This is a genomic window from Streptomyces varsoviensis (genome assembly GCF_000718635.1).
In the GTDB taxonomy this organism is placed as follows: domain Bacteria; phylum Actinomycetota; class Actinomycetes; order Streptomycetales; family Streptomycetaceae; genus Streptomyces; species Streptomyces varsoviensis.
In genome coordinates this window covers 113,273-170,046 of record NZ_JOBF01000008.1, presented here as the reverse complement: position 1 = coordinate 170,046, position 56,774 = coordinate 113,273, and the positions used below count along the sequence as shown (strand labels likewise).

Genomic DNA, 56,774 nt, shown 5'->3' with positions numbered 1-56,774 from the left:
CCGGACCGACCGGCCCGACCGGCGGCCCTTCGGGCCCGACCGCGCCGACCGAGGCCACGAAGACCTCGGCGACGGTCGTCCGGCCCACCACCCCCACCGAAGAGCCCAAGCCGAGCGGGCCCACCCGCACCCCCGGTTCGAAGAAGCCCCCGCCCGAGGCGGTCTCCGAGGTCCCTTCGACCTCCCCGGCGCCCGACGAGCCGTCCGACCCCGACGCGAGATGAACCGCCCGCCCTCGGCGGCGACCAGCGATAAACAGCGGCAACCAGCAGTGAGCCCGAAGGAGCCCCGCCCATGCCCGAGACCCCCGAGCCCCCTGAGACCACCGCGCGCCACGGCGACCGCTACGACGTGCGCACCCAGGACGTGTCCGGCCAGGTCGTCGTAGGCCGCGGCAACACCGTCTCCCGCGTCGAGGCCGCGCCGGGCGGCCCCGCGGCCGCTGTCACCGAGGAGGAACTGGCCGCCCTGCGGGCCGAGTTCGCGCGCGTACGGGCCCTCGTGCCGGCCGACGAGCCGGAGGCGGAACGGGCCGTCGGACTCCTGGACGAACTGGAGGAGGCCGTCACCGCGCCCGAGGCGGACCTGTCCACCATGGCGTACGTCCGCCAGTGGTTCGCCCGCCGGCTCCCGGCGCTCGCGGGCGCGGTCGCCGGCCTGGTGATCCATCCCGTCGTAGGCCGGCTCGTGGAGGCGGCGGGCGGCCGGCTGCTGGAGTAGTTCAACCAGCGGTTCGCCGAATAGCGCGCGCCCTGCGGCCGGCCCACGCCGAGGAACCAGCCAGGCTGGTCAGGACCGGCCTGCTCCGGTCAAGGACCGGCTGCTCGCCCGCGACCGGTACGGGCTCACCGAGTGCCCGCGGGCCGTACGGGCCCACATGGCCCCGGCGCTGTAGGAATCGGCCGAGCGCCCGTGCCCATACGGGCCGTCCGCCGCTCGGGCCCGTACGTGGCTGGTCGCCTGCTCACGCCCGCCTGGGGCTGGTGTCGCCCGCTCACGCTCGTACAGACCGGTCCCGCGCTCCGGTCCCGCGCTCCGGCCCTGCGCTCACGCCCGTACACGCTGCCCTCCGCTCGCGCCCGTAGCTCCGCTCGTGCCCGTAGCAGTCGTCGCTGAGCGCCTACGTCCGTACGGCCCGATCCCCGCCCACGCGCGCCCGTAGCCGCAGCCACCCACCCCCGCCCGTACGAGCGCCAAGGCCCAGCCGCTCCGCCACGCCCCGAAACCCTCAGGGCCCGCAAGCGCCAGAAGTTCCGCAAGCCCCAGAAGCCCAGGAGGCCGGGAAGCCTCGCAGCCCCAAAGCCCCCAAGCCCCGCAGGGCCCGTCAGCTCAAGGCCAGACCAGGCAGTAAGGCTGATGCCCCGCCTCGTGGAGGCGGTGGGAGAAGTCCTGCCATTCGTGGAGGAGCTGGTAGACGCGGAAGGCGTCGCCGGGGCCGCCGCGGTCGGGGACCGTGGACCATATGAAGGCGGCGGCGCCCACGGACTCCTCGCCGATGCCGCGTAGCGGGTCGACGACGGTGGTGGGGAGCTTGACGACGGCGTAGTCGGGGTGGAGGACGACCAGCTCCAGCGGCGGGACCCGGTGCAGGGGTATGCCCTCGATGCCGGTGAGGACCATGGCGGCCATCGTCTCCGGTTTGATCTTGGAGAACATGCCGCCCATGCCCAGCTCGTCCCCGCCGAGTTCCTCCGGGCGCATGGAGATCGGTACGCGTGCGGCGGTCGCTCCGTTGGGTGCCCCGAAGTACTTGTAGGTCACCCCCACCCGGCCACCACTCCTGCTTCCCGCGCTTTCCGCCTCGCGCCGGTGGCGTCCGCGCTGGGCACGCTCGGGGCCCAGGTCATCGGTCCCCTCACCCAGTCCGCCACCGCGATGCATAATCTCCACCCGACCACTCGCGAACCCCGTCGCGCAACCCGATCATCGTCTCAGAGACCTCCCCCGCGACCGGCGGCTGAAACGCCCTCGCCGCGAGTCCCGGTGCGGCTCTGAGACCATGGCTGGTGTGACTTACTCGTACTCTGCCCCAGTCTCGCAGACGCTCTTCGACCGTGCGGCCGCCGTGACGCCCGGCGGCGTGAACTCTCCCGTGCGCGCGTTCCGCGCCGTGGGCGGTACGCCCCGGTTCATGGTGTCCGGCACCGGTCCGTACCTCACCGACGCCGACGGCCGGGAGTACGTGGACCTGGTGTGCTCGTGGGGCCCGATGATCCTGGGCCACGCGCACCCCGAGGTGACGGCCGCGGTGCAGGAGGCCGTCGCGCGCGGCACGTCGTTCGGCACCCCCGGCGAGGGCGAGGTCGCGCTCGCCGAGGAGATCGTGGCCCGCGTCGCCCCCGTCGAGCGGGTGCGGCTCGTCTCCTCCGGCACCGAGGCGACGATGTCGGCGATCCGGCTGGCCCGCGGTTTCACCGGCCGCGCCAAGGTGATCAAGTTCGCCGGCTGCTACCACGGCCACGTGGACGCGCTGCTGGCCGCGGCCGGGTCCGGGCTCGCGACGTTCGCGCTGCCGGACACGCCCGGCGTCACGGGCGCGCAGGCCGGGGACACCATCGTGCTCCCCTACAACGACCTCGACGCCGTACGGGCCGCCTTCGCCGCCCACGCGGGCGAGATCGCGTGTGTGATCACGGAGGCGGCGGCGGGCAACATGGGCGTCGTGGCGCCGCTGCCCGGCTTCAACCAGGGGCTGGCCGACCTGTGCGCCGAGAACGGCGCGCTCTACATCTCCGACGAGGTCATGACGGGCTTCCGGGTGAGCGGGGCCGGCTGGTACGGCCTGGACGGGGTGCGGCCCGACCTGATGACCTTCGGCAAGGTCATGGGCGGCGGCTTCCCGGCCGCGGCCTTCGGCGGGCGCGCCGACGTCATGGCGCACCTCGCGCCGACCGGCCCGGTCTACCAGGCGGGCACCCTCTCCGGTAACCCGGTGGCGACCGCGGCGGGCATCGCGCAGTTGCGGCTGCTGGACGACGCCGCGTACGGGCGGGTGGACGCGGTCTCCGCCGAGGTGCGGTCGCTGGTATCGGCCGCGCTGGACAAGGCGGGCGTCGCGCACCGGGTGTCGGCGGCGGGCAGCATGTTCTCGGTCTTCTTCACCGACCAGGACGTACGGGACTACGAGACGGCCAAGGCGCAGGACTCCTTCCGCTACACCGCCTTCTTCCACTCGATGCTCGCGCAGGGCGTCTACCTCCCGCCGTCCTCCTTCGAGTCGTGGTTCCTCTCGACGGCGCACGATGACGCGGCGGTCGAGCGGATCGCCGCCGCGCTGCCGGAGGCGGCGCGGGCCGCGGCCGAGGCGGCGGAGTGATGTCCGGGATGACGAACGGAGCAGAGAACAACGGCGCGTCCCCCAACGCGTCGTCCCCCAACGCGTCCGGCGGAGCCGAGAACAGCGGCGCGCCGGACCATTCGTCCGACGCCGCGACCAACGGCGCAGGCGCCGCCGCGGCCCCGTCCGCCGGCTCGCCCAACGGCGTGTCCGAAGCCGCGACCAACGGCGACCGCTCCGCGCTGACCGTGGTGCACGTGATGCGCCACGGCGAGGTGCACAACCCGGAGGGCGTGCTGTACGGGCGTCAGCCCGGCTACCACCTCTCGGAGCTGGGCCGGCAGATGGCCGACCGGGTCGCCGAGCACCTGGCCGCCCGCGACATCACCCAGGTGGTGGCCTCGCCGCTGGAGCGCGCGCAGGAGACGGCGACGCCGCTGGCCAAGGCGCTCGGTCTGGACCTGGCGACGGACGAGCGGCTGATCGAGGCGGCGAACGTCTTCGAGGGCAAGACGTTCGGGGTGGGCGACGGGGCGCTGAAGAACCCGTCCAACTGGAAGTACCTGACCAACCCGTTCCGCCCGTCGTGGGGTGAGCCGTACGTCGACCAGGTCGTACGGATGATGGGCGCGATCAGCGCGGCCCGGGACGCGGCGCGCGGCCACGAGGCGGTGTGCGTCAGCCACCAGCTTCCGATCTGGGTGCTGCGGAGCTTCGTCGAGCGGCGCCGGCTCTGGCACGACCCGCGGAAGCGGGAGTGCACGCTGGCGAGCCTGACGTCGTTCACGTTCCGCGGCAATCGCATCGTCTCGGTGGGATACAGCGAGCCGGCCCGCGATTTGGTGCCCGTGCACCTGCTGGCCGGCGCCAAACCCGTGAAGGGCGGCTCCAAGGGTTTCGGAGCGTAAAGGAAGCCATTCGCAGGGTAAGCGCGGGCCAATTTCCGGCAATAATTCCGCGCCGATTTGACGGAACCGTCCTGTTCGCTGTGCAGTCTTACTGATCGTCCATTTATATGGACGGTGAGCACGGCGAGCACGGATGGGGACGTAATGCGCGACATCAGCCGACGCGGGCTGCTCGGAATGGGAGTTGGAGCGGCCGCCGCATTGGGCGTGGCCGGCTGTTCCTCGGATTCCGGATCGGACCGGGGCAAGAGCGGCACCAAGGACCCGCGGGCGAAGGCGAGCGAACAGGCGAAGGCGAAGCCGATAGGCGACGGCTCGACGGCCGACGCGGGTCCGCAGCCGCATCAGCCGCCGAAGCCGGAACGGCTGGAGCCGGGCCAGAAGCCCCCGCAGTTCGTCGTGTTCTCCTGGGACGGCGCCGGCGAGGTCGGCAACGGCCTCTTCCCCCGCTTCCGCAAGCTGGCCAAGGAGTACAACGCCGGCATGACGTTCTTCCTCTCCGGGCTGTACTGCCTGCCGGAGGCGAAGAAGGACATGTACCGGCCGCCGAACAACAAGGTCGGCGCCTCGGACATCGGCTATCTCACCGACGACCACATCAAGGCGACGCTCCAGAACGTGCGCGCGGCGTGGCTCGAAGGCCACGAGATAGGCACGCACTTCAACGGGCACTTCTGCGCGGGCTCCGGTTCCGTCGCCAAGTGGACGCCCGCGCAATGGCGCTCCGAAATCGACCAGGCGATGTCGTTCGTCACCAAGTGGCGTACCCATACTGGTTTTTCGGACCTCGAACCGCTGCCCTTCGACTACTCGAAGGAACTCGTCGGCGGCCGTACGCCGTGCCTGCTCGGCCAGGACAATCTGCTGCCGACCGCCGCGAAACTCGGCTGGCGTTACGACGCGAGTTCCTCGGGCGGCCTCCAGATATGGCCGACGAAGAAGCACGGCGTATGGGACCTGCCGCTCCAGGCGATACCGTTCCCCGGCCACCGCTTCGAAGTCCTGTCCATGGACTACAACATGCTCTTCAACCAGTCGAAGAACTCGACGAAGGCGCCGTCGTCCAACTACCCGGCCTGGCGGCAGCAGGCCACCCGCTCCTACATCGCCGGTTTCCAGCGCGCGTACGAGACCAACCGCGCGCCGTTCTTCATCGGCAACCACTTCGAGCAGTGGAACGGCGGCATATACATGGACGCCGTCGAGGAAGCGCTCAAGCACATCGCCGACGAGAAGCACAAGGACGTCCGGCTGGTCTCCTTCAAGCAGCTCGTGGACTGGCTCGACGCGCAGGACCCGAAGGTGCTCGCGCAGTGGCGGGGGCTCGGGGTCGGCCAGAAGTGGACCCCGGCGCGGGGCTGAGAATCGCCGCCGAGGGGGGCGCGGAAGATCGCCGGGGGCCCCATGCGAAACTTTTCACATGAGTGCCCGCCGCGCCCCTCGCCGACCCGCCCGTCACCGCCGTGCCGCAGTGCTGGCCGCCGGCGCCGCGGCAGCCGCCCTCGCGCTGAGCGCCTGCGGCTCCGGCAACCAGGCCAAGGGCGGCGGCGACACCAAGTTCGTCCAGGGCACGGGCGGCATCAGCGTCGTCAAGAACAAGTCCGACCGGCAGGCCGCGCCGGACCTCTCCGGCAAGACGCTCGACGGCAAGCGGCTCGATCTCCTCAAGGAGTACAAGGGCAAGATCATCGCCTTCAACGTGTGGGGATCGTGGTGCGCGCCCTGCCGCGCCGAGGCGCCCAACCTCACCAAGGTGGCGAACGAGTACAAGGACAAGGGCGTCCAGTTCGTCGGCCTCAACACCCGCGACGTGGACACCGCGCCGCCGCTCTCCTTCGAGAAGCGGTACGAGGTCCCGTACCCGAGCTTCCACGACCCCTCGGCCAAGCTGCTGCTGCGCTTCCCCAAGGGCAGCCTCAACCCGCAGTTCATCCCCTCCACGATCTTCATCGACCGGAACGGGAAGATCGCGGCCAGCGCGCCCCACGCGCTGAGCGTGGACGAGCTGCGCAAGACCCTCGACCCGCTGGTCGCGGAGAAGTGACATGAACCAGACCGTCCTGAGCGGAGCGCTGCTGCTCGCGCTGCCCATCGCGGTGCTCGGCGGTCTCGTCTCCTTCTTCTCCCCCTGCGTGCTGCCGCTGGTCCCCGGCTACCTCTCGTACGTCACCGGGGTCAGCGGCACCGACCTCGGCAACGCCAAGCGCGGCCGGATGGTGATCGGGGCCTCGCTCTTCGTCCTCGGCTTCACCGCCGTCTTCGTCTCCGGCGGCGCCCTGTTCGGCAACTTCGGCTGGCAGCTCCAGGCGCACAAGGAGATCATCTCCAAGGTCCTCGGGGCCTTCACCATCGTGCTCGGCCTCGCCTTCATGGGGATCATGAGCCTCTTCGGGCAGCGGGAGTTCCGCTTCCACAAGAAGCCCGCCATGGGGCTGGCCGGGGCGCCGCTGCTGGGCATCCTGTTCGGGGTGGGCTGGACGCCGTGCATCGGCCCCACCCTCGCCGCCGTCAACGTCCTCGCCCTCGACCAGGCGAGCGCCGGGCGCGGCGCGCTCCTCATGGTCGCCTACTGTGTGGGGCTGGGCGTGCCCTTCATCCTCGCCGCGGTCGCCTTCCGGCGGGCGCTCGGCGCGTTCGGCTGGGTCAAGCGCCACTACACGTGGGTCATGCGGATCGGCGGCCTGATGCTCGTCGCGGTCGGCGTGCTGCTCGTCACCGGGGCGTGGGACCGCATGGTGACCGATATGCAGTCGTGGACCCAATCCTTCGTTCCCGAGGTCTGATCTGATGGCGAAGACACCCACCCCCGCCGACGAGGAGCAGGGCCTCGGCGAGGCCGGCGCCCAGCTCTCCACGGCGCCGGTCGAGTCGCCCGAGGGCGGCCCGCCGGGCTCGGTGCCGTCGATGGGCGTCATCGGGTGGGCCCGCTGGTTCTGGCGCCAGCTCACCTCCATGCGGGTCGCGCTGATCCTGCTGTTCCTGCTCTCGCTGGCCGCGATCCCCGGCTCGCTCGTGCCGCAGACCAGCGTCGACGCGGTGAAGGTCGAGGACTGGCAGAAGGCGCACCCCACGGTCACGCCGATCTACGAGAAGCTCCAGCTCTTCCACGTCTACAGCTCGGTGTGGTTCTCCGCGATCTACATCCTGCTGTTCATCTCGCTCATCGGCTGCATCGTGCCGCGCACCTGGCAGTTCGTGGGCCAGCTCCGCGGCCGGCCGCCGGGCGCGCCGCGCCGGCTGACCCGGCTGCCCGCGTACACCACGTGGCGGACCGAGGCCGCGCCGGAGGAGGTGCTGGCCGCGGCGCGGAAGGTGCTGCGGGGCAAGCGGTTCCGCACGGAGGCGGCCGACGGTTCGGTGGCCGCCGAGAAGGGCTATCTGCGCGAGGCGGGCAACCTCCTCTTCCACATCTCGCTGATCGTGATGCTGGTCGCCTTCGCGACCGGGCAGCTCTTCAAGGCCGAGGGCTCCAAGCTGATCGTCGAGGGCGACGGGTTCTCCAACACCATGTCGCAGTACGACGACTTCAGGCCCGGCACGCTCTTCGACCAGAACAACCTCCAGCCCTTCAGCTTCGACCTGAACGGCTTCGACTCCAGCTACGAACGCACCGGCCCCGAGCGGGGCACCCCGCGCGTCTTCCGCGCCCACGTCACGTACTACGACGGCACGGACGGCAAGCCGCGCGAGACCACCATCGAGGTCAACAAGCCGCTGGAGACCGGCGGCTCCAAGGTCTACCTCCAGGGCCACGGCTACGCGCCGGTCGTCACCGTCCGGGACGGCCAGGGCAACATCGCGTACAAGGGCGCCGTGGCCTCGCTGCCCGTCGACGGCCAGAACCTCACCGAGTCGACGATCCTCAAGGTGCCGGACTACCGCGACAAGGACGGCGAGCCGGACCAGATCGGCTTCCAGGGCAACTTCGTGCCGACGCTGGACCTCAAGACCGGCACGATGATGTCGCAGTTCCCGGCGCTGGACTCGCCCGCGCTGGTGCTCACGGCGTACCACGGGAGCCTGGGCATGGACTCGGGCCTGGCGCAGAGCGTCTACAAGCTCGACACGACGAAGATGACGCAGTTCAAGGACAAGGACGGCAAGCCCTACGCGGAACTGCTGCGCGTCGGCCAGACCATGAAGCTGCCGAACGGGGCCGGCAGCCTCACGTTCGACTCCATCAAGACCTGGGCCACCTTCCAGGTCTCCCACCAGCCGGGCAACGGCACCGCCCTGGCCGGCGCGGTCGGCGCGCTGCTCGGACTCGCCGGGTCCCTGTTCATCCAGCGCCGCCGCGTGTGGGTGCGGGCGGCCGCGGACGAGCACGGGCGTACGGTCGTGGAGCTCGGCGGCCTCGGCCGCAGCGAGTCCGCGAAACTGCCCGAGGAACTCGGCGACCTCGCGCTCGCGCTCCAGCCCCACGCCATGCCCGTACCGGAGGAGCCGGAACCGGGCCTCGATCCCTCCGATCCCGCAGACCCCGCTGATCCCTCCGAAGGAGCGCGCGCGTGAACATCGCTGCCGCAGCCAACGAGAACCTGGCCCATACCAGCAATGTGCTGATCTATTCGGCGATGGCCGTCTACACCCTCGCCTTCCTCGCGCACATCGCGGAGTGGGTGTTCGGCAGCCGCAGCGCGGTCGGCCGCACCGCCGCCGCGCTGACCGCCGAGCAGCCGGCGCGGCAGAGCGTGACCGTGCAGGTCGCCCAGAAAGGCGGCACGGGCACCGCGGTCCTCGAACGCCCCAAGGTCGTCACCCGCGCCGTCGCCGGCGCCCGCGACGTGCCGGACGGGCCGGGCGCGGCGGGCGGCAGCGAGAAGGGGGACATGTACGGCCGTATCGCCGTCTCCCTGACGGTGCTGGCCTCCGTGATCCACTTCGGCGGGGTGCTCACCCGGGCGCTCTCCGTGGAGCGCGCCCCCTGGGGCAACATGTACGAGTTCTCCACCACCTTCGGGATGGTGGCGGTGGCGGTCTACCTCGGTCTGCTGCTGGCCAAGAAGAACATCCGCTGGCTCGGCCTGCCGCTGGTCACCACGATCCTCCTGGACCTGGGCCTCGCCGTCTCGGTGCTCTACACCTCCAGCGACCAGCTCGTGCCCGCGCTGCACTCGTACTGGCTGTGGATCCACGTCTCCTGCGCGATCATCTCCGGCGCGTCGCTGTACGTCGGCGCGGTCTCCTCCCTCTTCTACCGCTTCCGCGACGGTCTGGAGGTCCGCCAGGCGGCCGGCAAGGCCGGGCGGGACGTGCTGGCGACGAAGCTGCGGAACACCCCGGCGGGCGACCGCTGGACGCGGCTCGGGGTCCGGGTGCAGATGGGCTGGGACGGCGCCCTGGAGCGGCTGCCGGCCTCCGCGACGCTCGACAAGTTCGCCTACCGCGTCAACGCCACGGTCTTCCCGCTGTGGACCTTCACGATCATCGCCGGCTCCATCTGGGCCGAGGCCGCCTGGGGCCGCTACTGGGGCTGGGACCCCAAGGAGACCTGGTCCTTCATCACCTGGGTCGCCTACGCCGCCTACCTCCACGCCCGCGCCACCGCCGGCTGGAAGGGCCGCAAAGCCGCCTACCTCGGCCTCATCGCCTTCGCCTGCTACCTCTTCAACTACTACGGCGTCAACATCTTCATCACCGGCAAGCACTCCTACGCCGGCGTCTGACCCCCACACCTACGGCCCGCGCCACTTCCCCACGGGAAGGGCGCGGGCCGTGGCGTGCCCCGGCGTCAGCGGCGCTTGCGGTGGCCGGGTTCCTGGTGGGGAGGGGTTTGGTCGGTGGTGGGGAGGGTGGGCTTGGGGAGGTGGGCTACCTCCCACTTGGCGCGTTCGAGCTGGCGGGCCGTGTCGTGGGGGAGGCGCGGCGGGCGGTGGGCGGCGTGGCGGAAGCCGAAGGCGGAGGTGAGGTCGCCGAAGGTGTCGCGGCGCCAGTCGGTGATGTTGGGCTCCTCGACGCCCGTCCAGCGCTCCAGGAACTGGAGCACCGAGGTGTGGTCGAAGGCGTCGCCGGCGGCCCAGCCGCCCACCGTCCACGGCGAGATGATCGTGCACGGCACCCGGTAGCCGCCGCCGATCGGCAGCCCCCGTACGAACTCGTCCTTCGTCCCGGCGGGCGGCGTCGGCGGCGGCACGTGGTCGAAGAGGCCGTCGTTCTCGTCGTAGTTGAGGATGAAGGCGGTCTTGCGCCACACCTTCGGGTTGGAGGCGATGGCCTCGATCTTCCGGGCGACGAAGTCCGCGCCCGCCGCCGGCAGGTAGTCGGGGTGCTCGGACTCGGTGCTGGTGGGGATGATCCACGACACCGCGGGGAGCCGGTCGTTGCGGGCGTCCTCCTCGAACGCGTCGGCCGCGAGCTTGCGCATGCCGCGCTCGTACAGCGGGTCGCCCGGCTTGGCGTCCTTGAAGGTCTTGAAGTTCTCCAGCATGTTGCAGCCGTAGTTGTCCTGCTGCTGGTAGACGCGCCAGCTCACGCCCGCCTGCTGGAGCCGCTCGGCGTAGGTGGTCCACCGGTACGGCGTGGGCGCCGTGTTGTTGGTGATCGGGCCGCCCTGGGTGCCGGACGGATCGATGGTGCCGGTCATCCAGTACAGCCGGTTGGGCCAGGTCGGCCCGAACACCGAGCAGAAGTAGTTGTCGCAGATGGTGAACGTCTCGGCCAGCGCGAACTGGAACGGTATGTCCTGCCGGGTGTGGTAGCCCATCACGTACGGGCCGTTCTTCCCGTCCGCCTTGCGGTGCGCGGGCAGCCAGCGGTCCATCTTGCCGCCGTTCCACGCCTCGTGCTGCACGGCCCAGGCGTGGCTGGTGGAGGGGATCGCCTGGGCGCTGCTCTTCCGCGTGTTCAGCCGGAACGGCAGCAGGTACCCCTCGGGGTTCGCCTCGTCCGGCTGGTAGAACACCGAGCGCCCGGTGGGCAGCCGCAGCGCGTCGGGGTCGGCGAAGCCGCGTACGCCCTTGAGGGTGCCGAAGTAGTGGTCGAAGGACCGGTTCTCCTGCATCAGCAGCACGACGTGCTCGATGTCGTCCAGCGAACCGTGCCGCCGCTCCGGTCCGGCGGCCACCGCCTTCTGCACGCTCGGCGGCAGCAGCGACAGCGCCGCGGCGCCGCCGACCGCGCCCGCCGCCGAGCCGAGGAGTCTGCGTCGGGTCATGTCGGGCATGGGTGTCCCTCTCGCTCGAATCGCCTACCGGCCCCCACGGGCCGGACCCGACTCTCGCGGCGCGTGCGCACCAAGGGCAGGAGTGGATACGTGAACGATGCAACAAATGGCCGTGAAGAGACGGGAGTTGACCGGAGTGGTCATCTTGCGTCCCGATCGGGATCAGATGTGTGCGGGAGCAGGCCGTACGGCATTCGTACGAGATGAATTCGTAACGGCTGTCGGAGCGTTCACGCCTTCGGCGAGGCGTTCATGCCTTCGGCGGAGCGTTCACGCCTTCGGCGGGGCGTCCTCGCCGCCGTCCTTGCGGCGCAGCTCCTCCTCGCGGCGGCGCAGGTCCGCCTCCCAGCTCTTGAGCAGCTCCTCGTCCCGCGCCGCCCGCTTCCCGTCGGCAGCGCCCTCGTCGCGGATGGACTTCAGGAACTCGGGGTTGTCGTCCGGCGCCACCCAGGTCCGGCGCGGCCCGGCGCCCGCCCCCGGCCGCCCGCCGGGCCCGGCCGCGGCGCGCGGGCGGCCCGCGGCGAGCCAGGCGATCGGGCCGACCAGGACCTCGCCGAAGAGCAGGATGATGAACACCCATGCCAGCTTCGGCAACCCCCTGACCTCGTTCTCCGGGGTGTTGAGGCAGTCGATGAAGGCATAGATCCACAGCGCCAGGATCAGCAGGAACGGCAGATACCTGAGCATGGTGGAGAGCCCCCCGGAGGTAAGGAACGGGCCGCCCGGCGGCCCCCGTGACGGGACCAGGGTAGTGCGTGCTTGATACTTGATGGCATGGCTTATGACGATCTTCGCTCATTCCTGAGAGCCCTTGAGCGTGACGGCGATCTCAAGCGCGTCAAGGCGGAAGTCGACCCCTATCTGGAGGTCGGGGAGATCGTCGACCGGGTGAACAAGGCGGGCGGCCCGGCGCTGCTCTTCGAGAACGTGAAGGGCGCGGCGATGCCGCTGGCCATGAACGTCTTCGGGACCGACCGCCGGCTCCTGAAGGCGCTCGGGCTGAAGTCGTACGACGAGATCAGCGACCGGATCGGCGGGCTGCTGAGGCCCGAGCTGCCGCAGGGCTTCGTCGGGGTGCGCGAGGCGTTCGGGAAGCTCGCGAACATGGCGCACGTACCGCCGAAGAAGGTGAAGGGCGAGGCCGCGCCCGTACAGGAAGTGGTGCTCAGGGGCGACGACGTCGACCTGGAGAGGCTGCCGGCGCTGTTCACGTGGCCCGAGGACGGCGGTTCCTTCTTCAACCTGGGGCTCACGCACACCAAGCACCCCGAGACGGGCGTGCGCAATCTGGGCCTCTACCGCCTCCAGCGCCACGACAAGCGCACCATCGGTATGCACTGGCAGATCCACAAGGACAGCCGCAACCACTACCAGGTGGCGGCTCGGCGCGGGGAGCGGCTGCCGGTCGCGATCGCCTTCGGGGCGCCGCCCGCCGTGACGTACGCCTCGACCGCGCCGCTCCCCGGCGATATCGACGAGTACCTGTTCGCGGGGTTCGTGCAGGGCAAGCGGATCGAGATGGTCGACTGCAAGACCGTTCCGCTCCAGGTCCCGGCGCAGGCCGAGGTGGTCATCGAGGGGTGGCTGGAGCCGGGCGAGATGCTGCCGGAGGGGCCGTTCGGCGACCACACCGGCTTCTACACGCCGCAGGAGCCGTTCCCCGCGCTGACCATCGACTGCGTCACGATGCGCAGGCGCCCGCTGCTCCAGTCGATCGTGGTGGGCCGGCCGCCGACGGAGGACGGCCCGCTCGGCCGGGCCACCGAGCGGTTCTTCCTGCCGCTGCTGAAGATCATCGTGCCGGACATCGTCGACTACCACCTGCCGGAGTCGGGCGGCTTCCACAACTGCGCGATCGTCGCGATCGACAAGCGCTACCCCAAGCACGCGCAGAAGGTCATGCACGCGATCTGGGGCGCGCACATGATGTCGCTCACCAAGCTGATCGTGGTCGTGGACGCCGACTGCGACGTCCACGATCTGCACGAGGTCGCCTGGCGGGCGCTGGGGAACACGGACTACGGGCGCGACCTGACCGTCGTCGAGGGCCCGGTCGACCACCTCGACCACGCCTCGTACCAGCAGTTCTGGGGCGGCAAGGCGGGCATCGACGCGACGGCGAAGTGGCCCGAGGAGGGGTACACGCGCGACGGCGGCTGGCCGCGGATGGTCGAGTCGGACCCCGAGGTCGCCGAAAGGGTGACGAAGCGTTGGAAGGAGTACGGGCTGTGACAGCTCAGTCCATGACCGCGGAGGAGAGCGCGGAGCCGGGGCATTCCCGGCCGCGCGGGGACGCACCGGAGTACGGGCAGTGATGTCGGCCGCCGAAGGCGTACTGGGGCCGGGGCCCACGCAGCCCAGCGGCAAGGTACGGGCGTTCCTGCGGCTCGTGATGATCGAGCACTCCGTCTTCGCGCTGCCCTTCGCGTACATCGCCACGCTCACCGCGATGTACCGGCTGGACGGGGAGATCCACTGGGGGCGGCTGCTCCTGGTGACCGTCGCCATGGTGGGGCTGCGCACCTTCGCGATGGCCTGCAATCGGATCATCGACCGCGAGATCGACGCCCGCAATCCGCGCACGGCCGGCCGCGAGCTGGTGACCGGCGCGGTGTCGGTGCGGTCCGCGTGGACCGGCGCGCTGATCGCGGTCGTGGTGTTCCTGGGCGCGGCGGCGGCGCTGAACCCGCTGTGCCTGGCGCTCGCGCCGATCGCCGTGGTGCCGATGGTGGTCTATCCGTACGGGAAGCGGTTCACCAACTTCCCGCACGCGATCCTGGGCCTGGCCCAGGCGATGGGCCCGGTCGGCGCGTGGCTCGCGGTCACCGGGTCGTGGTCGTGGGAGGCGGTGATCCTCGGCCTCGCGGTCGGCATCTGGATCGGCGGCTTCGACCTGATCTTCGGCTCGCAGGACGTGGAGGCGGACCGGGCGCACGGGGTGAAGTCGACCCCGGCCCGGTACGGCGTCCCGGCCGCGCTGTACGGGGCGCGGGTCTGCCATGTGCTGACCACGGCGCTGCTGGTGTGGTTCGGGCTGGCCACGGACGCCGGGGTGTTCTTCTGGATCGGCCTGGTGATCGTCGCGGCGGCGTTCTGCTACGAGCACACGATCGTCAAGCCGCACGACCTGTCCCGGCTGAACCGGGCGTTCTTCCAGACCAACAGCTTCATCGGGATCTCGCTGTTCGTGTGCGTGCTGCTCGACCTGCTGGTGCGGGGGCTGACGGTCTGAGGGGCCGGCGGACCGAGGGCCGGCGGTGCTCCGCACCGGGGCGGCCGGCCCCCGCCCGTCGGCCGAGGGAGCGGGCGGGCGGCGGGCGGATAGGCTCGGGTCGTGGAACCGCACGAACACACAAGAGCACGTCGCCCGTGGCTGGTGGGGGTCTCCGGGGCCTCCGGGACGCCGTACGCCGCCGCGGTGCTGCGCGCGCTGCTGAGCGCGGGCGAGGACGTGGACCTGGTGGTCAGCCGGGCGTCACGGCTGACCCTGCTGGACGAGACGGGCATCAGTTTCCGGGACGCGCACTGGCGCGAGGACCTGGCGGCGTGGCTGGCCCGGGGCGCGGACGGCAAGCCGGGCGTCTTCGACGTGGATGTGTCGGGGGTGCGGTACTGGCCGGCCGGGGACCTGGCCGCGGGGCCGTCGTCGGGCTCGTACCCCGTACAGGGGATGCTGATCGTGCCCGCGTCGACGGCCTCCGTGGCGGGGGTCGCGCTGGGACTCTCGAAGGATCTGCTCCAGCGGGCGGCGAGCGTGACGCTCAAGGAGCGGCGGCCGCTGGTGGTCGCGGTGCGCGAGACGCCGCTGAACGGCCAGACGCTGAAGCACTTGGTGGCACTGGACGAGGCGGGCGCCGTGGTGCTGCCCGCCTCTCCGGCGTTTTACGCGGGGGCGACGCACATCCAGGATCTGGTGGACTTCGTCGCGGGGCGGGTGCTGGACGCGGCAGGGGTGCCGCATCGGCTGTACCGCCGGTGGGAGGGAGAGCTGGGTGGCGGCTCTCGTGAGGGTTAGTAGCAGGCTCAGCGCTTCTTGGCGCGCGCGGTGCGGAACATCGTTCCGGCGCGGCGGGCGGCGGGAGCGGTGGGCTGGTGAACACGCGAACGCTTGGCCTCGTCCTGAAGCTCACGCATCCGGGCGTAGGCCATCTCGATCGTGTACACGGGACACACTCCTAGATCTTCTGTGATCGTGTGACGGTTTTGCAGGGCATCTGCCCTGTACGCCTTAGATTCTACATGCAAAACTGCGAGTTCGCTGATTAATGGAAGGTGTCAGGCGCATGGACGCGGTGGATAGGCAGCTCATCCAGGCTCTGCGGGAGAACGGACGGGCCTCGTACGCGGAGCTGGGCCGGCTGGTGGGCCTCTCGGGGCCGAGCGTCACCGACCGGATCAACCGCCTGGAGGCGGCCGGCGTGATCACCGGATACCGCGCGACGGTCGACTCCGCCTCGCTCGGCCTCGGCGTGACCGCCCTCATCGGCATCTCGCTCTCCGACGCCGCCGACCACGAGGACGTGGCGCGGCGGCTGCGCGACCTGCCGGAGATCGAGGACTGCTGGTTCATCGCGGGCGACGACTCGTACATGCTCAAGGCGCGGGTCGGCGACGTGGACGGCCTGGAGCGCACCATCCGCAGACTCTCCGGCACCCGGGGCGTCTCGCGGACGCGCACCACGATCGTGCTCTCCACGAAGTGGGAGAACCGGGTCGGGGAGCTGCCCGAGGAGGCCTAGGCGTAGGCTCGACGCGGCCCGTACGGCGATAACGGACAGAGGCCCGAAGGCGAAGCGGACACAGGAACACACGTAGTGGAGGCGACCGGATGACTGCATCGACCATGGATGTGGGACTCAAGCGCGAGCTGGAGGACAAGGTCCGGTCCGGGGAGCGGCTGACCCGCGAGGACGGCATCGCGCTCTACGAGAGCGACGACCTGGCCTGGCTGGGCGGCCTCGCCCACGAGGTGCGCACCCGCAAGAACGGCGACGTCGTCCACTTCAACGTCAACCGCCACCTCAACATGACCAACGTGTGCACGGCGTCGTGCGCGTACTGCTCCTTCCAGCGCAAGCCGGGGGAGAAGGACGCGTACACGATGCGCATCGAGGAGGCCGTCCGCCTCGCCAAGGCGATGGAGGGCGAGAACCTCACCGAGCTGCACATCGTCAACGGCCTGCACCCGACCCTGCCGTGGCGCTACTACCCGCGCTCGCTCAGCGCCCTCAAGGAGGCGCTGCCCGACACCGTCTCCCTCAAGGCGTTCACCGCCACCGAGATCCACCACTTCGAGAAGATCTCCGGGCTGCCCGCCTCCGAGATCCTCGACGAGCTGATCGAGGCCGGCCTGGAGTCGCTGACCGGCGGCGGCGCGGAGATCTTCGAGTGGGAGGTCCGGCAGCACATCGTCGACCACGACACCCACTGGGAGGACTGGTCGCGCATCCACCGCCTCGCCCACCAGAAGGGCCTCAAGACCCCGGCGACGATGCTCTACGGGCACATCGAGGAGCCCCGGCACCGCGTCGACCACGTGCTGCGCCTGCGCGAGCTGCAGGACGAGACGGGCGGCTTCCAGGTCTTCATCCCGCTGCGCTACCAGCACGACTTCGTGGACATGAAGGACGGCAAGGTCCGCAACCGGCTCCAGGCGCGCACGACCATGGCGACCGGCGCCGAGGCGCTGAAGACCTTCGCGGTCTCCCGGCTGCTGTTCGACAACATCCCGCACGTCAAGGTCTTCTGGGTGATGCACGGCGTGCAGACGGCGCAGCTCGCGCTCCAGCACGGCGCGGACGACATGGACGGCTCGGTCGTCGAGTACAAGATCACGCACGACGCGGACAACTACGGGACGCCGAACAAGCTGACCCGTGACGATCTCCTCGACCTGATCCGGGACGCCGGCTTCCGGCCCGTCGAGCGCAACACGCGCTACGAGATCATCCGCGAGTACGACGGCCCGGACCCGGCCCGCCGCGAGTCCCCCCAGCCGATGCGCGTCTGAGCCGCGCCCCCGACGCGTGCCGGAGCCGCGCCTTTCCAGCGGCCGGCACCCGTCCGGGCCGCCCCCTTCCCTGAGCGAATCGGGGGCGTGCTTGACTGGAGGATGCCCCTTTCGGATGTCGTTGAGAAGAAGGTCTCTCCGTGAGTAGCCAGAAGTTCGCCTCGCTCCGCTACACCGGTATGCGAATCGGCCTCCTCATCGTCTGCTTCGCGGTGGTCTGGGTGCTCTGCTCGGTGCACGTCATTCCGCTCGCGGTGCGCGGCTCCAACCTGATCTGGATGGTGCTGGTCGCGCTCATCATCTCCGCGCCGCTGAGCTTCGTGCTGCTGCGCAAGCAGCGGGACGCCATGTCCGAGCAGATCGTCGGCCGCGTGGACCGCGCGAAGGAGGCGCTGGCCGCCAACGCGGCCCAGGAGGACCACGTCCTCTAGCGCCCGAGCCGGCCGGACGCTCGGTACCGCACGACCGGGCACTCAGCACCCGCCCGCCCCGCCGGGGAGCAGCCGCTCCCCGGCGGGGCGCTGTCGTTTTCGCCCCTGGGCGGGCCCGGATGTCCCTTGGTGAGGCGTCCGTAACGCGAGATACCAAAGATATTCTTTGGGCACCTCAAAGTTCGAGTGTTAATGTGATCGTCATGAAGACAGCAGCCGCGCGCCGATCCCCCATGAGCCTCGTGCTCGTGGCGCGCCTGCACATCGATCTTTGCCGCCGCATGTCCGCGGCCTGTCGCCGCCGCTGACCGGGCCCTCGCCCGACACGCCGCGGCGGCCGGAGATCCCGTACGGACCTCCTGGCGCCCGCACGCCCTCCCTCTTCTGACACTCGCCTGTCATCCGTCTGTCCCCGGAGATTCCGTTGTCATCGTCAACGAACACGTCGTCCTCGCGCGTCCACATACCCAAGGTGCCGTTCTGGGCCCAGATCCTGCTGGGCCTGGTCCTCGGCGCCCTCCTCGGCTGGGCCGCGAAGAGCGGCGACATCGCCTGGCTCCAGACGACCCTGGACAAGATCGGCGGCATCTTCGTCCAGCTCCTGAAGCTGGCCGTCGCCCCGCTCGTCTTCTTCGCGATCCTGGTGTCCATCACCAACCTGCGGAACGTCAGCAACGCCGCCCGCCTCGCCACCCGGACCCTGATCTGGTTCATGGTGACCTCGCTGATCGCGGTCGTCATCGGCCTCGCCATCGGCCTGCTCACCAACCCCGGCTCCGGCACCGGCCTGACCGCCGCCGACGGCGCCAAGCCCCAGCACTCGGGGTCCTGGCTGGACTTCCTCACCGGGATCGTCCCGAAGGACGTCGTCACGCCGTTCACCCAGCTCCAGGTCATGCAGATCGTCTTCATGGCCGCCGTCGCGGGCATCGCCGCCCTCAAGCTCGGCGAGAAGGCCGAGCCGATCCTCACCATCAGCCGCTCCGTCCTGGAACTCCTCCAGAAGGCCCTGTGGTGGGTCATCCGGCTCGCCCCGCTCGGCACCGTCGGCCTCATCGGCAAGGCCATCTACCAGTACGGCTGGGACCTGCTCGGCCAGTACGCGACGTTCACCGTCGACATCTACGTCGGCTGCGCCCTCGTCCTCTTCGGCGTCTACCCGCTCATCCTCGGCCTGGTCGCCAAGGTCAACCCCATCCAGTTCTTCCGGGGCGCCTGGCCCGCCATCCAGCTCGCGTTCGTCTCCCGCTCCTCGGTCGGCACCATGCCGCTGACGCAGAAGGTCACCGAGCGGCTCGGCGTCCCGAAGGAGTACGCGTCCTTCGCCGTGCCCTTCGGCTCCACCACCAAGATGGACGGCTGCGCCTCGATCTACCCGGCCATCGCCGCGATCTTCGTCGCCGAGATCTTCCACATGCACCTCGGCATCGGCGACTACCTGCTGATCGCCTTCGTCTCGGTCATCGGCTCCGCCGCCACGGCCGGGCTCACCGGCGCGACCGTCATGCTCACGCTGACCCTCTCGACGCTGGGCCTGCCGCTCGAAGGGGTCGGCCTGCTGCTCGCCATCGACCCGATCCTCGACATGATGCGCACCGCCACCAACGTCGCCGGTCAGGTCGTCGTCCCGATCGTCGTCTCGGCACACGAGAAGATCCTGGACCGCGCGGTGTACGACGCGGCCGGCTCCTCCCCGCTGGACGACGAGGTCCCGGCCGAGGCCCCGGCGCCGGCCGAGCCCCGGTCGAAGAAGCCGGAGCCCGCGGCGGTCTGACCGCTCCTCCGATCCTCGATCCTCGTACGGCCCTCGGCGCTGCCGGCGCCCGGGGCCGTACGCGCGTAACGGCTGCGTGTACGCACGGGTACGCAGGGGGCGTACGGGCGTGAGGACCGTACGTGCGTATGGGGCATACGCGCACAGGTGTATCGGCCGGTACGGGCTCGGGGCCGTACGGACGTAGGAGGGCGGCTACGCGTGAGCGGGCCGGGGGACCGAACCGGCCGCGGCGGCCCAGGAAACGGGAGGTGCCGCCGCGGCGCGGGGCCGGGGATGAGAAGCTGCTCACAGCGATCCGGCCGGCGGCCCACGACGCGCATCCGCTCGTACCCGCACCGCGCCGATCCGTTGCTCCACCACGCCGCTCCGCCACGCCCCCGCCGGGAAGCCCCGCCGGGCATGCCGTCGGCGCTGCCCATGAACGGCCCCGTGCCGCCTTCTGTGGGGGAAGGTGGCACGGGGCTCCCCTGCGGCACGGGGCGGCCCGGCGGCCGTCGCCGGGTCAGGCGCCGCCGGAGCGGCAGTCGTCGCGGGGCGGCCGGCCGGCGAAGCGGTCGGCGAGCCAGTCCGCGGCCGGTACGGAGCCGGCGATGGCGCCCATGACGTGTTCGCCGAGCGGGATCGGCCGCCACGCGAGCGTGGCCCGCCGCGCGCACCAGTCCGCGCGCAGCCGCTCCCCGATCGCGTACGGGATCAGGTGGTCGGCCGTCCCGTGGTACAGGTACACGGGCCGGTCGGGGGCGCGGGTGCCCAGGTCGGAGGCGTGCAGGGCGCGGATCCAGTCCGGTTGGCGCAGCGGGTCGCGGACGGTCACCTCGGACATCTCCCGGAACAGGCCCGAGGCGGTGTCGATCGCCACGCAGTTGCGCTTCATGAAGTCCGCGTAGCGGCGGCCGCGTTCGTTGAGGTACGTGTCGAGCCGCAGCTCCGGGAAGGCCGCGTTCTGGCCGATCGCGGACATCAGGACGGCGCCCGCGCCCGTACTGCCGTGGTGGTGGGCGGCGACCGCGAGGAGGTCGGCGGGGACGCCGCCGGCGGCGGTGCCCTTGACGCGCAGTTCGGGCGCGTAGCCCGCGTGCAGTTCGGCCGCCCAGCCGGCCGCCTGGCCGCCCTGCGAATAGCCCATGATGCCGACGGGCGTGGCCGCGGACAGCCCGGCGCCGGGCAGCCGCTGGGCGGCGCGCGCCGCGTCGAGCACGGCCCGGCCCTCGGCGGGTCCGACGGTATAGGTGTGGTCGCCGGGCGTGCCCAGGCCCTCGTAGTCGGTGACGGCCACGGCCCAGCCGCGCATTGTGAGCAGTTGGATGAGGCCGGCCTCCACGGTCGTACCGCGCGGGAACCCGGCCGACGGCGCGCAACTGTCGGCGAGCCCCACCGTGCCGACGGCGTAGGTGACCAGCGGGCGCGGGCGGGTCCGGCCGTCGGCGGGGACGATGACGGTGCCGGAGACCGTGTTGGGGGCGCCCTTGGCGGTGGTGGAGCGGTACTCGATGTGCCAGGCCCGGGTGGCGGTGGGCTGGTGGGGCAGCGGCCGGAAGACGGTCGGGGCGGAGCTGACGAGGTCGCCCGGCCGCTCCGCGGTGCGGCCGGTGCCGCTCGGCCCGAGCGACAGGGTGAGCGCGGCGAGGGCGGTGAGGGCTGTGGTGCGCGCGTGCATGCGGCTCTTCCATCTCCCGACTCTCCGGTGGCGCTGGCCGGCGGCGGACCAGGAAGATCAACTCTGCCGACGGCGGGGGCCGATGCCGCTCGCGGCGCGCCGGGCGGCGGGCAACCGGTGGTCGTGTCCGGTGGGGGAGGGGAGGGGGAAACAGGCAGGAGCCCCGCTCCCCGCCGAAGCGGAGGAGCGGGGCTCCTTGGGTGTTGCACGTCGACCGCGATCGGCCGACCCATCCGGTCCGTACGGACTTAGACGGGGGTGACGTTCTCCGCCTGCGGGCCCTTCGGACCCTGCGTGACGTCGAAGTTCACCTGCTGGTTCTCTTCCAGGGAACGGAAGCCAGAGGCGTTGATCGCGGAGTAGTGAACGAAGACATCCGGGCCGCCGCCGTCCTGGGCGATGAAGCCGAAGCCCTTTTCAGCGTTGAACCACTTCACGGTTCCGGTAGCCATAAGCCCTCCTTGGGCCAAAGGGTTGCCCTGCTCCAGAACCTGCGAGAAGTCTGAAAACTACAAAAGCCTGCGGGGTCACATGCTCCGCAGGCTCTGTACTGCAAGGGAAACCAAACTGCAACTTGCGGCGAGCCTAGCACGCTCCGTGTGGGCTGGGAAAGAGTCGAAGATCACCTGTTGGCGGGGTTTTCAGCCGCCGTTGGACGGAAAAGATCGCTGGTCGAGCGCGGATCGCCGGACCCCGCTCCGCTCGCGTGTACGACCCAGGTCTAGCCTCCGGTTGTGGACAATTCAGCCTCTGCCGCCGCCGCCCTCCCCGACCACCGTCGGAGCCGGCCGCGGGTCGGCCACATTCAGTTCCTCAACTGCCTCCCCTTGTACTGGGGCCTCGCCCGTACGGGCACGCTGCTGGATCTGGAGCTCACCAAGGACACCCCGGAAAAGCTCAGCGAACAGTTGGTCAGCGGCGAACTCGACATCGGCCCCATCACGCTCGTCGAGTTTCTGAAGAACGCCGACGACCTCGTCGCCCTGCCCGACATCGCCGTCGGCTGCGACGGTCCGGTGATGTCCTGCGTGATCGCCTCGCAGGTACCGCTGGAGCAGTTGGACCACGGCCGCGTCGCGCTCGGCTCGACCTCGCGGACCTCCGTACGCCTGGCCCAACTGCTGCTCGCGGAGCAGTACAAGGTCGAGCCCGACTACTACACCTGCCCGCCCGACCTCGGCCTGATGATGCGGGAGGCGGACGCGGCCGTACTGATCGGCGACGCCGCGCTGCGGGCCAAGATGCATTACGGGCCCCAGCTCGGCCTCGACGTCCACGACCTCGGGCAGATGTGGAAGGACTGGACGGGGCTGCCGTTCGTCTTCGCCGTGTGGGCCGTGCGCCGCGACTACCTGGAGCGCGAGCCGCGGATCGTACGCAAGGTGCACGAGGCGTTCCTCGCCTCCCGCGACCTGTCGCTCGCGGAGGTCGGCAAGGTCGCCGAGCAGGCGGCGCGCTGGGAGCAGTTCGACGCGCCGCTGCTGGAGCGCTACTTCACGACCCTGGACTTCCGCTTCGGCACGGAGCAGTTGGCCGGCGTCACCGAGTTCGCGCGGCGTACGGGCCCGACGACCGGGTTCCCCGCCGACGTGAAGGTGAGCCTGCTGGAGGGCTGACGGGGCGACGGGGAGGCCCCCGGGGCGCCGAGGGGGGCGGAGCTCCGGGGGCCGGTTTTCGGGTTTTCGGGGGCGGTATTGGGGGCGGTTTTCCGGGAGGGGTAGCCGGGGGCCGATTTTTTTGGGGAGCGGGACTGATTTCGGGGCCGGTCAGGAGGCCGGTGTGGGGCCTTCCATATGCTCACTGATCCACTGGAGGCTTCCGTTGGCCATGCCCTGCACGTAGGTCTTGCCGTTGTGCTCGCCGCCCTGGATCTCCTGAAGGTGCGTTTTGACCGGCCCCTTATTGCCGTACTGGGAGATGAATTTCTTCACCTTCGGCATCACGGTGTGTTCCTTGGTGCCGACCTGGAAGGCCAGATAGACGTCCGGGTGCTTGGCGGCGATCAGCTTCTCGGCCAGCTTCTCCGGGTTGTTGGCCGCCTTTTCGGCCTCGTGGCCCGCCCACAGCGGGGAGTCCGGCACGATGTCCGGCCCGGAGGCGATGACCGCCTTGAACTTGTCCGGGTCCTTCAGCACGGCCTTCAGCCCCGAGAAGCCGCCGGAGGAAGAGCCCATGAAGGCCCAGCCGTCGCGCGATTTCAGCGTGCGGAAGTTCGCCTTCATCAGATCGGGGACGTCCTCGGTCAGCCAGGTGCCCATTTTGGGCTGGCCGGGAATGTCGCTGCCGTCGTAGTAATTCTTCGCGTCCGGGTTCAGGACCGGCATGGCGAGAATGAAGGGGAGGCTCTTGCCCTCCAGCGACTCCTTGGCGATGGTCGACTGGAGTTTGAGGTCGGTGCCCATCCAGTAGTTGGTCGGGTATCCGTTGCCGCCGGGCAGCGCGATCATCACGGGAAAGCCGCTCTTCGCGTACTTCGGGTCCGTGTACTGCTTCGGCGCCCAGACCCATACCTTTCCGGTGAAGCCGGACTTCTTGCCGTGCAGTTTCACGACGCCGATGGTGGTTCCGTCGTTCAGGTGGCTCTCCACCCGGAAGTCCGCCTGCGGCCCGGTCGGGAACAGGACCTTGGAGTCCTTTTTCTGCTTGCCGCTGTCGCCGCCCGCCTGGCCGCCCTCGCCCGGCTGCGGCTGTCCGAAGCTGACCGGGTCGCCGCGGTCCGAGAAGACCTCGAAGTAGTCCAGGACCGGCCACGCGATCCCGCCGAGCACCAGCACGGCCACGATCCCCAGGAACCACGCCTTGGCCTTGGAGGCCCGGCGGTGGCCCCGGGAACGGTAGGTCCCCCTGGAAGAATGACTCATTCGTGGCGCTCCGGATGATCCTGCTGCCCCGAGGGACATGACGGGTTGTTCCGGCCTGTTTGATGGGGAAATCCGGGCGGTGGGTTCCGCCTGGACCGGTGAATTGAGTCATAAGCCGATCAGCGGATTCTCACGGGGAGGCAATGTGGGGGGCGGGGTCGTGGGAGGGGGTTCCTCGCCCCCGGTGCCGGGGCCACGGTTCGTAGGAGCTGGGCGGCGGCCCGTGGGGCTGCTGCCGCCGGCCCCTCGGCGGAGCCCGGCGGCCCCCACGGGTTCTGTCGGAGCCCTGGCGTAGGCTGGCTCAGTCTTCACAGCACCCTCCGAAGGGACGTCCCGGTGACCGAGAACGCCGACCTCTCGTCCGTCCTCGACCGCGCCGCGACCGGCGGTCGGATCACCCCGGAGGAGGCGCTCGACCTGTACCGGTCGGCGCCGCTGCACGCGCTCGGGGCCGCGGCCGACGCAGCGCGCCGCAAGCGGTACGCGGGCACCGAGCACATCGCCACGTACATCATCGAGCGCAACATCAACTACACGAACTCGTGCGTCACGGCGTGCAAGTTCTGCGCCTTCTACGCCCCGCCGAAGAGCGAGAAGGTCTGGACCCGCGACCTCGACGACATCCTGCGCCGCTGCGAGGAGACGGTGCGGCTCGGCGGCACGCAGATCATGTTCCAGGGCGGCCACCACCCGGACTACGGCGTCGAGTACTACGAAGAACACTTCGCGGCCATCAAGAAGGCATACCCGGAGCTGGTCATCCACTCCCTCGGCGCCTCCGAGGTCGAGCACATGGCGCGTATCTCCGGCGTCACCGCCGAGGAGGCCATCCGCCGCATCCACGCCGCCGGGCTCGACTCCTTCGCGGGCGCGGGCGCCGAACTGCTCCCGGCCCGGCCGCGCACCGCCATCGCGCCGCTCAAGGAGTCCGGCGAGCGCTGGCTGGAGATCATGGAGATCGCGCACGGGCTGGGCGTCGAGTCGACGTCCACGATGCTGATGGGCACCGGCGAGACCAACGCCGAGCGCATCGAGCACCTGCGGATGATCCGCGACGTCCAGGACCGTACGGGCGGCTTCCGCGCCTTCATCCCGTACACCTACCAGCCCGAGAACAACCACCTCAGGGGCCAGACGCAGGCCACCCTCTTCGAGTACCTGCGCATGATCGCCATCGCGCGGCTCTTCCTCGACAACGTCGCCCACATCCAGGGCTCCTGGCTGACCACGGGCAAGGAGGTCGGCCAGCTCTCCCTGCACTACGGTGCCGACGACCTCGGCTCCATCATGCTGGAGGAGAACGTGGTCTCCTCCGCCGGCGCGAAGCACCGCTCCAACCGCATGGAGATCATCGACCTCATCCGCAAGGCCGGCCGCGTCCCGGCCCAGCGCGCCACCACGTACGAGCACCTCGTCGTACACGACGACCCCGCCAACGACCCGGTCGACGACAAGGTCGTCTCGCACCTGTCGTCGACGGCGATCGAGGGCGGCACCGCCCACCCCGAACTGAAGCTCGTGGAAACCTCCTGACCAGGTGACCTGCGGTCGGCTGGGGGCCTACGGGGTGGCTGGGGGCCTTTGAGGGGGGCGGGCCGCTGCGCGGGGCGGTTCGCTGCGCGCGGGGCGGGTCGCTGCGCGGGGCTGGGTCCGCTGGGCGGGGGCGGTTCGCTGCGTGGGGCGGTTGCCTGCGGGGTCGGGGCCCGCTGGGCGCGGGCGGGTCGCTGCGCGGGGCTGGGTCCGCTGGGCGCGGGCGGTTCGCTGCGCGGGGTGGTTGCCTGCGGGGGCGGGGGCTCGCTGCGTGCGGCTGGGGCGGCTGGGCGGCGGGGGCTCGCTGGGCGAGGTCCGGGCCGCTGGGCCGCGGTGATTCGCTGCGCGAGGTCGGGGCCCGCTGGGCGCGGGCGGTTCGCTGCGCGGGGCTGGGTCCGCTGGGCTGCGGGGGCTCGCTGCGCGAGGCTGGGGCGGCTGGGCGGTGGTGGTTCGCTGGGCGAGGTCGGGGCCGTTGGGTGGGCTGGTCTGATGGCGGGTCTGCTGTGCGCGGTCGGTCTGCTGCGGGCCGGTGCGCTGTGCTGGGCCCCTTGGTTGCGCGGGCGGGTTCGCTGCTGGGCACATCGCTGCGTGGGTCTGTTCGCCGCGCGGGCTGGCTCGGCGGTGCGGGGGCCAGTTCGTGGGACCGGCTAGTGTGCGCGGCGGCGGCCTTGGGGCGGGTTGGTTCGCTGTACGCGGTCGGCCTGCCTGGAGGGACGGTTGACTGGACGCGGCCTGGGCCGCTGCGCGGCTGCTGTTCACCGGAGCGCGGGCGTCGCGTGATGCGAGGGTTTTGACGCGGGCGGTGGTCCGTACGCAGCAGGGTCCTCGGCAGGCGCGTAGGGCCGGAATGTAGAGGCGGTGGTGGTGGGCGTGCTGACGATCCATCGGGTGCGCGAGGTGCGCCTGGCCGAGGGCGCGGAGCCGGGGGCCGAGGCGGCGGACGCCGTGCTGGTGGCCGGCGACCGTGTCGCGGCCATCGGCCCGTACGAGCGGCTGCGCGCCGAACACGGCGAGGGCGCCCGGGTGCGGGAGTGGGACGGCGTGCTGGCGCCCGGCCGGTACGAACCGGACGCGGCGGCCTTCCTGGAGGCCGCGTACCACCCCGATCCGCGCGAGGCCGACGAACTCGGCACCGAGCCGGTCACCGGCGACGCGCTCGCGGCGCTCGCCATGACCGACGTCCGCTGGGGCGGCAGCGCCCGCCGCGGCCTCCAGCGGCTACTGGCGGCGGGCACGACCGCGCTGACCGGCCCGTTCGAGCGCCCCCCGGTCCGTACCGCCGTCGAACGCTCCGGCCTCCGGCTGCTCCCCGCCCCGCCGCCGGACCACTCCGCGACGCTCACCGTCGGCGGCCCCGCCGACTTCGCGGTCTTCGCCGCCGACGGAAGCGCCCTGGCCACCGTCCTCGGCGGCCGGCTCGTCCACCGCCGCCACTGACCATCGGCCTCCGGCCCGGTTCTGACCACGGCGCGCGGCCCTCAACGCACCGGCTCGTGCCGAACCCGCCGGGCGGCGGCCCGTGGCGGACCCTCCTGCACGCGGCCTGGCCGTCGGCCTGGCTGTGCCTCGCGAGGCATCCCGCCCATGCACGGCGTAGGGACCGAACCCGTCGGCAGCCCCGAGGTGCGGCCGGGCCGAATCCGCCGTGGCTCGTAACGCCCCTCCGGTACGCGCCCGCGAGGTGCCCGCCCGTGTGCGATGTGGTTGCCGTACCCGTTGGCTGGACCGCTGTGCGGCCCGCGCCCTACCGCACGCGGCCGCGAGGCACCCGGCGGTGCGCCGCGCGGGTGCCGAACCCGTCGGGTAGCCCCAACGTGCGGCCGGGCCGAATCCGCCGGGCGGCGGCCCGTAACGCGCCTTTCCGCACGTGGCCGTGAGGGCGCCCTCTGTGCCGCTCGCGAGACATCCGCACTCCGCTCGCGGCGTGGGTACCGAATCCGCCGTGCGTCCCGCGGCGCTCTCCGCCCTGCGGCGTATCGCGCGTGTGCGGTACGTACCGAGTCCTGCCGCGCGGCCCGCGTCGCCCCCCTGCCGAGCTGCCGAGTCGCCCGACCTGCGGCGTACTGGGGGCGCCGTACTGCCGTGCGGCTCGAAGCGCATCCACGTTCCACGGTGCACGGTCGGCGTGCGGGATGGGCCGATCGCAAACGCCCCCTGACCTCGCTGTGTGGCGCGGGCGCCGAGTCCGCCGTACACCTCGTGGCGTTCTCCGCCCTACGGGGCCCCTGGGACGCATCGCGCGTGTGCGGTACGTACCGAGTCCTGCCGAGTCACCCAGCCGCGTGACCTGCGACGTGCACGTCGTGCCGTACCTCCCGCGCGGCTCGAAGCGCGGACCGACACGCAACGCCCCCGGGCCCGGCGTCGGTGTTTGCCGACCTTGCTGTGCGGCGTGCGAGGCGCCCGGCTCGTGCGCGGCGCGGGTGCCGAATCCGTGACGCGGCCTGCGAGGCTTCGCGCGTGGCGGTGGTACGTCCCGAGCCCTGCCGAGTTGCCCAGTCGCGCGACCTGCGCGACGTACGGGCCGTGCCGGACCTCCCCTGCGGCGGGTCGAAGCGCGTCTACGGTCCGCGGGGCGGTCGGCGTGCCGGGGCTGACCGGCGGTCGTTGGGGCACACCCACCCCCCTGCGTCGCGTGACCGCCCGCGAGGGGAAGAATGGCGGGGTGACCCGAGCATCCCTGGAGAAGCAGCCGCATGAAGTCGCCGCGATGTTCGACGGCGTGGCGGCGAAGTACGACGTGACGAATGACGTGTTGTCGCTGGGGCAGGCGCGGCTGTGGCGCAAGGCGGTGGCGGCGGCGGTGGGGGCGCGGCCGGGGGAGAAGTTGTTGGACTTGGCGGCGGGCACGGGCACGTCGTCGTTGCCGTTCGCGGCCTCCGGCGCGTACGTCGTGCCGTGCGACTTCTCCATCGGCATGCTGCGGGAGGGCAAGAAGCGCCACCGGCACCTGCCGCTCACGGCCGGTGACGCGACGCGGCTGCCGTTCGCGGACGGGGTGTTCGACGCCGTCACGATCTCCTTCGGGCTGCGCAACGTACAGGACACCGACACGGCGCTGCGCGAGCTGCTGCGGGTGACGAAGCCCGGCGGGCGCGTCGTCATCTGCGAGTTCAGCCACCCCACGTGGGCGCCGTTCCGCACGGTCTACACGGAGTACCTGATGCGCGCGCTGCCGCCGGTGGCGACGGCCGTCAGCAGCAACCCGGACGCGTACGTCTACCTCGCCGAGTCGATCCGCGACTGGCCGGACCAGCCGGCGCTGGCCGCCCGTATGCAGGGCGCGGGCTGGACGAAGGTGGCCTGGCGGAATCTGACGGGCGGCATCGTGGCGCTGCACCGGGGGAGGAAGAGCGACGAGGGCTGAGCAGCCCGGGGCTGAAGTAGCTCGGGGGGCGGGCGGAGCGCAGGGGGCAGAGGGCGTACGGGCGGAGCCGGGGCGCCGAGCGCGGCGGCAGGGTGTACGGGCGGAGCCGGGGCGCGGAGCGCAAGCGGCAGGGCGCACGGGCGGAGCCGACGCGCCGAGCGCGGTGCGCGCAGCCGAGGGGCGGACCCTTCTCGTGCGCCGGATTGCGCCCCCATAGACTGCTCTTGTCCAGTGCGTGACCCGCCCGTCGACCGGCACGCATGTTCCGAGCCTTGGGGAGACCCCGCCGTGACCGAGTCCCCTGCCGAGCACAGCGCAGACGTGATCGTCGTCGGGGCCGGCCCGGCCGGTTCCGCCACCGCCTACCACCTGGCCCGTTCGGGCCTGGACGTGCTCCTGCTGGAGAAGACGGCGTTCCCGCGCGAGAAGGTCTGCGGCGACGGCCTGACGCCGCGCGCCACCAAGCAGCTCGTGTCCATGGGGATCGACATCTCCGAGGAGGCCGGCTGGCTGCGCAACAAGGGGCTGCGCATCATCGGCGGCGGCGTCCGCCTCCAGCTCGACTGGCCGGACCTCGCCTCGTACCCGGACTACGGGCTGGTGCGCAAGCGCGACGACTTCGACGAGCAGTTGGCGCGCCAGGCGGAGAAGGCCGGGGCGCGGCTGTACCAGCGGTGCAACGTCGGCGCTCCGATCATCGACGACCGTACGGGCCGGATCACGGGCGTGCACGCCAAGCTCGGCGAGGAGAAGACCCCGGTCACCTTCCACGCGCCGCTCGTCGTCGCCGCGGACGGCAACTCCACCCGGCTGTCGCTGGCGATGGGGCTGCACCGGCGCGAGGACCGCCCGATGGGCGTGGCCGTCCGTACGTACTTCACCTCGCCCCGCCACGACGACGACTACCTGGAGTCCTGGCTGGAGCTGTGGGACCGGCGCGGCCCGCAGGACCGGCTGCTGCCCGGTTACGGCTGGGTCTTCGGCATGGGCGACGGCACCAGCAACGTCGGTCTCGGCATCCTCAACAGCAGCTCCGCCTTCCGCGAGCTGGACTGGCGCGAGATCCTCAAGGCGTGGTGCGCGTCGATGCCGGCGGACTGGGGCTTCACCCCCGAGAACATGACGGGCCCGATCCGCGGCGCCGCCCTCCCGATGGCCTTCAACCGCCAGCCGCACTACACGCGCGGCCTGCTGCTCGTCGGCGACGCGGGCGGCCTGGTCAACCCCTTCAACGGCGAGGGCATCGCGTACGCCATGGAGTCCGGCCAGATCGCCGCCGGCGTCATCGTCCAGGCCCACGCCCGCGCCACGTACGCGCAGCGCGAACTGGCCCTGCAGAACTACCCGAAGGTCCTCAAGGATACGTACGGCGGCTACTACACCCTCGGCCGCGCCTTCGTGAAGCTCATCGGCAACCCGAAGGTCATGAAGATGGCCACCCAGCGCGGCCTCACCCACCCGGTGCTCATGCGGTTCACCCTCAAGATGCTCGCGAATCTCACGGACCCGACGGGCGGCGACGCCATGGACCGCATCATCAACGGGCTGAGCAAGGTCGCGCCGAGGTCGTAGCCGACGCACGCGGCACGGAACGCTGGCCCTCGACGGCGGGCGCGCGGCCGGTGGCGGCGCGGGCCCCGCGCCCCGGGCGACGGGCGCGGTCGCGCGTGGAGTGCCGGCGGCCGGTTCGTCATGTCGCCGGGGGCTGGTGCGGCACCGTTCCTCCCCGCCCTTGGCGGCTGCGGCGGGGGTGACGCACAGGACGGAACGTCCCGGCGAGCGCCGTCCGCACACTCAGACGTTGACGATTTTCACCGTGGGCGAGCCAGGCAGTTCCTCGGCGGCCTTGCACAGGGCTGGAATGTGCGACTTGTCGGATGTGACGAGCAGTACTGGGGGTGCGCACAGCGCGGCCGTGGCCACCACCAAGGCGTCCACCAGGCACTCGTGACCGTCAAGGCCGGATACATCCAGCAGTTTCGCCGCGGTGTCCATCACCGCGTCACTGACCGGCTTGACGTCGAAACGGGACAACAGGAACCGGAGCCGCTTGGCGGCGTCCCCTGTCCGGCGCACTTCCAAGGGGGTCAGGGCGGACAGCGCCACTCGGCGACCGGTCTGCTGGGCGACCTCGACGCGCGCCCGCATCCCGTCGTCGCCGTCGACGTGCAGGGAAAGCCCTTGAGCGTCCAGGACGAGCGTGCCCTCGCTCTTGGGCTTCACCTTGGCGCGCTTGCTCACCACTCCTGTTCCGCCTGCCGCCGCGCTTCGGCGGAGACGGGGCCGAACGCCTCGCGGTCGGCGGTCACGACCTCACGAAGCTTCTGAGCGGCAAGCCACTCCTCCAAGGCTTCGGCCACGACAGAGGAGAAGCCGTTCTTGCCGGTGCGCTCCTCGACTTCTTTGATCAACGATTGCGCCAGAGACACGGACCTTTTTCCGGCCCGCTCGGCGGCCGGGGGGACTGCCTGGGTGCTCATACACAAAACGTAACACCGCCGGTAGGAAAAATCTCAGGGGCGGCGAGATACGTGCGGACGCCGCGCCCTGGGGCCTGGTACGGAACCACGGCCGCCCCTGCGGTCGACGCGACGGGCTTGCGCGGCCATGAACTCGACGGGCAACGCTCAGGCGGGCGGCCTCACCCACCCGGTGCTGATGCGGTTCACCCTCAAGATGCTCGCGAATCTCACGGACCCGACGGGCGGCGACGCCGAGGTCGTAGCGGACGCACGCGGCGCGGACCACCGGCCCTCGACGGCAGGCGGCGCCACGTGGTCGCCGCGCTTGGGGGTCATCCGGCCGTGCCCGGTTCCGGCACGGGACCGTGATCCTCGCCGCTGTCCGACGTCAGCGCGGCCAGCAGCTCCGGGTCCGAGTGGACTTCGGCGGTGTGCTGCCACGCGGCGATCGTCGTGGCGACGGCCGACATGTTGCCCAGGCTCTCCGCGGCGGGCAGTACCTCCGCCAGCTCGGCCGCGAAGGCCCGCACGCTCTCCGCGGGGAGAAAGCGGACCCAGGGGAACGCTTCGGGAATGATCTCCAGAAAGAGCGCCCGTGCGGCCGCGTCGTGCCGCACCAGCGCGACGAGCATCCGCGTCTCCGCGGACATGATCTGAGCGTCCTGCTCGCCTCGCGCCGCCGTAGTGATCAGAAGGTCTTCCGCGTCCCGCCGCCGCAGCAGTATCCGTTTCGCCCCGGCCAGCCCGGCCAACGTCGCCTTCGGCTTGTTGATCAGTTCGGAGAAGTTCACTTCGAGCTGCTGTGCCGTCATGACTTTTACAGTAGTTTCAAAGTTATGCGGTGTCGACGCCGCCGCCGGAGCGTGAGTCCGGGTCCCCGCCGGAGAAGCGGGGAGGGCGGTAGCGGGATGCCTGTGCGGTAGGCCGGCGGGCCGCCGCGTCAGGGTTGTGCCGGGGGGCCGTCGGTGGTCGTGGCGGCGGCTTCCTTTGTCAGGGTCACCGCTTGCAGGAGGCTCAGGCCGGTTTCGGCCTGGCGCAGGGCTTTGATGGCGGCGACGGAGTCGGCGGGGCCGGCGTAGCCGGTCGACGCGAGGCGGTCGTGGACCCAGCGGGCGCGCAGCTCCGCGTCCGGGGTGTTCGCGACCTCGGTGGCGACGGCCAGCGCCCGTTCCAGGCCCGGGCGTTCCTCCGGTGAGGCGGTGCCGAGGGCCTGATGGAGGGCCGTGGTGATCGTGTCCGTATCGCGTACGACGATCACCGCTGGTTCCTGGCGCTTTCCGAAAGCCATCATGCGGTGATCTTGCCCCGAAGCCGTTTCCGTACTCAAACCCGTCTCCGACGACCTCACCCCCGCACGCACGAAACCCCCCGGTCCCGAGCGGCGGGGACCAGGGGGTTTCGCGTGGTGCCGGAGAGCTGGAGAGCTGAGGTCACATGACGCGGACGGCGCCCGTCGGCTGGGAGTAGCTGAGGGAGCGTTCGACGATGCCCGTGCTGGGGTTCTGGGCGCCGATGAACTTGCCGCCGCCGATGTAGACGGCCACGTGGTACGCGCTGCCGGCGCTGCCCCAGTAGAGGAGGTCGCCGGGCTGGAGGTTGCCGAGGGAGACCGGGGTGCCGGCCGTCGACTGGTCCTGCGAGACGCGCGGCAGGTCGATGCCGATCTGGCGGTACGCGGCCTGGGTGAGGCCGGAGCAGTCGTACGAGGAGGAGCCGGTCGCGCCCATCACGTACGGCTTGCCGATCTGCGCCTGGAGGAAGGAGATCAGCGTCGCCGCGCTGCCCGTGGCGTGGGACGTCGAGGGGGCGGACGACGAGGACGACGCCGCGGAACCCGAAGACGACGCGGAGGCGGAGGCCGTGGAGAGCTGGGTACGCCCGGCGGACCGGGAGGCGCGGGCGGCCTCGTCGGCGGCCTTGGCCTCCTTCTCGGCCTTGGCCTTCTTGGCCGCCGCGGCCTTCTTCTCCGCCTCGGCCTTGCGGTCGGCCTCGTCCTTGACCTTCTTGGCCTGGACCTTGGCCTGGTGTGCGGCCGCCTCCTGCTCGGCCCGTACCCGGTAGGCGTGGGCCGTCTGCTGGGTGGCGTCCGCGCTCTGCGAGATGGAGGCGGCGAGGGTCGCGTCGACCGTCGGCATCTCCAGAGTGGACTCCGCGGGCTTCTCGGCGGCGCTCGCCGGGGCGGCCGCGCCGGTCACCGCGAGGGTGCTGAGAACGCCGCCGGCAACTCCGGTGCGCAGCGCCCACGAAGAGGCGGTACGGCGGGGCTTCCGGCGGCTGGGTATGTGAGCGACAGGGGACATGGCACTAACGGCTATCAAGTGCCGATGCCCGAGATCAATAAAAGTGGCATGCGACACACCTGCCGTGTACACGCCGAGAATTGAGGCTCGTCGATCTTGGAAAAGCGTGGACGCGAGGTGTCCGATTTGCGCGATCATGCGGATACGCATGGCATTTGACGTCGGATGAGGCCCCTGCGGGCGCTTACCACTTCTGTGGCCTCTGAGTCGAGGGTGACCGGAAAAAGTGATCCTTGAACATGCAACCGCGTGGGATAGGTCACGCCGGCGGTGGCCGAAACCGGGGCCCCGGGGGCGGCCTTGGGGGCGTGTACGGGGTGGCCTTGGGGCCCGCCGTGGGATCGACCGCGAAGTCGACAGCGGTCGGCTGCTGGGTTGGTTGCCGGGCCGGTTGCGGGGTTGGCTGCTGGGCCGCCCGCGAGGGCGACCGCGGAATCTGCCGAAAGGGTGGCCGCAGGACCGGCTGTGGAATCGGCCGAAAGGGTGGCCGCGGGGCCGGCTGTGGAGTCGGCCGCGAGCCGGCCGCGAGTCAGTTATGGCTCGTACGTAGGCCGCCCGCGCACCGTCCGCCGCCCAACCGCGAACCGCCCGCGAGGCCCGCTTGTGAATCCGCGTGAAGCGGTCCGCCCGCCGCCGCGGCCATCGTCCGGCGGCCGCGCCGCCCGCCCACGCCCCCTCCGAGTGGTCGCCCCTTAGCAGTTGACCCCACCCAGCGCCAATTTGCTTGCATGGGCCATCACTTGATAGAGCAACCACCCCTCCCACCAGCAACGCAACCCTCGAATGTCACCTCTAGTGATCACTCTGCCGCTTCGCGTATGAAGATCACCGCTCATCCGACTTCATGATCCTTCGTCAGGTGGTGGAGATCACAAAGGCGTTGTCGCACCCCGTGTCGCAGATCACAGACCGGCGGGCATAAGATGCAGGCGACTCGGGCTTGTGAACTGCCTCACATACGCGCGATCTTCCTGGGGGCCGCGCGGAACCCGCGCGCGATACGCGGGGGATTTCGGGGGCGGTCCGCACACCCGGTCCCGTCTGCCAGCAGTCATCGTCGACTGGAAGGAGCGAGGAGCGGTGAACGCTTACGCGCCCATCCTCGTACTGGGAGCCCTCGGGGCAGGCTTCGCGATCTTCTCCGTGGTCATGGCCTCGATCATCGGCCCCAAGCGCTACAACCGCGCCAAGCTGGAGGCCTACGAGTGCGGCATCGAGCCGACCCCGCAGCCGGCCGGCGGCGGGCGTTTCCCCATTAAGTATTACCTCACGGCGATGCTCTTCATCGTCTTCGATATCGAGATCGTCTTCCTCTATCCCTGGGCGGTCACTTTCGACGCCCTGGGGCTGTTCGGGCTCGTCGAGATGCTCCTCTTCGTGCTGACCGTCTTCGTCGCCTACGCCTATGTATGGCGTCGTGGCGGCCTGGAATGGGACTAGGGGCCACAACCAATGGGACTTGAAGAGAAGCTGCCGAGCGGATTTCTGCTCACCACCGTCGAGCAGGCCGCGGGCTGGGTCCGTAAGTCGTCCGTCTTCCCCGCCACCTTCGGGCTCGCCTGCTGCGCCATCGAGATGATGACGACCGGCGCCGGCCGCTACGACCTCGCCCGGTTCGGGATGGAGGTCTTCCGCGGCTCGCCCCGGCAGGCGGACCTGATGATCGTGGCGGGCCGGGTGAGCCAGAAGATGGCCCCGGTCCTGCGGCAGGTCTACGACCAGATGCCGAACCCGAAGTGGGTCATCTCCATGGGCGTCTGCGCGTCCTCGGGCGGGATGTTCAACAACTACGCCATCGTGCAGGGCGTCGACCACATCATCCCGGTGGACATCTACCTGCCCGGCTGCCCGCCCCGCCCCGAGATGCTCCTCGACGCGATCCTCAAGCTGCACCACAAGATCCAGAACGAGAAGCTCGGGGTCAATCGCGAGGAAGCGGCCCGCGAGGCGGAGCAGGCGGCGCTCGGCGCCCTCCCGCTGATCGAGATGAAGGGGCTGCTGCGATGAGCGACGGCCAGGCGGACGGGGTCAACCCGGACCGGGACATCGACGCCGCCAACCTCCCCGGCCAGCGCGGCGACCAGGGCGAGGCGATCGCCACCCGCCGCGGCATGTTCGGCGCGGCGGACGGCGGCGACACCTCCGGCTACGGCGGCCTCGTACGGACCGTACGGCTGCCCGGCGCGTCCTCGCGCCCGTACGGGGGGCCACGCGGCGGAGGCGCATATGGAGACTTCGACGAGGTCGCGGACGAGCTCGAAGGGGCCCTCGACGAGCAGGGGCTGGTCCCGGAGAACGTCATCGAGAAGACCGTCGTGGACCGCGGCGAGCTGACCTTCCACATCGAGCGGGAGCACCTGCCGCGCGTCGCCCGCACGCTCCGCGACGACCCGGCGCTCCGCTTCGAGCTGTGCACCGGCGTCAGCGGCGTCCACTTCCCGGGCGACAAGGGGCGCGAGCTGCACGCCGTCTACCACCTGCGCTCGATCACCCACAACCGGCTGATCCGGCTGGAGGTCTCGGCCCCCGACAGCGACCCCCACGTGCCCTCGCTCGTGGACGTCTACCCGACCAACGACTGGCACGAGCGCGAGACGTACGACTTCTTCGGCCTGGTCTTCGACGGCCACCCGGCGCTCACCCGAATCATGATGCCGGACGACTGGCAGGGGTTCCCGCAGCGCAAGGACTACCCGCTCGGCGGCATCCCCGTCGAGTACAAGGGCGCCCAGATCCCGGCTCCGGACCAGCGGAGGTCGTACACCTGATGAGCACGGAGAACGCGCACGCCTCCCGGGCGAGCGCCGCGCGCGAGACCACCGAAGGCACCGTCTACACCGTCACCGGCGGCGACTGGGACGAGGTCGCCGAGGCCGCCAAGCGGGCCGACGACGAGCGGATCATCGTCAACATGGGCCCCCAGCACCCGTCCACGCACGGCGTGCTGCGGCTGATCCTGGAGATCGACGGCGAGACGGTCACCGAGGCCCGCTGCGGCATCGGCTATCTGCACACGGGGATCGAGAAGAACCTCGAATTCCGGACGTGGACCCAGGGCACCACGTTCGTGACGCGCATGGACTATCTGACGCCGTTCTTCAACGAGACGGCGTACTGCCTGGGAGTCGAGAAGCTGCTCGGCATCGAGGAGCACATCCCGGACCGCGCCTCCGTCATCCGCGTGATGCTGATGGAGCTGAACCGCATCTCCTCGCACCTGGTGGCCATCGCCACCGGCGGCATGGAGCTCGGCGCGACCACGATCATGATCTACGGGTTCCGCGACCGCGAGCTGGTCCTGGACCTGTACGAGCTGATCACCGGGCTCCGGATGAACCACGCCTACGTACGCCCCGGCGGGCTCGCCCAGGACCTGCCGCCCGGCGCCGTCGACCAGGTCCGCGCGTACGTGAAGAAGATGCGCAAGAACCTGCCCGAGTACGACAAGCTCGCCACCGGCAACCCGATCTTCAAGGGCCGGATGCAGAACGTCGGCTACCTCGACCTCGCCGGCTGCATGGCGCTCGGCGCGACCGGCCCCGTGCTGCGCTCCGCCGGACTCCCGCACGACCTGCGCAAGACCCAGCCCTACTGCGGCTACGAGACCTACGACTTCGACGTCCCCACCGCCGAGACCTGCGACAGCTACGGCCGCTTCCTGATCCGGCTGGAGGAGATGCGCCAGTCGCTGCGCATCGTCGAGCAGTGCCTCGACCGGCTGGAGCCCGGCCCGGTCATGGTCGCCGACAAGAAGATCGCCTGGCCCGCGCAGCTCGCGCTCGGCCCGGACGGCCTCGGCAACTCCCTCGACCACATCAAGAAGATCATGGGCACCTCGATGGAGGCCCTGATCCACCACTTCAAGCTGGTGACCGAGGGGTTCCGGGTGCCGCCCGGCCAGGCGTACGCGGCCGTGGAGTCGCCCAAGGGCGAACTCGGCGTGCATCTCGTCAGCGACGGGGGCACCCGCCCCTACCGGGTCCACTTCCGCGACCCGTCCTTCACCAACCTCCAGGCCATGGCGGCGATGTGCGAGGGCGGCCAGGTCGCCGACGTCATCGTCGCCGTCGCATCCATCGACCCCGTGATGGGAGGCGTCGACCGGTGAGCGACGTCCAACTGGGGATGCCGCGGCTCCCCGCGCCCGACTACCCCGCCGACGTACGGGCCCGGCTCGACGCGGACGCGCGGGAGGTGATCTCCCGCTACCCCGACTCCCGCTCCGCGCTGCTGCCGCTGCTCCACCTCGTACAGTCCGAGGAGGGCCACGTCACCCGCACCGGCGTCCGGTTCTGCGCCGAACAGCTCGGCCTGACCACCGCCGAGGTCACCGCGGTCGCCACCTTCTACACGATGTACCGGCGCAAACCCTCCGGCGACTACCAGGTCGGGGTCTGCACCAACACCCTGTGCGCGGTCATGGGCGGCGACGCGATCTTCGACGCGCTCAAGGAGCACCTGCGCGTCGGCAACGGCGAGACGACGCCCGACGGGAAGGTCACCCTCGAACACATCGAGTGCAACGCCGCCTGCGACTACGCGCCCGTACTGATGGTGAACTGGGAGTTCTTCGACAACCAGACCGTCGAGAGCGCCACCGCCCTCGTCGACGACCTGCGGGCCGGCCGCGCCGTCGCCCCGACGCGCGGCGCGCCCCTGTGCACATACAAGGAGACGGCCCGCATCCTCGCCGGGTTCCCCGACGAGCGCCCCGGAGCCGTCGAAGCGGGCGGCGGCGCCGGGCCGGCCTCGCTCGCCGGGCTGCGGCTGGCCAAGGGCGAGAGCGCGCCCGGCCGCGTCGTGGCCCCGCGCGCCGCCGCCCGGCCCGCGGCCGAGGACCGGCCCGGCACCGGCCCCCGTCCCGCCGCGGGCGAGGCGCCCGCGACCCACCCGAGTTCGCATGACGCGCCGCAGCAGACCTCGGCCTCCGACCCCAGCAACCCGGCCGGGCCGGCCGCCGAGGAGGGGGAGTGATGACGTTGGCAGCAGAAGTCGACGAGACCAGCCCGGAGAAGGTGCTGGCGCCCGTGCTGTCCGCCTTCTGGGACCAGCCCGAGTCCTGGACGCTGGAGACCTACCACCGCCACGAGGGGTACGAGGGCGCGCGCAAGGCCCTCGCGATGGCCCCGGACGACGTCATCGCGTACGTCAAGGACGCCGGGCTGCGCGGCCGGGGCGGCGCGGGCTTCCCCACCGGCATGAAGTGGCAGTTCATCCCGCAGGGCGACGGCAAGCCGCACTACCTCGTCGTCAACGCCGACGAGTCCGAGCCCGGCACCTGCAAGGACATCCCCCTCCTCTTCGCCAACCCGCACTCCCTCATCGAGGGCATGCTGATCGCCTGTCACGCGATCCGCTCCAGCCACGCCTTCATCTATCTGCGCGGCGAGGCCGTCCCCGTGCTGCGCCGGCTGCACGAGGCGGTGCGCGAGGCCTACGCGGCGGGCTACCTCGGCACGGACATCCTCGGCAGCGGGCTCGACCTCGACATCACCGTGCACGCGGGGGCCGGCGCGTACATCTGCGGCGAGGAGACGGCGCTGCTCGACTCCCTCGAAGGGCGCCGCGGCCAGCCCCGGCTGCGGCCGCCCTTCCCGGCCGTCGCGGGCCTGTACGCCTGCCCCACCGTGGTGAACAACGTCGAGTCCATCGCCTCGGTTCCCGCCATCATGAACAAGGGCAAGGAATGGTTCCGCTCGATGGGCAGCGAGAAGTCCCCGGGCTTCACGCTGTACTCGCTGAGCGGCCATGTCGCGGGCCCCGGCCAGTACGAGGCCCCGCTCGGCATCACGCTGCGCCAGCTCCTCGACATGAGCGGCGGCATGCGCCCCGGCCACCGGCTCAAGTTCTGGACGCCGGGCGGCTCCTCCACCCCGATGTTCACCGACGAGCACCTCGACGTGCCCCTCGACTACGAGGGCGTGGGCGCGGCCGGCTCGATGCTCGGCACCAAGGCGCTCCAGTGCTTCGACGAGACGACCTGCGTGGTGCGGGCCGTCACCCGCTGGACCGAGTTCTACGCGCACGAGTCCTGCGGCAAGTGCACGCCCTGCCGCGAAGGGACGTACTGGCTCGTCCAGTTGCTCCGCGACATCGAGGCGGGCAAGGGCCAAATGGCCGACCTGGAGAAGCTGAACGACATCGCCGACAACATCAACGGCAAGTCCTTCTGCGCGCTCGGGGACGGCGCCGCGGCCCCGATCTTCTCCTCCCTCAAGTACTTCCGCGAGGAGTACGAGCAGCACATCACCGGGCGGGGCTGCCCCTTCGACCCGGCCAAGTCGACCGCATGGGCCGACGGCCCGAAGACCGCTCACCTGGGGGTGAACGCGTGACCGTCACAACTACCGGCCCCGGCGGCGGTGGAGCGGCGGCGGTGCCGCCGGACGATCTCGTCTCGCTGACCATCGACGGCATCGAGATCTCCGTGCCCAAGGGCACGCTGGTCATCCGGGCCGCCGAACTGCTCGGCATCGAGATCCCGCGGTTCTGCGACCACCCGCTCCTCGACCCGGCCGGCGCCTGCCGGCAGTGCATCGTCGAGGTCGAGGGCCAGCGCAAGCCGATGGCGTCCTGCACCATCACCTGCACCGACGGCATGGTGGTCAAGTCCCAGCTCACCTCGCCCGTCGCCGAGAAGGCCCAGCGCGGCGTGATGGAGCTGCTGCTCATCAACCACCCGCTGGACTGCCCGGTCTGCGACAAGGGCGGCGAGTGCCCGCTGCAGAACCAGGCCATGCAGGTCGGCGACCCCGACTCGCGGTTCGAGGGGCAGAAGCGGACGTACGCCAAGCCCGTGCCGATCTCCGCGCAGGTGCTGCTCGACCGCGAGCGGTGCGTGCTGTGCGCGCGCTGCACCCGCTTCTCGAACCAGATCGCGGGCGACCCGATGATCGAGCTGATCGAGCGCGGCGCGCTCCAGCAGGTCGGCACGGGCGAGGGCGACCCCTTCGAGTCGTACTTCTCCGGCAACACCATCCAGATCTGCCCGGTCGGCGCGCTCACCTCGGCGGCGTACCGATTCCGCTCCCGCCCCTTCGACCTGGTCTCCTCGCCGGCCGTGTGCGAGCACTGCGCGGGCGGCTGCGCGACCCGCACCGACCACCGGCGCGGCAAGGTCATGCGGCGGCTCGCGGCCGACGACCCCGAGGTCAACGAGGAGTGGATCTGCGACAAGGGGCGGTTCGCCTTCCGGTACGCGCAGCGGCCGGAGCGGCTCACCGCCCCGCTCGTACGGGACGCCGACACCGGTGAACTGAAGCCCGCGAGCTGGCCGGAGGCGCTGGAAGCCGCGGCCCGCGGACTCTCGGCGGCCCGCGGCCGTACGGGCGTGCTGACCGGCGGGCGTCTCACCGTCGAGGACGCGTACGCCTACGCCAAATTCGCGCGCATCGCCCTGAACACCCACGACATCGACTTCCGGGCCCGGGTGCACAGCGCCGAGGAGGCCGACTTCCTCGCGGCGCGCGTCGCGGGGCGTGGGCGCGACCTCGACGGCGGGGGCATCAGCTACGCGGCGCTGGAGAAGGCGCCCGCCGTGCTGCTCGCCGGGTTCGAGGCCGAGGAGGAGGCGCCCGGCGTCTTCCTGCGGCTGCGCAAGGCGCGCCGCAGGACCGGTCAGCGGACGTTCGCGCTGGCCACGCACGCCAGCCGGGGCCTGGTGAAGGCGGGCGGCACGCTGCTGCCCGCCGCGCCGGGGACCGAGACGCAGTGGCTGAACGCGCTGACCTCCGGCACGGAGCTGCCCGCCGAGGGCCGGGCGGCGTACGACGCGCTGCGCGCCGAGGGCTCGGTGATCATCGTCGGGGAGCGGCTGGCCGGAGTGGCGGGCGCGCTCACCGCGGCCGTACGGACCGCCGCCGCGACCGGCGCGCACCTGGTGTGGATCCCGCGCCGGGCCGGGGAGCGGGGCGCCGTCGAGGCCGGGGCGCTGCCGGGGCTGCTGCCCGGCGGCCGGCCGTCCACCGACCCGCGGGCCCGCGAGGAGACCGCCGCGCTGTGGGGCGTGGCGCGGCTGCCGAGCGGCCCGGGGCGCGATACGGGGCAGATCATCGAGGCCGCGGCCACCGGCGAACTGGGCGCGCTGCTCGTCGCCGGGGTCGAGGTGCGCGACCTGCCCGACCCGGCGCGGGCCGAGCGGGCGCTGGCGGAGATCGGGTTCCTGGTGAGCCTGGAGCAGCGGCCCTCGGCGGTGACCGAGCGGGCGGACGTGGTGCTGCCCGTCGCGGCGGTGGCCGAGAAGTCCGGGACCTTCCTCAACTGGGAGGGCCGGGCCCGGCCCTTCGAGGCCGCGCTCAAGCCCGACCAGATGACGACCCGTCACCTCCTGCCGGACGCGCGCGTGCTGCACATGCTGGCCGACGCCATGGACGTCCACCTCGCGCTGCCGGATCTGCGGGCCGTACGGGCCGAACTGGACCGGCTCGGGCCCTGGGCGGGGCCGCACGCGCCGGAGCCGCACGACGCGCCGGACGCGGTCCGGGCGCTGCCCCGGCCCGGGCCGGGCGAGGCCGTCCTCGCCGGCCACCGGCTCCTGCTCGACCAGGGGCGGCTCCAGGACGGCGACGAGGCGCTGGCCGGCACCCGGCACGCGGCCGTGGCCCGGCTCTCGGCCGCCACCGCCGCCGAGGCGGGCGTCGCGGACGGCGCGGAGCTGGCGGTGTCCGGCCCGGCCGGGACGGTGCGGCTGCCGCTGTGCGTCACCGAGATGCCGGACCGGGTCGTCTGGCTGCCGCTGAACTCGGTGGGCGGCGGCGTGCACGCCGATCTGGGCGCGGTGCCCGGCCAGTTGGTGAGGGTCGGCGCGCCCGCGCCGGACGCCTCTGAAGCGGAGGTGACGGCATGAACTCGCTCGCCATGAACTCGCTCGCCAACTCGCTGGCCGCGGAGAACCTCTCCGTGTTCGGCCGCGACACATGGTGGCTGATCGTCGTCAAGGCGGTCTTCTGCTTCGCCTTCGTGATGCTCACCGTGCTCTTCTCGATCGTCTGGGAGCGCAAGGTCGTCGCGTGGATGCAGCTCCGCATCGGCCCCAACCGGCACGGCCCCTGGGGGATGCTCCAGTCCCTCGCCGACGGCATCAAGCTGATGCTGAAGGAGGACGTGGTCGTCAAGCGCGCCGACAAGGTGGTCTACATCCTCGCGCCGATCGTCGCGGCCGTACCGGCCTTCATGGCGATCGCGGTGATCCCCTTCGGCCCGTCCGGCAACGAGATCTCGATCTTCGGCCAGCGCACCACGATGCAACTGACCGACCTGCCGATCGGCGTCCTCTACATCCTCGCCACCGCCTCCGTCGGCATCTACGGCATCGTGCTCGCGGGCTGGTCCTCCGGGTCGACGTACCCGCTGCTGGGCGGGTTGCGCTCGTGCGCGCAGATGATCTCGTACGAGATCGCGATGGGCGTCTCCTTCGCCGCCGTCTTCCTCTACTCCGGGTCGATGTCGACCTCTTCGATCGTCGAGTCGCAGCACGACCGGTGGTTCGCGCTGCTGCTGCCGGTCTCCTTCCTCATCTACATCGTGGCGATGGTCGGCGAGACCAACCGCGCGCCGTTCGACCTCCCGGAGTCCGAGGGCGACCTGGTCGGCGGCTTCAACACCGAGTACTCCTCCATCAAGTTCGCGATGTTCATGCTGGCCGAGTACGTCAACATGGTCACGGTCTCGGCGGTCGCGGTCACCCTCTTCCTGGGCGGCTGGCGGGCCCCGTACCCGGTCTCGGCGTTCTGGGAGGGCGCGAACCACGGCTGGTGGCCGATGCTCTGGTTCGTCATCAAGCTCCAACTGCTGCTCTTCTTCTTCATCTGGCTGCGCGGCACGCTGCCGCGGCTGCGCTACGACCAGTTCATGAAGCTGGGCTGGAAGGTCCTCATCCCCGTCTCGATGGTCTGGCTGATGCTGGTCGCGACCGTACGGGCGCTGCGCAACGAGAACTACGGCTTCCAGGACGTCGTGCTCTACGTCGGCGGCGCGGTCCTGGTGATCCTGCTGCTCTCCTTCGTCGCCGACGTCTTCCGGGACCGGCGCGGCACGAAGGACGAGGCACCCGAGCCGGCCTTCGACCCGATGGCGGGCGGCTTCCCCGTGCCGCCGCTGCCCGGACAGAGCCTGCCGCCCGTGCCCCGGCGACGGCCGCGCCGCGAGCGCGAGCTGATTGTCAGTGGTGGGGTCGATACTGACAGTGACGGAAAGGAGGCTGGTGGTGTCTGAGTTCCAGAACCCCGTGGCCGGCTTCGGCGTGACCTTCAAGGCCATGTTCAAGAAGCGGCTCACCGAGCAGTACCCCGAGCAGAAGAAACCCACGGCCCCCCGCTTCCACGGCCGTCACCAGCTCAACCGGCACCCGGACGGGCTGGAGAAGTGCATCGGCTGCGAGCTGTGCGCGTGGGCCTGCCCGGCGGACGCCATCTATGTGGAGGGCGCGGAGAACACCGAGGAGGAGCGGTACTCCCCGGGCGAGCGGTACGGCCGCGTGTACCAGATCAATTACTTGCGCTGCATCCTGTGCGGGCTGTGCGTCGAGGCGTGCCCGACCCGGGCGCTGACCATGACCAATGAGTACGAACTGGCCGACTCCAGCCGCACATCGCTCATCTACACCAAGGAGGAGCTGCTCGCGGGCCTGGAGGAGGGCATGGTCGACTCGCCGCACTCGATCTTCCCGGGCATGGACGAGCAGGACTACTACCGCGGGCTGGTGACGGAGGCCGCGCCCGGCACCGTACGGCAAGTGGCCCGCTCCAAGGGCGAGTCGCCGGCACCGGACAGCGCTCAGGGCGGCGCGGGCGCGTCGTCCGACGAGGGGGTGCGGGCATGAGCCAGCTCGCCGCCGCCGCGTCCGCGACCTCCACGGGCGAGGCGGTCCAGTTCTGGGTGCTCGGCACGGTCGCCGTGCTCGGCGCGCTGGGCACGATCCTGCTGCGCAGGGCCGTCCACAGCGCGCTGTGCCTGGCGGGCACCATGATCATCCTGGCGGTCTTCTACCTCGCCAACGGCGCGTACTTCCTCGGCATCGTCCAGGTCGTCGTCTACACCGGCGCGATCATGATGCTCTTCCTCTTCGTCGTCATGCTCGTCGGCGTCACCGCCGCCGACTCCCTCAAGGAGACGATCAAGGGCCAGCGGTGGCTCGCCGCCGCCTGCGGCCTCGGCTTCGGCATCCTGCTCATCGCGGGCATCGGCAACGCCTCCCTCAAGCACGTCAACGGGCTCGGCAAGGCCAACTCCGGCGGCAACGTCCAGGGGCTCGCGGCGCTCATCTTCACCAAGTACGTCTTCGCCTTCGAGATCACCGGCGCGCTGCTGATCACCGCGGCCGTCGGCGCGATGGTGCTCACGCACCGCGAGCGCACCGAACGGGCGGCCACCCAGCGCGAGCTGGCCGAGGCCCGGGTGCGCGGCGGCAAGCAGCTCCCGCCGCTGCCCGCCCCCGGCGTCTACGCCCGGCACAACGCGGTCGACATCCCCGGGCTGCTGCCCGACGGCACCCCGTCCGAGCTGACCGTCAACCCGACGCTGCGGGCTCGCGGCCAGATCCGGGACGTCTCGGGCGAGGCGCTCGGCGAGCTGAAGGCGCTGGAGCAGCGCTCGCAGGACTGGCTGGAGCGCACCGAGGAGGAGGCCAAGAAATGAACCCCGTCAACTACCTCTACCTGGCCGCCCTGCTGTTCACCATCGGCGCCGCGGGCGTGCTGATCCGGCGGAACGCGATCGTCGTCTTCATGTGCGTCGAGCTGATGCTGAACGCCTGCAACCTGGCGTTCGTCGCCTTCTCCCGGCTGCACGGCAACCTCGACGGCCAGATCATCGCCTTCTTCACGATGGTGGTGGCCGCCGCGGAGGTCGTGGTGGGCCTCGCCATCATCGTGACGATCTTCCGCTCCCGCCACTCGGCCTCGGTCGACGACGCCAGCCTGCTGAAGCTGTAAGGGGACGCTGACGTGGAGAACCTCATCGGACTGCTCGTCGCGGCCCCGCTGCTGGGCGCCGCCGTGCTGCTGTGCGGCGGCAAGCGGCTGGACCGCGTCGGGCACTGGCTCGGCACGCTCCTGGCCGCGGCGTCCTTCGTCATCGGCGCGGTGCTCTTCGCCGACATGCTCGGCAGGAGCGGGGAGCATCGCGCCCTGCACACGCACCTGTTCAGCTGGGTGCCGGTCGGCGGCTTCCGCGCCGACGTGGCGTTCCAGCTCGACCAGCTCTCGATGACCTTCGTGCTGCTGATCACGGGTGTGGGCACGCTGATCCACCTCTACTCGGTCGGCTATATGGAGCACGACGAGCGGCGGCGGCGCTTCTTCGGCTATCTGAATCTGTTCCTGGCGGCGATGGTGCTGCTGGTGATCGCCGACAACTACCTGCTGCTGTACGTGGGCTGGGAGGGCGTGGGCCTCGCCTCGTACCTCCTGATCGGGTTCTGGCAGCACAAGCCCAGCGCCGCGACGGCCGCCAAGAAGGCGTTCATCGTCAACCGCGTCGGCGACATGGGGCTGTCGATCGCGATCATGCTGATGTTCACGACGTTCGGGACCTTCGCGTTCGGGCCGGTGCTCTCCTCCGCCGGCGACGCGGGCGAGGGCAAGCTCACGGCGATCGGGCTGATGCTGCTGCTCGCCGCCTGCGGCAAGTCCGCGCAGGTGCCGCTGCAGAGCTGGCTCGGCGACGCGATGGAGGGCCCGACCCCGGTCTCGGCCCTGATCCACGCGGCGACGATGGTGACGGCCGGCGTGTATCTCATCACCCGGTCCGGTGCGATCTTCAACGCGGCGCCGGACGCGCAGACGGCCGTGGTCACGGTGGGCGCGGTGACGCTGCTCTTCGGAGCCATCGTCGGTTGTGCCAAGGACGACATCAAGAAGGCGCTCGCCGGGTCGACGATGTCGCAGATCGGCTACATGATCCTGGCCGCCGGGCTCGGCCCGATCGGCTATGTCTTCGCGATCATGCATCTGGTGACGCACGGCTTCTTCAAGGCCGGGCTCTTCCTCGGCGCCGGTTCGGTCATGCACGGCATGAACGACGAGGTGGACATGCGCAAGTACGGCGGCCTGCGGAAGTACATGCCGGTCACCTTCGTCACCTTCGGGCTCGGCTACCTGGCGATCATCGGCTTCCCCGGGCTGTCCGGCTTCTTCTCCAAGGACAAGATCATCGAGGCGGCGTTCGCCAAGGGCGGGACCGAGGGCTGGATCCTGGGCGGCGCGGCCCTGCTGGGCGCGGCCATCACCGCGTACTACATGACGCGCGTGATGCTGATGACCTTCTTCGGCGAGAAGCGGTGGGTCCCCGACGCGGACGGCAACGAGCCGCACCCGCACGAGTCGCCGAAGACGATGACCATCCCGATGATCATCCTCGCCCTCGGCTCGCTCGGCGCCGGCGCGGTCTTCAGCATCAACGACACCTTCCTGAAGTGGCTGGAGCCGGTCACCGGGCACGCCGAGGGCCACTCGCCCGTCAGCGCCCTGACCGTCACGATCGCCACGATGGCCGTGCTGGTCATCGGCGTCGCGATCGCCTGGTCGCAGTACGGACGCCGGCCCGTGCCCGCCGTCGCGCCCCGCGGCTCGCTGCTCACCCGGGCGGCCCGGCGCGACCTGCTCCAGGACGACTTCAACCACGTCGTGCTGGTCCGCGGCGGCGAGCAGTTGACCCGCGGCCTCGTCCAGATCGACCACACCCTGGTCGACGGGGCGGTGAACGGCACGGCCACCGCGGTCGGCGGCCTCTCCGGGCGGCTGCGCAGATTCCAGAACGGCTACGCCCGCTCGTACGCGGTCTCGATGTTCGGCGGCGCGGCGGTCCTCATCGCCGCGACCCTGCTGATGAGGGCGGTCTGATCGATGTCATTTCCTCTGCTGACAGTCACGGCCGCGGTGCCCGCGCTCGGCGCGGTGGCGACCGCCGCGGTCCCGGCCGCCCGGCGCACGGTCGCCAAGTGGCTCGCCCTGCTCTTCTCGCTCGCGACGCTGGCGCTCGCCGCCGTCCAACTGGCGCGCTTCGACACCGGCGCCGCCGGCCCGTTCCAGCTCACCGAGTCCCACGCCTGGATCAAGGACTTCGGCGTCCGCTACGAACTCGGCGTGGACGGCATCGCGGTGGTGCTCGTCGCCCTGACCGCCCTGCTGATCCCCTTCGTGATCCTGGCGGGCTGGCATGACGCCGACCCGCTGGAGGAGGCACGGCCCAACCGCCGCTGGCGGCCCACCCAGGGGTTCTTCGCGCTGATCCTGCTGGTCGAGGCGATGGTGGTGATCTCCTTCGAGGCCACCGACGTCTTCGTCTTCTACATCTTCTTCGAAGCCATGCTCATCCCGATGTACTTCCTCATCGGCGGCTTCGGCGACCGGGCCGGGGAGCACGGCGAGGAGGAGACGGCCGCCCGGCGCAGCCACGCGGCGGTGAAGTTCCTGCTCTACAACCTGGCCGGCGGGCTGATCATGCTGGCTGCGGTGATCGGGCTCTATGTGGTCACCGCGCACCAGACGGGCGACGGCACGTTCTCCCTCCAGGAGATCATCCGGGCCCGGGCGGACGGCCGGCTGGACATGGCGTCGAGCACGGAGCGCCTGCTGTTCCTCGGCTTCTTCTTCGCCTTCGCGGTCAAGGCCCCGCTGTGGCCGCTGCACACCTGGCTGCCCAACGCGATGGGCGAGTCCACCGCGCCCGTCGCCGTGCTGATCACCGCGGTCGTCGACAAGGTCGGCACGTTCGCGATGCTCCGCTTCTGCATCCAGCTCTTCCCCGAGGCGTCGAAGTGGGCGACCCCGGTGATCATGGTGCTGGCGGTGGTCAGCATCCTCTACGGGGCGCTGCTCGCCGTCGCCCAGCGGGACATCAAGCGGCTCGTCGCGTACGCATCGATCTCCCACTTCGGCTTCATCATCCTGGGCATCTTCGCGATGACCACCCAGGGCCAGAGCGGCGCGACGCTCTACATGGTCAACCACGGCATCTCCACGGCGGCGCTGATGCTGGTCGCCGGGTTCCTGATCTCGCGGCGCGGGTCGCGGCTCATCGCCGACTACGGCGGGGTGCAGAAGGTCGCCCCGGTGCTCGCCGGCACCTTCCTGGTCGGCGGGCTCGCCACGCTGTCGCTGCCGGGGCTGGCGCCGTTCGTCAGCGAATTCCTGGTGCTGGTCGGCACGTTCAGCCGGTATCCGGCGCTCGGGATCATCGCGACGGTGGGCATCGTGCTCGCCGCGCTGTACGTCCTGGTGCTCTACCAGCGCACGATGACCGGGCCGGTGAAGGCCGAGGTGCGGGCCATGCCCGACCTCAAGGTCCGCGAACTGGTCGTCGTCGCCCCGCTGATCGCGCTGTTGGTCTTCCTCGGGGTCTACCCGAAGCCGCTCACCGAGATCGTGAACCCGGCGGTGAAGCACACGATGAGCCAGGTGGACAAGACCGATCCCCGGCCCGATGTGCCGGTCCGGGCCGCGACCGACAAGGACGCGTCCCATGAAGAGGCGTCCCATGAAGAAGCGGAGGCCGCGAAGTGACTGACGTGGCGACTGTCCACAGCCTGTGGACGATGGCGGCCGGCGCGGAGGACAAGATTCCCGCGCCCCATATCGAGTACGGACAACTGTCGCCGACGCTGATCGTGCTCGCCGCGGCGGTGCTGGGCGTGCTGGTCGAGGCGTTCCTGCCGCGCCGCAGCCGCTACTACGCCCAGCTCATGCTCACGGTCGTGGGGCTGGCGGCGGCCTTCGCCGCCGTCATCGGCCTCGCCGCCGGCGGGTACGGCACCGAGAAGGCGCATATCGCGGCGATGGGCGCCATCGCCGTCGACGGCCCCGCCCTCTTCCTCCAGGGCACCATCCTGCTGGTCTCGCTGGTCGCCGTCTTCACCTTCGCCGAGCGGCGGCTCGACCCGGCGGCGCACGGCAACCGGGTCGACTCCTTCGCGGCCCAGGCCGCGTCCGTGCCGGGCAGCGAGTCCGAACGGGCCGCCGTGAAGGCCGGGTTCACGACCACCGAGGTCTTCCCGATCGTGCTCTTCGCGGTGGCGGGCATGCTCGTCTTCCCCGCCGCCAACGATCTGCTGACCCTCTTCATCGCGCTGGAGGTCTTCTCCCTCCCGCTGTACGTGCTGTGCGCGCTCGCCCGCCGCCAGCGGCTGCTCTCGCAGGAGGCGGCGGTCAAGTACTTCCTGCTGGGTGCGTTCTCGTCGGCGTTCCTGCTCTTCGGGATCGCCCTGCTGTACGGGTACGCGGGCACGGTCACGTACGCCGGGATCGCCGATGTCGTCGACGGCACGGTCAAGACGGTGGACCCGGCGCTCGCCGGGACCATGGGCAATGACGCGCTGCTGCTGATCGGCGGGGCGATGGTGCTGATGGGGCTGCTGTTCAAGGTGGGCGCGGTGCCGTTCCACATGTGGACCCCGGACGTGTACCAGGGCGCGCCCACCCCGGTCACCGGGTTCATGGCGGCGGCTACAAAGGTGGCGGGCTTCGGCGCGCTGCTGCGGTTGCTGTACGTGGTGCTGCCGGGGCTGCGCTGGGACTGGCGGCCGGTGATGTGGGGCGTCGCCATCGTCACGATGCTGATCGGCGCGATCGTCGCCGTCACCCAGACCGACGTGAAGCGGCTGCTGGCCTACTCGTCCATCGCGCACGCGGGGTTCATCCTCGCGGGCGTCATCGCGGTCACCCCGGACGGCGTCTCCTCCGTCCTCTTCTACCTGGCCGCGTACTCCTTCGTGACGCTCGGGGCCTTCGCCGTCGTCACCCTGGTGCGGGACGCGGGCGGCGAGGCGACGGCGCTCGCCAAGTGGGCCGGGCTCGGCCGGCGTTCGCCGCTGGTCGCCGCGGTGTTCGCGGTGTTCCTGCTGGCGTTCGCGGGCATCCCGCTGACCAGCGGGTTCGCGGGGAAGTTCGCGGTGTTCAAGGCGGCGGCGGAGGGCGGCGCGGGCGCGCTGGTCGTCGTCGGCGTGCTGTCCTCGGCGATCGCGGCGTTCTTCTACATCCGGGTGATCGTGCTGATGTTCTTCAGCGAGCCCACGCCGGAGGGGCCCACGGTGGCCGTGCCGAGCGCGCTGACCTCGACGGCCATCGCGGCCGGGGTCGTCGTCACCATCGCGCTGGGCGTCGCGCCGCAGTACTTCCTCGACCTGGCGGGGCAGGCGGGGACGTTCATCCGGTAGGACATGCCGTCTTGGCTCACCGCCGCCCGTCCCCTGGGAGTTGGAGGGGGCGGGCGGCGGTGGTGTGTGTACGGGCGTCTGTCCGCAGGCGAGCGGGGCGTGCTGCCCGTACAGCCGTACGTACTGTGTGCGCGCCTCGGCCTGTACGTACCGTGCGGGCGACCGGCTCGTACGGGCGGCGAGCCCCCGGCAGGGGGCCGTCAGCCGCTGGATTCCGCCGATTTGTCCCGCTGTACGTTGCGGTACACGGCGAGCGCCGGCCACTCCTCGCGTACCAGGCGGCGGGCGGAGCGCCGCAGGTGGCGGGCGGCGAAGCCCGGTACGAGGTGGCTGGTCACGCCCGTGGCGGTGGCGAGCGCGCCGAGGGCGCGGGAGCGCTGGTCCGGAAAGCCGGCGCGCAGCGCCATCTCGAAGCGCTGCCGCGCCGGGGTGGTCCAGTCGACGCGGCCCGCCGGGTAGAGGCGGTAGCGGATCACGCCGAGGAAGCGGCGCTCCTCGCCCCGTAGCGCGCCGCGTTCCTCCAGACGCGCCAGCCACGGGCCCAGCAGGCGCCGCCCCGAGCGCCGCACCCAGCCGCGGGGGCGGGGCCCCCGGTCCTCGCGGCCCTTGCCCGGCGGGGGCAGGGTGGCCAGCGCGGCGGCGAGCAGCGGCTCCTCGGGCGGCAGCGGGTTGACCACGGTGATGCGGCCGCCCTGTTCCACGATGTGTCCGGAGAGCTGGAGTTCCGCGAGTACGGCGCCGGCCACGCCGTACTGGAGGAACCGCGACCGGCACAGCCGCCGCCCCGCGGTGGGGTGGTGGGCGAGGAGCAGCAGCTCTTCGGGGAGGGCGAGGTCGGGCGCGTCGAACGTCATGGCGCGCCGGCGGCCGTCGCGGTGGGGTCGGATTTCGCGGGGGTGGCTGCTCCGGCCGCCGTGGCGGTTGCCTCCGTGGCGGTTGTCTCCGTGGTGATGGCGGGGGCGATGCGGCCGGTGACCTCGCCGAGGCCGATGCGGGAGCCGTCCGGGCCCGGGGCCCAGGCGGTGATCGTGACCTCGTCGCCGTCCTGGAGGAACGGCCCCTTCCCCTTGGTGAGTTCGAGGAGGCAGCCGAGCTGGTGGTCCTCGGGGCCGCTGACCGTGCCGGAGGCGTAGAGGTCGCCGGTGCGCAGGGTCGCGCCGTTGACGGTCATGTGGGCGAGCTGCTGCGCGGCGGTCCAGTACATGGAGGCGAAGGGCGGCGAGGTGAGCGGCTCGCCGTTGAGAGCGACCTCGATGCGGATGTCGAGCCCGCCGGGCTCGGCGGCGGAGTCGTCGAGGTAGGGGAGGAGGGGGTGGGTGCGCTCCGGCGGGGCCGTACGGGCCTCGTCGAACGCGTCGAGCGGGGTGATCCACGCGGAGACGGAGGTCGCGAAGGACTTGCCGAGGAACGGGCCGAGCGGCACGTACTCCCAGGCCTGGAGGTCGCGCGCGGACCAGTCGTTGATGAGGCAGACGCCGAAGACGTGGTCGCGGAAACCTTCCAGCGGCACGGGGGCGGAGGAGGGGACGCCGACGACGAAGCCGACCTCGGCCTCGATGTCCAGGCGGCGGGACGGCCCGAAGTCGGGGGCGGCGTCGGCGGGGGACTTGCGCTGGCCGCTGGGGCGTACGACCTCGGTGCCGGTGACGACGACGGTGCCGGCGCGGCCGTGGTAGCCGATGGGGAGGTGCTTCCAGTTCGGGGTGAGCGCGTCGCCGTCGGGGCGGAAGATCCGGCCGACGTTGGTGGCGTGGTGTTCGCTCGCGTAGAAGTCGACGTAGTCGGCCACCTCGAAGGGGAGGTGGAGGGTGACGTCGGACAGCGGGAGGAGAAACGGTTCGCCACTGACGTCGCTGACGGGGCCGAGGCTGGTGGCGCTGCCGGTGCCGGTGGTGTCGCCCGCTCCCGTACCGCCGCCGGTGTCCGTCCCGGGGGTGCTCCCGGTCCCGCCGCCGGTGAGCCAGTCGCGCACCTCGGCCCGTACCGCCTGCCAGACGGGGCGCCCCGCGGCCATCAGCGGGCCCAGATCGGGGGCGGCCAGCAGCTCGGTGTGGGCGGAGCCGCGGGCGGCGGCCGCCGCGCCGGCGTCCAGCACCCGATCGCCGTAACGGACGCCGATCCGGCGCCGTTCGGGGGCGTCGGCGGTGGTGAACACGCCGTACGGGAGGGTGTGCGGACCGAAGGGGTCTTGCTGGGGCATGGGGTGCTGCCTCGCCTTCCTCGTCGCCGATTGGCTCGGACCAGATTACGGCCTGTCGCCCGCTGGGCAACCGGTCGAAGCGGCGCGGTGGGGGGCGTTCCGGACGAGCCCGCCGGCCGCCCGGAAGCGAGCGTTCAGGCCGCCTTCGAAGTGGCGCTGAAACGCTCCTTAAAGCACTCGCAATGTCCCGAAACGCCTTGCTGGAACAGGAGATTCCGAAGTAGCGTGCCAAGTCGGGTCACGCACAGTGGGGGGGCCGCTGCGCTGCGGTGACCGAGGGGGAGCTGGTGGCGAGCAGGAGCACGCCCATCGCGGCGGACCGGTCCGTTCCCGGATTGATCGTGAAGTTCGGCGACTACCCGCTGCACCACGGCGGGGTGGGCGCGATCCGCAGCCTCGGCCGGCTCGGTGTCCCCATGTTCGCCGTCACCGAGGACCGTTGGACCCCCGCCGCCGCCTCCCGCTATCTCAGCCGCGGCTTCGTGTGGCCGACGACCGGCACGGAGCGCCCCGAGCGGCTGGTCGAGGGTCTGCTGGGGATCGGCCGCCGGATCGGCCGGCCGACGCTGCTGATCCCGACCGACGAGGAGGCTGCGGTGCTGATCGCCGAGCAGGCGGACGCGCTCCGTCCGCGCTTCCTCTTCCCGCGCGTGGAGCCGGAGTTACCCCGCCGCCTCGCCAGCAAGCAGGGCCTGCACCAGCTCTGCGTGGAGCACGGGGTGCCCTCGCCGGCCGCCGCGTTCCCGGACTCGTACGAGGAGATCGCGCGGTACGCGGCCGCGGCGCGCTTTCCCGTGGTCGCCAAGAACCGCGAGGCGTTCGAGCGGCGGCGCAAGCCGGCCGTGCACGGCACGACGCGCATCGGCGGCCCGCGTGAACTGCTGGAGCTGGCGCGGGAGTGGGGCCCGCGGCCCGGCGTGATCATCCAGGAGTATCTGCCGCGCGAGGAGGCCGAGGACTGGATCGTCCACGCCTACTTCGACGCGGAGTCCACGGCGCTGTCCATGTTCACGGGTGTGAAGGTCCGCTCCTGGCCGCCGCACGCCGGGATGACGGCCAACGCGTACGTCGTCGACAACCCCGAACTGGCCGAGATGACGGCGCAGTTCATTAAGCGGATCGGGTTCTCCGGCATCGTGGACCTCGACTGGCGGTACGACCGGCGCGACGGGCTCTACAAACTGCTGGACTTCAACCCCCGGATGGGCGCCCAGTTCCGGCTCTTCGAGAACGAGTGGGGCATCGACGTCGTACGGGCCCAGCACCTCGACCTCACCGGCCGCAAGGTCCCCGAGGGCGAGCAGCTCGCGGGGCGCCGCTTCATCGTCGAGAACATCGACCTGCCCGCGTACGCCGCGTACCGCCGCAGCGGCTACACCACCCCGCACGCGCCCGCGCGCCCGAGCTCCACGGAGCTGGCGTGGGTCGCGCGCGACGACATCAAGCCGTTCTTCACGATGCTCGTCCGGTTCGTCCGGCCGGGCGCCCGGCACCTGCTGCAACTGTGGCGCGCCCGTCGCACGCGGCGCCGCGCCATCGCCGAGTAACGCCCTGGGGAGGGGACTAGTGACACATCCGGTAGCAGTCATCGGGGCCGGTCCGTACGGCCTCTCGACCGCCGCGCACCTGCGGGCGCGCGGGGTGCCCGCCCGTGTGTTCGGCGCGCCGATGGTGAGCTGGCGCGAGCACATGCCCGCCGGGATGCTGCTCAAATCGACGCCGGCCGCCTCCAGCATCGACGCCCCGCAGCCCGGCCACACGCTGCTCGACTACTGCCAGGCGGCGGGGGAGCGGCGGTACGAGTCGGACTGGGACGTCATACCCGTCGAGACCTTCGCGCGGTACGGGGAGTGGTTCCAGGAGCGGCTGGTGCCGGAGTTGGAGCAGGTGCGGGTGGTGTCCGTGGACCGGCGGACGAAGGGCCGCCACCCCGGCGGTTCCGATTTCGAGCTGAAGCTCGACTCCGGCGAGCAGTTCACGGCGCGCGCCGTGGTCGTCGCCACCGGGCTCTCCGGGCTCGCGTACCTGCCGCCCGAACTGGCCCCCGCCGCGCCGGACGGCCCCTCCGCGACCGGTTCGCTGTCGCACAGTTCGCAACACCGTGACCTGTCGCGCTTCGCCGGGGCCCATGTCGTCGTGGTCGGGGCCGGGCAGTCGGCGCTGGAGAACGCCGTGCTGCTCGCCGAGGCCGGGGCCGCCTCGGTGCGGGTGGTCGCGCGCGGCCGGGGCGCGGTGCGGTTCGGCACCGCCCCGGACGGCCAGCCGCCGCTGCGCCCGGAGACGCCGTTCGGCCGCGCCTGGTCGCTGTACGCCCTCACGTACTACGCCGAGGGCTTCCGCCACCTTCCGCCGCCGACCCGGAAGTTCCTGGTCAAGCGGGTGCTGGGGCCGCTCGGCGCGTGGTGGCTGCGGGACCGCTTCATCGGTCGCGTACAGGTCACCGAGGGCAAGCGGATCGTACGGGCCCGAGTCGAGGACGGCCGCCCGGTCCTCACTCTCGCCGGCGCCGACGGCCCCGCGAGCGAACTGACCGCCGACCACGTCATGGCCGCCACCGGCTACCGCGTCGACCTCGCCGCCCTCGGCTTCCTCGGCCACGACCTCCGCGCCCGCCTCGCCGTCAGCGCCGACGGCCCCCGCCTCGACGCCGGCTACGGCTCGTCCATCCCCGGCCTCCACTTCACGGGCCTGCCGGCCGCGGCGAGCTTCGGCCCGGTCATGCGCTTCGTCTGCGGCACGGAATACGCCTCCCCGCGCGTGGCCAGGGCGGTGGCGGGGCTGGGGGGTTAAGAGGGGCCCTCTCGCGCGCCGCGCCACGTCATTGCCGCCCGGAGCGCGGATGAGCCCCCGGCGTACGTACCGCTCAGCGGCCCTGGACCGAGGGCTCGGCGGGGGGCCAGGCGGTGAGGAGGTCGTGGATCAGGGGGTTGGTGTCGGCGGCGCGGGTGGCCAGGACGGTGCTGACCGGGGCGATGTCCTCGATGGGGACGGTGGTCAGGCCGGGGCGCAGTCGGGGCCGGCGGTCGCCGGCGGCGAGGATCAGCACCATCTGCCCCTCGGCGGCCAGGTCGAGCTTGTCCTCGAACGCTTCGTAGTCGATCGGGGCGCTGCGCGCCGGGGCGCCGTCCGGCCGGGGCTCCAGCCGGGCGAAGTCGCTCCACTCGGGGACCGCGCTCGGGCACTGCGGGAAGACCTCCTCGCCGAGGTCTTCGACGGTCACCGACTCCCGGCCCGCCAGGCGGTGGCCGGCGGGGACGACGAGGACCCGCGGCTCGGACCACAGCTCGGCCAGGCGCAGCCGGTCGGTGGGGAAGGGCAGCGGGGCGCGCGCGACCAGGGCGTCCACGCGGCGGTCGGTGAGGGCGCGGGCGTCGTTCCACTCCAGGTAGCGGGTGCGGATGCGGGCCGCGGGGTGCCGCTGCCGCAGCCGGCGCACGGCGTGCGTGATGACCAGGTCCTCGACGTACCCGATGGTGAACTCGCGCGGAGCGCCGGCGTCGCGGGCCGTGAGCTCGGCCCGGTGCGCGGCCTGGAGCAGCGCCTGGGCCTGCGGCAGAAAGGCGCGCCCGGCCTCCGTGAGCCGGCTGCCCTGCGGGGTGCGGTCGAAGAGGCGCACGCCGAGGTGTTCCTCAAGGCGCTGGATCCGGCGGCTCAGGGACGGCTGCGCGACGTGCAGCGCCGCG

The 56,774-nt window shown here is 71.2% G+C and carries 52 protein-coding genes (2 of these 52 running past the window's edge); 37 read left to right on the top strand and 15 right to left on the bottom strand.

Features of this window, described 5'->3' with window-relative positions:
* A protein-coding gene (locus IF55_RS14345) for an ATP-binding protein (protein ID WP_030883324.1) crosses the window boundary here: on the top strand, positions 1 to 224 show its end. The gene continues 2,479 nt to the left of window position 1, outside the view; only the last 224 of its 2,703 coding nucleotides appear in the window; its start codon lies beyond the left edge, outside the window; it ends in the stop codon at positions 222 to 224.
* A 70-nt stretch (positions 225 to 294) separates the two neighbouring features.
* Positions 295 to 720, top strand: coding sequence for a hypothetical protein (locus tag IF55_RS14340; protein WP_211269988.1), 426 nt, complete (start codon positions 295 to 297; stop codon positions 718 to 720).
* Positions 721 to 1,329: 609 nt separating this feature from the next.
* Here the strand turns inward: IF55_RS14340 and IF55_RS14335 are convergent.
* Positions 1,330 to 1,881: a hypothetical protein gene (locus IF55_RS14335; protein WP_078644343.1), complete on the bottom strand. Its 552-nt coding sequence runs from the start codon at positions 1,879 to 1,881 to the stop codon at positions 1,330 to 1,332.
* Positions 1,882 to 1,999: 118 nt separating this feature from the next.
* On the opposite strand from IF55_RS14335, the gene hemL reads away from it, so the two are divergent.
* The 7 genes from hemL (at position 2,000) to ccsB (ending at position 9,851) form a co-directional block, all read left to right on the top strand.
* Positions 2,000 to 3,316: a glutamate-1-semialdehyde 2,1-aminomutase gene (gene hemL / locus IF55_RS14330; protein WP_078644341.1), complete on the top strand. Its 1,317-nt coding sequence runs from the start codon at positions 2,000 to 2,002 to the stop codon at positions 3,314 to 3,316.
* A 221-nt stretch (positions 3,317 to 3,537) separates the two neighbouring features.
* Complete coding sequence (locus IF55_RS14325; protein ID WP_048831974.1) at positions 3,538 to 4,185, top strand: histidine phosphatase family protein; 648 nt, start codon at positions 3,538 to 3,540, stop codon at positions 4,183 to 4,185.
* Between the two features lie 144 nt (positions 4,186 to 4,329).
* Positions 4,330 to 5,547: a polysaccharide deacetylase family protein gene (locus IF55_RS14320; protein ID WP_030883312.1), complete on the top strand. Its 1,218-nt coding sequence runs from the start codon at positions 4,330 to 4,332 to the stop codon at positions 5,545 to 5,547.
* A 58-nt stretch (positions 5,548 to 5,605) separates the two neighbouring features.
* On the top strand, positions 5,606 to 6,229 hold the full coding sequence (locus tag IF55_RS14315; RefSeq protein ID WP_030883309.1) for a TlpA family protein disulfide reductase: 624 nt from the start codon (positions 5,606 to 5,608) through the stop codon (positions 6,227 to 6,229).
* A gap of 1 nt (position 6,230) precedes the next feature.
* Positions 6,231 to 6,968 carry a cytochrome c biogenesis CcdA family protein gene (locus IF55_RS14310; RefSeq protein ID WP_030883307.1) on the top strand — a complete coding sequence of 246 codons (738 nt, stop codon included), beginning with the start codon at positions 6,231 to 6,233 and terminating at the stop codon, positions 6,966 to 6,968.
* 4 nt (positions 6,969 to 6,972) lie between these two features.
* Entirely contained in the window at positions 6,973 to 8,697 is a 1,725-nt protein-coding gene (resB, locus tag IF55_RS14305; protein ID WP_030883305.1) for a cytochrome c biogenesis protein ResB, read from the top strand.
* Positions 8,694 to 9,851 (top strand): c-type cytochrome biogenesis protein CcsB, encoded by a 1,158-nt coding sequence (gene ccsB / locus IF55_RS14300; protein WP_030883303.1) that lies wholly within the window; start codon positions 8,694 to 8,696, stop codon positions 9,849 to 9,851. Before resB ends, ccsB begins: the two co-directional genes overlap by 4 nt.
* A gap of 65 nt (positions 9,852 to 9,916) precedes the next feature.
* On the opposite strand, the gene IF55_RS14295 is transcribed toward ccsB, so the two are convergent.
* Positions 9,917 to 11,347, bottom strand: a complete 1,431-nt coding sequence (locus IF55_RS14295; RefSeq protein WP_030883301.1) for a phosphocholine-specific phospholipase C — start codon at positions 11,345 to 11,347, stop codon at positions 9,917 to 9,919.
* Between the two features lie 270 nt (positions 11,348 to 11,617).
* Entirely contained in the window at positions 11,618 to 12,034 is a 417-nt protein-coding gene (locus IF55_RS14290; protein ID WP_030883300.1) for a PLD nuclease N-terminal domain-containing protein, read from the bottom strand.
* An 87-nt stretch (positions 12,035 to 12,121) separates the two neighbouring features.
* On the opposite strand from IF55_RS14290, the gene IF55_RS14285 reads away from it, so the two are divergent.
* From IF55_RS14285 to IF55_RS14275, 3 genes are all read left to right on the top strand, one after another.
* Positions 12,122 to 13,579, top strand: a complete 1,458-nt coding sequence (locus IF55_RS14285) for a menaquinone biosynthesis decarboxylase (protein WP_030883298.1) — start codon at positions 12,122 to 12,124, stop codon at positions 13,577 to 13,579.
* An 82-nt stretch (positions 13,580 to 13,661) separates the two neighbouring features.
* The gene (gene mqnP / locus IF55_RS14280; protein WP_030883296.1) at positions 13,662 to 14,579 is read left to right on the top strand and encodes a menaquinone biosynthesis prenyltransferase MqnP; all 918 of its coding nucleotides are present in this window, start codon (positions 13,662 to 13,664) and stop codon (positions 14,577 to 14,579) included.
* Positions 14,580 to 14,681: 102 nt separating this feature from the next.
* Positions 14,682 to 15,362, top strand: a complete 681-nt coding sequence (locus tag IF55_RS14275; RefSeq protein WP_030883294.1) for a UbiX family flavin prenyltransferase — start codon at positions 14,682 to 14,684, stop codon at positions 15,360 to 15,362.
* Between the two features lie 8 nt (positions 15,363 to 15,370).
* Here the strand turns inward: IF55_RS14275 and IF55_RS39345 are convergent, their stop codons facing one another.
* Positions 15,371 to 15,511 (bottom strand): hypothetical protein, encoded by a 141-nt coding sequence (locus tag IF55_RS39345; protein ID WP_157854371.1) that lies wholly within the window; start codon positions 15,509 to 15,511, stop codon positions 15,371 to 15,373.
* Positions 15,512 to 15,630: 119 nt separating this feature from the next.
* Here IF55_RS39345 and IF55_RS14270 point away from each other — a divergent pair, with 119 nt between their 5' ends.
* From IF55_RS14270 to IF55_RS14255, 4 genes are all read left to right on the top strand, one after another.
* Complete coding sequence (locus IF55_RS14270; protein WP_030883292.1) at positions 15,631 to 16,086, top strand: Lrp/AsnC family transcriptional regulator; 456 nt, start codon at positions 15,631 to 15,633, stop codon at positions 16,084 to 16,086.
* 104 nt (positions 16,087 to 16,190) lie between these two features.
* Complete coding sequence (mqnE, locus tag IF55_RS14265; RefSeq protein ID WP_030883291.1) at positions 16,191 to 17,357, top strand: aminofutalosine synthase MqnE; 1,167 nt, start codon at positions 16,191 to 16,193, stop codon at positions 17,355 to 17,357.
* A 140-nt stretch (positions 17,358 to 17,497) separates the two neighbouring features.
* Positions 17,498 to 17,788 (top strand): DUF4229 domain-containing protein, encoded by a 291-nt coding sequence (locus tag IF55_RS14260; RefSeq protein WP_030883289.1) that lies wholly within the window; start codon positions 17,498 to 17,500, stop codon positions 17,786 to 17,788.
* A 406-nt stretch (positions 17,789 to 18,194) separates the two neighbouring features.
* Positions 18,195 to 19,562 carry a dicarboxylate/amino acid:cation symporter gene (locus tag IF55_RS14255; RefSeq protein ID WP_048831960.1) on the top strand — a complete coding sequence of 456 codons (1,368 nt, stop codon included), beginning with the start codon at positions 18,195 to 18,197 and terminating at the stop codon, positions 19,560 to 19,562.
* A gap of 505 nt (positions 19,563 to 20,067) precedes the next feature.
* Here IF55_RS14255 and IF55_RS14250 read toward each other — a convergent pair.
* Both IF55_RS14250 and IF55_RS14245 read right to left on the bottom strand, forming a co-directional pair.
* Positions 20,068 to 21,222 (bottom strand): lipase family protein, encoded by a 1,155-nt coding sequence (locus tag IF55_RS14250; protein ID WP_030883285.1) that lies wholly within the window; start codon positions 21,220 to 21,222, stop codon positions 20,068 to 20,070.
* Positions 21,223 to 21,470: 248 nt separating this feature from the next.
* The gene (locus tag IF55_RS14245) at positions 21,471 to 21,674 is read right to left on the bottom strand and encodes a cold-shock protein (RefSeq protein WP_003984261.1); all 204 of its coding nucleotides are present in this window, start codon (positions 21,672 to 21,674) and stop codon (positions 21,471 to 21,473) included.
* A gap of 282 nt (positions 21,675 to 21,956) precedes the next feature.
* On the opposite strand from IF55_RS14245, the gene IF55_RS14240 reads away from it, so the two are divergent.
* Positions 21,957 to 22,838, top strand: coding sequence for a menaquinone biosynthetic enzyme MqnA/MqnD family protein (locus IF55_RS14240; RefSeq protein ID WP_030883281.1), 882 nt, complete (start codon positions 21,957 to 21,959; stop codon positions 22,836 to 22,838).
* Positions 22,839 to 22,988: 150 nt separating this feature from the next.
* Here the strand turns inward: IF55_RS14240 and IF55_RS14235 are convergent, their stop codons facing one another.
* A complete protein-coding gene (locus IF55_RS14235; protein WP_030883279.1) occupies positions 22,989 to 24,083 on the bottom strand; it encodes an alpha/beta hydrolase in 1,095 nt (364 codons plus the stop codon).
* A gap of 336 nt (positions 24,084 to 24,419) precedes the next feature.
* Here IF55_RS14235 and mqnC point away from each other — a divergent pair, with 336 nt between their 5' ends.
* The 4 genes from mqnC (at position 24,420) to IF55_RS14215 (ending at position 30,552) form a co-directional block, all read left to right on the top strand.
* Positions 24,420 to 25,616, top strand: coding sequence for a cyclic dehypoxanthinyl futalosine synthase (gene mqnC / locus IF55_RS14230; protein WP_030883277.1), 1,197 nt, complete (start codon positions 24,420 to 24,422; stop codon positions 25,614 to 25,616).
* Between the two features lie 867 nt (positions 25,617 to 26,483).
* A complete protein-coding gene (locus IF55_RS14225) occupies positions 26,484 to 27,050 on the top strand; it encodes an imidazolonepropionase-like domain-containing protein (RefSeq protein ID WP_030883275.1) in 567 nt (188 codons plus the stop codon).
* Positions 27,051 to 28,278: 1,228 nt separating this feature from the next.
* Positions 28,279 to 28,980 carry a demethylmenaquinone methyltransferase gene (locus IF55_RS14220; RefSeq protein WP_030883272.1) on the top strand — a complete coding sequence of 234 codons (702 nt, stop codon included), beginning with the start codon at positions 28,279 to 28,281 and terminating at the stop codon, positions 28,978 to 28,980.
* 288 nt (positions 28,981 to 29,268) lie between these two features.
* The gene (locus IF55_RS14215) at positions 29,269 to 30,552 is read left to right on the top strand and encodes a geranylgeranyl reductase family protein (RefSeq protein WP_030883270.1); all 1,284 of its coding nucleotides are present in this window, start codon (positions 29,269 to 29,271) and stop codon (positions 30,550 to 30,552) included.
* A gap of 222 nt (positions 30,553 to 30,774) precedes the next feature.
* Here IF55_RS14215 and IF55_RS14210 read toward each other — a convergent pair whose 3' ends face one another.
* From IF55_RS14210 to IF55_RS14195, 5 genes are all read right to left on the bottom strand, one after another.
* Positions 30,775 to 31,221, bottom strand: a complete 447-nt coding sequence (locus IF55_RS14210; RefSeq protein ID WP_211269987.1) for a PIN domain-containing protein — start codon at positions 31,219 to 31,221, stop codon at positions 30,775 to 30,777.
* Positions 31,218 to 31,460 (bottom strand): hypothetical protein, encoded by a 243-nt coding sequence (locus IF55_RS39340; RefSeq protein ID WP_157854369.1) that lies wholly within the window; start codon positions 31,458 to 31,460, stop codon positions 31,218 to 31,220. The genes IF55_RS14210 and IF55_RS39340 overlap by 4 nt, the downstream gene beginning before the upstream one ends.
* 314 nt (positions 31,461 to 31,774) lie before the next feature.
* Positions 31,775 to 32,254, bottom strand: coding sequence for a DUF6247 family protein (locus IF55_RS14205; protein ID WP_030883266.1), 480 nt, complete (start codon positions 32,252 to 32,254; stop codon positions 31,775 to 31,777).
* Between the two features lie 128 nt (positions 32,255 to 32,382).
* A complete protein-coding gene (locus IF55_RS14200) occupies positions 32,383 to 32,733 on the bottom strand; it encodes a hypothetical protein (RefSeq protein ID WP_030883264.1) in 351 nt (116 codons plus the stop codon).
* A 139-nt stretch (positions 32,734 to 32,872) separates the two neighbouring features.
* On the bottom strand, positions 32,873 to 33,742 hold the full coding sequence (locus tag IF55_RS14195; protein WP_030883263.1) for a C40 family peptidase: 870 nt from the start codon (positions 33,740 to 33,742) through the stop codon (positions 32,873 to 32,875).
* A 1,080-nt stretch (positions 33,743 to 34,822) separates the two neighbouring features.
* On the opposite strand from IF55_RS14195, the gene IF55_RS14190 reads away from it, so the two are divergent.
* The 14 genes from IF55_RS14190 to nuoN are packed head-to-tail and all read left to right on the top strand — an operon-like array spanning position 34,823 to position 50,891.
* Positions 34,823 to 35,182 (top strand): NADH-quinone oxidoreductase subunit A, encoded by a 360-nt coding sequence (locus IF55_RS14190; RefSeq protein WP_030883261.1) that lies wholly within the window; start codon positions 34,823 to 34,825, stop codon positions 35,180 to 35,182.
* Between the two features lie 12 nt (positions 35,183 to 35,194).
* Entirely contained in the window at positions 35,195 to 35,749 is a 555-nt protein-coding gene (locus IF55_RS14185) for a NuoB/complex I 20 kDa subunit family protein (RefSeq protein ID WP_030883258.1), read from the top strand.
* Entirely contained in the window at positions 35,746 to 36,510 is a 765-nt protein-coding gene (locus IF55_RS14180; protein ID WP_030883256.1) for an NADH-quinone oxidoreductase subunit C, read from the top strand. Before IF55_RS14185 ends, IF55_RS14180 begins: the two co-directional genes overlap by 4 nt.
* Positions 36,510 to 37,850, top strand: a complete 1,341-nt coding sequence (locus tag IF55_RS14175; RefSeq protein ID WP_030883254.1) for an NADH-quinone oxidoreductase subunit D — start codon at positions 36,510 to 36,512, stop codon at positions 37,848 to 37,850. Before IF55_RS14180 ends, IF55_RS14175 begins: the two co-directional genes overlap by 1 nt.
* Complete coding sequence (nuoE, locus tag IF55_RS14170; RefSeq protein ID WP_030883251.1) at positions 37,847 to 38,716, top strand: NADH-quinone oxidoreductase subunit NuoE; 870 nt, start codon at positions 37,847 to 37,849, stop codon at positions 38,714 to 38,716. Before IF55_RS14175 ends, nuoE begins: the two co-directional genes overlap by 4 nt.
* Positions 38,716 to 40,077 (top strand): NADH-quinone oxidoreductase subunit NuoF, encoded by a 1,362-nt coding sequence (gene nuoF, locus IF55_RS14165; protein ID WP_030883249.1) that lies wholly within the window; start codon positions 38,716 to 38,718, stop codon positions 40,075 to 40,077. The genes nuoE and nuoF overlap by 1 nt, the downstream gene beginning before the upstream one ends.
* Entirely contained in the window at positions 40,074 to 42,587 is a 2,514-nt protein-coding gene (locus tag IF55_RS14160; RefSeq protein ID WP_030883247.1) for an NADH-quinone oxidoreductase subunit G, read from the top strand. Before nuoF ends, IF55_RS14160 begins: the two co-directional genes overlap by 4 nt.
* Positions 42,584 to 43,954 (top strand): NADH-quinone oxidoreductase subunit NuoH, encoded by a 1,371-nt coding sequence (gene nuoH / locus IF55_RS14155; RefSeq protein ID WP_245661193.1) that lies wholly within the window; start codon positions 42,584 to 42,586, stop codon positions 43,952 to 43,954. The genes IF55_RS14160 and nuoH overlap by 4 nt, the downstream gene beginning before the upstream one ends.
* Positions 43,947 to 44,561: an NADH-quinone oxidoreductase subunit NuoI gene (nuoI, locus tag IF55_RS14150; RefSeq protein WP_037965343.1), complete on the top strand. Its 615-nt coding sequence runs from the start codon at positions 43,947 to 43,949 to the stop codon at positions 44,559 to 44,561. Before nuoH ends, nuoI begins: the two co-directional genes overlap by 8 nt.
* Positions 44,558 to 45,376, top strand: coding sequence for an NADH-quinone oxidoreductase subunit J (locus tag IF55_RS14145; RefSeq protein WP_030883240.1), 819 nt, complete (start codon positions 44,558 to 44,560; stop codon positions 45,374 to 45,376). Before nuoI ends, IF55_RS14145 begins: the two co-directional genes overlap by 4 nt.
* Positions 45,373 to 45,672, top strand: a complete 300-nt coding sequence (gene nuoK, locus IF55_RS14140; RefSeq protein WP_030883239.1) for an NADH-quinone oxidoreductase subunit NuoK — start codon at positions 45,373 to 45,375, stop codon at positions 45,670 to 45,672. Before IF55_RS14145 ends, nuoK begins: the two co-directional genes overlap by 4 nt.
* A gap of 12 nt (positions 45,673 to 45,684) precedes the next feature.
* Positions 45,685 to 47,580, top strand: coding sequence for an NADH-quinone oxidoreductase subunit L (gene nuoL / locus IF55_RS14135; protein ID WP_030883237.1), 1,896 nt, complete (start codon positions 45,685 to 45,687; stop codon positions 47,578 to 47,580).
* Positions 47,581 to 47,583: 3 nt separating this feature from the next.
* The gene (locus IF55_RS14130; protein ID WP_030883235.1) at positions 47,584 to 49,242 is read left to right on the top strand and encodes an NADH-quinone oxidoreductase subunit M; all 1,659 of its coding nucleotides are present in this window, start codon (positions 47,584 to 47,586) and stop codon (positions 49,240 to 49,242) included.
* A 32-nt stretch (positions 49,243 to 49,274) separates the two neighbouring features.
* Positions 49,275 to 50,891, top strand: a complete 1,617-nt coding sequence (gene nuoN, locus IF55_RS14125) for an NADH-quinone oxidoreductase subunit NuoN (RefSeq protein WP_030883233.1) — start codon at positions 49,275 to 49,277, stop codon at positions 50,889 to 50,891.
* A gap of 200 nt (positions 50,892 to 51,091) precedes the next feature.
* Here the strand turns inward: nuoN and IF55_RS14120 are convergent, their stop codons facing one another.
* Both IF55_RS14120 and IF55_RS14115 read right to left on the bottom strand, forming a co-directional pair.
* Entirely contained in the window at positions 51,092 to 51,745 is a 654-nt protein-coding gene (locus IF55_RS14120; protein ID WP_030883231.1) for a GOLPH3/VPS74 family protein, read from the bottom strand.
* Complete coding sequence (locus IF55_RS14115; protein WP_078644332.1) at positions 51,742 to 53,091, bottom strand: fumarylacetoacetate hydrolase family protein; 1,350 nt, start codon at positions 53,089 to 53,091, stop codon at positions 51,742 to 51,744. Before IF55_RS14115 ends, IF55_RS14120 begins: the two co-directional genes overlap by 4 nt.
* A 287-nt stretch (positions 53,092 to 53,378) precedes the next feature.
* Here IF55_RS14115 and IF55_RS14110 point away from each other — a divergent pair, with 287 nt between their 5' ends.
* On the top strand, positions 53,379 to 54,638 hold the full coding sequence (locus tag IF55_RS14110) for a carboxylate--amine ligase (protein ID WP_030883227.1): 1,260 nt from the start codon (positions 53,379 to 53,381) through the stop codon (positions 54,636 to 54,638).
* Positions 54,639 to 54,657: 19 nt separating this feature from the next.
* Positions 54,658 to 55,881: an FAD-dependent oxidoreductase gene (locus IF55_RS14105; RefSeq protein ID WP_030883225.1), complete on the top strand. Its 1,224-nt coding sequence runs from the start codon at positions 54,658 to 54,660 to the stop codon at positions 55,879 to 55,881.
* 73 nt (positions 55,882 to 55,954) lie between these two features.
* Here IF55_RS14105 and IF55_RS14100 read toward each other — a convergent pair whose 3' ends face one another.
* Positions 55,955 to 56,774 carry the 3' portion of a LysR family transcriptional regulator gene (locus IF55_RS14100; RefSeq protein WP_048831959.1) on the bottom strand. It continues 86 nt past the right edge of the window, so only the last 820 of its 906 coding nucleotides appear in the window; its start codon lies beyond the right edge, outside the window — the gene reads right to left on this strand; its stop codon occupies positions 55,955 to 55,957.

Excerpts from the sequence above, each read along its gene's own strand:
- IF55_RS14320 (WP_030883312.1), top strand. The coding sequence starts at position 4,330 with ATGCGCGACATCAGCCGACGCGGGCTGCTCGGAATGGGAGTTGGAGCG.
- IF55_RS14200 (WP_030883264.1), bottom strand. The coding sequence starts at position 32,733 with ATGATGGCTTTCGGAAAGCGCCAGGAACCAGCGGTGATCGTCGTACGC.
- IF55_RS14340 (WP_211269988.1), top strand. The coding sequence starts at position 295 with ATGCCCGAGACCCCCGAGCCCCCTGAGACCACCGCGCGCCACGGCGAC.
- mqnE (WP_030883291.1), top strand. The coding sequence starts at position 16,191 with ATGGATGTGGGACTCAAGCGCGAGCTGGAGGACAAGGTCCGGTCCGGG.
- IF55_RS14245 (WP_003984261.1), bottom strand. The coding sequence starts at position 21,674 with ATGGCTACCGGAACCGTGAAGTGGTTCAACGCTGAAAAGGGCTTCGGC.
- IF55_RS14235 (WP_030883279.1), bottom strand. The coding sequence starts at position 24,083 with ATGAGTCATTCTTCCAGGGGGACCTACCGTTCCCGGGGCCACCGCCGG.
- IF55_RS14315 (WP_030883309.1), top strand. The coding sequence starts at position 5,606 with ATGAGTGCCCGCCGCGCCCCTCGCCGACCCGCCCGTCACCGCCGTGCC.
- IF55_RS14290 (WP_030883300.1), bottom strand. The coding sequence starts at position 12,034 with ATGCTCAGGTATCTGCCGTTCCTGCTGATCCTGGCGCTGTGGATCTAT.
- IF55_RS39340 (WP_157854369.1), bottom strand. The coding sequence starts at position 31,460 with ATGAGCACCCAGGCAGTCCCCCCGGCCGCCGAGCGGGCCGGAAAAAGG.
- IF55_RS14115 (WP_078644332.1), bottom strand. The coding sequence starts at position 53,091 with ATGCCCCAGCAAGACCCCTTCGGTCCGCACACCCTCCCGTACGGCGTG.
- IF55_RS14285 (WP_030883298.1), top strand. The coding sequence starts at position 12,122 with ATGGCTTATGACGATCTTCGCTCATTCCTGAGAGCCCTTGAGCGTGAC.
- IF55_RS14195 (WP_030883263.1), bottom strand. The coding sequence starts at position 33,742 with ATGTCCCCTGTCGCTCACATACCCAGCCGCCGGAAGCCCCGCCGTACC.
- IF55_RS14175 (WP_030883254.1), top strand. The coding sequence starts at position 36,510 with ATGAGCACGGAGAACGCGCACGCCTCCCGGGCGAGCGCCGCGCGCGAG.
- nuoF (WP_030883249.1), top strand. The coding sequence starts at position 38,716 with ATGACGTTGGCAGCAGAAGTCGACGAGACCAGCCCGGAGAAGGTGCTG.
- IF55_RS14130 (WP_030883235.1), top strand. The coding sequence starts at position 47,584 with ATGTCATTTCCTCTGCTGACAGTCACGGCCGCGGTGCCCGCGCTCGGC.
- IF55_RS14335 (WP_078644343.1), bottom strand. The coding sequence starts at position 1,881 with ATGCATCGCGGTGGCGGACTGGGTGAGGGGACCGATGACCTGGGCCCC.
- resB (WP_030883305.1), top strand. The coding sequence starts at position 6,973 with ATGGCGAAGACACCCACCCCCGCCGACGAGGAGCAGGGCCTCGGCGAG.
- mqnP (WP_030883296.1), top strand. The coding sequence starts at position 13,662 with ATGTCGGCCGCCGAAGGCGTACTGGGGCCGGGGCCCACGCAGCCCAGC.
- IF55_RS14270 (WP_030883292.1), top strand. The coding sequence starts at position 15,631 with ATGGACGCGGTGGATAGGCAGCTCATCCAGGCTCTGCGGGAGAACGGA.
- IF55_RS14120 (WP_030883231.1), bottom strand. The coding sequence starts at position 51,745 with ATGACGTTCGACGCGCCCGACCTCGCCCTCCCCGAAGAGCTGCTGCTC.
- IF55_RS14185 (WP_030883258.1), top strand. The coding sequence starts at position 35,195 with ATGGGACTTGAAGAGAAGCTGCCGAGCGGATTTCTGCTCACCACCGTC.
- nuoH (WP_245661193.1), top strand. The coding sequence starts at position 42,584 with ATGAACTCGCTCGCCATGAACTCGCTCGCCAACTCGCTGGCCGCGGAG.
- nuoN (WP_030883233.1), top strand. The coding sequence starts at position 49,275 with ATGGCGGCCGGCGCGGAGGACAAGATTCCCGCGCCCCATATCGAGTAC.
- IF55_RS14295 (WP_030883301.1), bottom strand. The coding sequence starts at position 11,347 with ATGCCCGACATGACCCGACGCAGACTCCTCGGCTCGGCGGCGGGCGCG.
- IF55_RS14205 (WP_030883266.1), bottom strand. The coding sequence starts at position 32,254 with ATGACGGCACAGCAGCTCGAAGTGAACTTCTCCGAACTGATCAACAAG.
- hemL (WP_078644341.1), top strand. The coding sequence starts at position 2,000 with ATGGCTGGTGTGACTTACTCGTACTCTGCCCCAGTCTCGCAGACGCTC.
- IF55_RS14250 (WP_030883285.1), bottom strand. The coding sequence starts at position 21,222 with ATGCACGCGCGCACCACAGCCCTCACCGCCCTCGCCGCGCTCACCCTG.
- IF55_RS14310 (WP_030883307.1), top strand. The coding sequence starts at position 6,231 with ATGAACCAGACCGTCCTGAGCGGAGCGCTGCTGCTCGCGCTGCCCATC.
- IF55_RS14180 (WP_030883256.1), top strand. The coding sequence starts at position 35,746 with ATGAGCGACGGCCAGGCGGACGGGGTCAACCCGGACCGGGACATCGAC.
- IF55_RS14145 (WP_030883240.1), top strand. The coding sequence starts at position 44,558 with ATGAGCCAGCTCGCCGCCGCCGCGTCCGCGACCTCCACGGGCGAGGCG.
- nuoK (WP_030883239.1), top strand. The coding sequence starts at position 45,373 with ATGAACCCCGTCAACTACCTCTACCTGGCCGCCCTGCTGTTCACCATC.
- IF55_RS14325 (WP_048831974.1), top strand. The coding sequence starts at position 3,538 with ATGCGCCACGGCGAGGTGCACAACCCGGAGGGCGTGCTGTACGGGCGT.